The 57671-nt window shown below is 42.5% G+C and carries 56 protein-coding genes (1 of these 56 cut by a window edge); 46 read left to right on the top strand and 10 right to left on the bottom strand.

What is annotated here, in order from left to right:
- Positions 1-163 precede the first annotated feature (163 nt).
- Positions 164-787, bottom strand: coding sequence for an AmiS/UreI family transporter (locus tag UN64_RS06210; protein WP_077360714.1), 624 nt, complete (start codon positions 785-787; stop codon positions 164-166).
- A 230-nt stretch (positions 788-1017) separates the two neighbouring features.
- On the opposite strand from UN64_RS06210, the gene UN64_RS06205 reads away from it, so the two are divergent.
- Positions 1018-2766, top strand: a complete 1749-nt coding sequence (locus tag UN64_RS06205; protein ID WP_077360712.1) for a PAS domain-containing sensor histidine kinase — start codon at positions 1018-1020, stop codon at positions 2764-2766.
- 264 nt (positions 2767-3030) lie between these two features.
- Here UN64_RS06205 and UN64_RS06200 read toward each other — a convergent pair whose 3' ends face one another.
- Positions 3031-4047 carry an NADP-dependent oxidoreductase gene (locus tag UN64_RS06200; RefSeq protein WP_077360710.1) on the bottom strand — a complete coding sequence of 339 codons (1017 nt, stop codon included), beginning with the start codon at positions 4045-4047 and terminating at the stop codon, positions 3031-3033.
- A gap of 222 nt (positions 4048-4269) precedes the next feature.
- Here UN64_RS06200 and UN64_RS06195 point away from each other — a divergent pair, with 222 nt between their 5' ends.
- The 5 genes from UN64_RS06195 (at position 4270) to UN64_RS06175 (ending at position 8218) form a co-directional block, all read left to right on the top strand.
- Entirely contained in the window at positions 4270-4710 is a 441-nt protein-coding gene (locus tag UN64_RS06195) for a YwiB family protein (RefSeq protein ID WP_077360708.1), read from the top strand.
- Positions 4707-6377: an arginine--tRNA ligase gene (gene argS, locus UN64_RS06190; protein ID WP_077360706.1), complete on the top strand. Its 1671-nt coding sequence runs from the start codon at positions 4707-4709 to the stop codon at positions 6375-6377. The genes UN64_RS06195 and argS overlap by 4 nt, the downstream gene beginning before the upstream one ends.
- Positions 6378-6624: 247 nt before the next feature.
- Positions 6625-7173 (top strand): DinB family protein, encoded by a 549-nt coding sequence (locus tag UN64_RS06185; protein ID WP_077360704.1) that lies wholly within the window; start codon positions 6625-6627, stop codon positions 7171-7173.
- 93 nt (positions 7174-7266) lie between these two features.
- Positions 7267-7437 (top strand): XapX domain-containing protein, encoded by a 171-nt coding sequence (locus UN64_RS06180; RefSeq protein ID WP_066294023.1) that lies wholly within the window; start codon positions 7267-7269, stop codon positions 7435-7437.
- A gap of 7 nt (positions 7438-7444) precedes the next feature.
- Complete coding sequence (locus UN64_RS06175; RefSeq protein WP_077360702.1) at positions 7445-8218, top strand: alpha/beta fold hydrolase; 774 nt, start codon at positions 7445-7447, stop codon at positions 8216-8218.
- Here UN64_RS06175 and uvsE read toward each other — a convergent pair.
- Complete coding sequence (gene uvsE / locus UN64_RS06170; protein WP_077360700.1) at positions 8211-9164, bottom strand: UV DNA damage repair endonuclease UvsE; 954 nt, start codon at positions 9162-9164, stop codon at positions 8211-8213. The genes UN64_RS06175 and uvsE overlap by 8 nt on opposite strands.
- A gap of 249 nt (positions 9165-9413) precedes the next feature.
- Positions 9414-10598, bottom strand: coding sequence for a cardiolipin synthase (cls, locus tag UN64_RS06165; RefSeq protein ID WP_077360698.1), 1185 nt, complete (start codon positions 10596-10598; stop codon positions 9414-9416).
- A 202-nt stretch (positions 10599-10800) separates the two neighbouring features.
- Here cls and UN64_RS06160 point away from each other — a divergent pair, with 202 nt between their 5' ends.
- The 15 genes from UN64_RS06160 (at position 10801) to pyrG (ending at position 31407) form a co-directional block, all read left to right on the top strand.
- Positions 10801-12933 (top strand): heterodisulfide reductase-related iron-sulfur binding cluster, encoded by a 2133-nt coding sequence (locus UN64_RS06160; RefSeq protein WP_077360696.1) that lies wholly within the window; start codon positions 10801-10803, stop codon positions 12931-12933.
- A 156-nt stretch (positions 12934-13089) separates the two neighbouring features.
- Positions 13090-14274 (top strand): acetyl-CoA C-acetyltransferase, encoded by a 1185-nt coding sequence (locus tag UN64_RS06155; RefSeq protein WP_077360694.1) that lies wholly within the window; start codon positions 13090-13092, stop codon positions 14272-14274.
- A 33-nt stretch (positions 14275-14307) separates the two neighbouring features.
- Positions 14308-15141 (top strand): 3-hydroxybutyryl-CoA dehydrogenase, encoded by an 834-nt coding sequence (locus tag UN64_RS06150; RefSeq protein ID WP_425590097.1) that lies wholly within the window; start codon positions 14308-14310, stop codon positions 15139-15141.
- A 249-nt stretch (positions 15142-15390) separates the two neighbouring features.
- Positions 15391-16530, top strand: coding sequence for an acyl-CoA dehydrogenase (locus UN64_RS06145; RefSeq protein WP_077360690.1), 1140 nt, complete (start codon positions 15391-15393; stop codon positions 16528-16530).
- A gap of 16 nt (positions 16531-16546) precedes the next feature.
- The gene (locus tag UN64_RS06140; RefSeq protein WP_077360688.1) at positions 16547-17689 is read left to right on the top strand and encodes an acyl-CoA dehydrogenase; all 1143 of its coding nucleotides are present in this window, start codon (positions 16547-16549) and stop codon (positions 17687-17689) included.
- A 348-nt stretch (positions 17690-18037) separates the two neighbouring features.
- Positions 18038-18985: a methylmalonyl Co-A mutase-associated GTPase MeaB gene (meaB, locus tag UN64_RS06135; RefSeq protein WP_077360686.1), complete on the top strand. Its 948-nt coding sequence runs from the start codon at positions 18038-18040 to the stop codon at positions 18983-18985.
- Between the two features lie 32 nt (positions 18986-19017).
- Complete coding sequence (locus tag UN64_RS06130; protein WP_077360684.1) at positions 19018-19641, top strand: TetR/AcrR family transcriptional regulator; 624 nt, start codon at positions 19018-19020, stop codon at positions 19639-19641.
- Between the two features lie 15 nt (positions 19642-19656).
- A complete protein-coding gene (gene icmF, locus UN64_RS06125; protein WP_077361177.1) occupies positions 19657-22920 on the top strand; it encodes a fused isobutyryl-CoA mutase/GTPase IcmF in 3264 nt (1087 codons plus the stop codon).
- A gap of 610 nt (positions 22921-23530) precedes the next feature.
- Positions 23531-24043, top strand: a complete 513-nt coding sequence (locus tag UN64_RS06115; protein WP_077360680.1) for a hypothetical protein — start codon at positions 23531-23533, stop codon at positions 24041-24043.
- 162 nt (positions 24044-24205) lie between these two features.
- Positions 24206-25690, top strand: a complete 1485-nt coding sequence (locus UN64_RS06110; protein ID WP_077360678.1) for a spore germination protein — start codon at positions 24206-24208, stop codon at positions 25688-25690.
- Between the two features lie 23 nt (positions 25691-25713).
- Positions 25714-26805: a GerAB/ArcD/ProY family transporter gene (locus UN64_RS06105; protein WP_077360676.1), complete on the top strand. Its 1092-nt coding sequence runs from the start codon at positions 25714-25716 to the stop codon at positions 26803-26805.
- The gene (locus UN64_RS06100) at positions 26802-27887 is read left to right on the top strand and encodes a Ger(x)C family spore germination protein (RefSeq protein ID WP_077360674.1); all 1086 of its coding nucleotides are present in this window, start codon (positions 26802-26804) and stop codon (positions 27885-27887) included. Before UN64_RS06105 ends, UN64_RS06100 begins: the two co-directional genes overlap by 4 nt.
- Before the next feature lie 217 nt (positions 27888-28104).
- Positions 28105-28614, top strand: coding sequence for a CBO0543 family protein (locus tag UN64_RS06095; RefSeq protein WP_077360672.1), 510 nt, complete (start codon positions 28105-28107; stop codon positions 28612-28614).
- Between the two features lie 180 nt (positions 28615-28794).
- The gene (gene rpoE, locus UN64_RS06090; protein ID WP_077361175.1) at positions 28795-29325 is read left to right on the top strand and encodes a DNA-directed RNA polymerase subunit delta; all 531 of its coding nucleotides are present in this window, start codon (positions 28795-28797) and stop codon (positions 29323-29325) included.
- 480 nt (positions 29326-29805) lie between these two features.
- Positions 29806-31407, top strand: coding sequence for a CTP synthase (gene pyrG / locus UN64_RS06085; RefSeq protein WP_077360669.1), 1602 nt, complete (start codon positions 29806-29808; stop codon positions 31405-31407).
- A 325-nt stretch (positions 31408-31732) separates the two neighbouring features.
- On the opposite strand, the gene UN64_RS06080 is transcribed toward pyrG, so the two are convergent.
- Positions 31733-32275: a DUF2529 family protein gene (locus UN64_RS06080; RefSeq protein ID WP_077360667.1), complete on the bottom strand. Its 543-nt coding sequence runs from the start codon at positions 32273-32275 to the stop codon at positions 31733-31735.
- A 167-nt stretch (positions 32276-32442) separates the two neighbouring features.
- Between UN64_RS06080 and UN64_RS06075 the strand changes: the two genes are divergently transcribed.
- The 10 genes from UN64_RS06075 (at position 32443) to UN64_RS20490 (ending at position 41500) form a co-directional block, all read left to right on the top strand.
- On the top strand, positions 32443-32820 hold the full coding sequence (locus UN64_RS06075; protein ID WP_171978822.1) for a response regulator: 378 nt from the start codon (positions 32443-32445) through the stop codon (positions 32818-32820).
- Positions 32821-33069: 249 nt separating this feature from the next.
- A complete protein-coding gene (gene fba, locus UN64_RS06070; protein ID WP_077360665.1) occupies positions 33070-33933 on the top strand; it encodes a class II fructose-1,6-bisphosphate aldolase in 864 nt (287 codons plus the stop codon).
- A 229-nt stretch (positions 33934-34162) separates the two neighbouring features.
- On the top strand, positions 34163-34813 hold the full coding sequence (gene fsa / locus UN64_RS06065; RefSeq protein ID WP_077360663.1) for a fructose-6-phosphate aldolase: 651 nt from the start codon (positions 34163-34165) through the stop codon (positions 34811-34813).
- Between the two features lie 287 nt (positions 34814-35100).
- A complete protein-coding gene (murA, locus tag UN64_RS06060; RefSeq protein ID WP_077360661.1) occupies positions 35101-36393 on the top strand; it encodes a UDP-N-acetylglucosamine 1-carboxyvinyltransferase in 1293 nt (430 codons plus the stop codon).
- Between the two features lie 85 nt (positions 36394-36478).
- Positions 36479-37447 carry a class II fructose-bisphosphatase gene (glpX, locus tag UN64_RS06055; protein ID WP_066293980.1) on the top strand — a complete coding sequence of 323 codons (969 nt, stop codon included), beginning with the start codon at positions 36479-36481 and terminating at the stop codon, positions 37445-37447.
- Positions 37448-38004: 557 nt separating this feature from the next.
- Positions 38005-39291, top strand: coding sequence for a transcription termination factor Rho (gene rho / locus UN64_RS06050; RefSeq protein ID WP_077360659.1), 1287 nt, complete (start codon positions 38005-38007; stop codon positions 39289-39291).
- Positions 39292-39397: 106 nt separating this feature from the next.
- Entirely contained in the window at positions 39398-39643 is a 246-nt protein-coding gene (locus tag UN64_RS06045) for a type B 50S ribosomal protein L31 (RefSeq protein WP_066293975.1), read from the top strand.
- 226 nt (positions 39644-39869) lie between these two features.
- On the top strand, positions 39870-40496 hold the full coding sequence (locus tag UN64_RS06040) for a thymidine kinase (protein WP_077360657.1): 627 nt from the start codon (positions 39870-39872) through the stop codon (positions 40494-40496).
- A 326-nt stretch (positions 40497-40822) separates the two neighbouring features.
- A complete protein-coding gene (locus UN64_RS06035; RefSeq protein WP_077360655.1) occupies positions 40823-41290 on the top strand; it encodes a hypothetical protein in 468 nt (155 codons plus the stop codon).
- A 78-nt stretch (positions 41291-41368) separates the two neighbouring features.
- The gene (locus UN64_RS20490) at positions 41369-41500 is read left to right on the top strand and encodes a 3-methyladenine DNA glycosylase (RefSeq protein WP_139343031.1); all 132 of its coding nucleotides are present in this window, start codon (positions 41369-41371) and stop codon (positions 41498-41500) included.
- Positions 41501-41538: 38 nt separating this feature from the next.
- On the opposite strand, the gene UN64_RS06030 is transcribed toward UN64_RS20490, so the two are convergent.
- Complete coding sequence (locus UN64_RS06030) at positions 41539-42870, bottom strand: CoA-disulfide reductase (RefSeq protein WP_077361173.1); 1332 nt, start codon at positions 42868-42870, stop codon at positions 41539-41541.
- Positions 42871-43023: 153 nt separating this feature from the next.
- Between UN64_RS06030 and UN64_RS06025 the strand changes: the two genes are divergently transcribed.
- The 3 genes from UN64_RS06025 to UN64_RS06015 all read left to right on the top strand — a co-directional run bounded on the left by UN64_RS06025 (position 43024) and on the right by UN64_RS06015 (position 45409).
- Positions 43024-43350, top strand: coding sequence for a hypothetical protein (locus tag UN64_RS06025; protein WP_077360653.1), 327 nt, complete (start codon positions 43024-43026; stop codon positions 43348-43350).
- 39 nt (positions 43351-43389) lie between these two features.
- Entirely contained in the window at positions 43390-44034 is a 645-nt protein-coding gene (locus UN64_RS06020) for an MOSC domain-containing protein (RefSeq protein ID WP_077360651.1), read from the top strand.
- 232 nt (positions 44035-44266) lie between these two features.
- A complete protein-coding gene (locus tag UN64_RS06015; RefSeq protein ID WP_077360649.1) occupies positions 44267-45409 on the top strand; it encodes a S8 family peptidase in 1143 nt (380 codons plus the stop codon).
- Between the two features lie 199 nt (positions 45410-45608).
- On the opposite strand, the gene UN64_RS06010 is transcribed toward UN64_RS06015, so the two are convergent.
- Positions 45609-45896, bottom strand: coding sequence for a hypothetical protein (locus tag UN64_RS06010; RefSeq protein ID WP_077360647.1), 288 nt, complete (start codon positions 45894-45896; stop codon positions 45609-45611).
- 163 nt (positions 45897-46059) lie between these two features.
- Between UN64_RS06010 and UN64_RS06005 the strand changes: the two genes are divergently transcribed.
- The 7 genes from UN64_RS06005 (at position 46060) to UN64_RS05975 (ending at position 51539) form a co-directional block, all read left to right on the top strand.
- A complete protein-coding gene (locus tag UN64_RS06005) occupies positions 46060-46353 on the top strand; it encodes a winged helix-turn-helix transcriptional regulator (RefSeq protein ID WP_077361171.1) in 294 nt (97 codons plus the stop codon).
- 106 nt (positions 46354-46459) lie between these two features.
- Positions 46460-47533: a peptide chain release factor 1 gene (gene prfA / locus UN64_RS06000; RefSeq protein ID WP_077360645.1), complete on the top strand. Its 1074-nt coding sequence runs from the start codon at positions 46460-46462 to the stop codon at positions 47531-47533.
- 1 nt (position 47534) lies between these two features.
- A complete protein-coding gene (gene prmC, locus UN64_RS05995; RefSeq protein WP_077360643.1) occupies positions 47535-48401 on the top strand; it encodes a peptide chain release factor N(5)-glutamine methyltransferase in 867 nt (288 codons plus the stop codon).
- Between the two features lie 410 nt (positions 48402-48811).
- A complete protein-coding gene (spoIIR, locus tag UN64_RS05990; RefSeq protein ID WP_077360641.1) occupies positions 48812-49468 on the top strand; it encodes a stage II sporulation protein R in 657 nt (218 codons plus the stop codon).
- A 108-nt stretch (positions 49469-49576) separates the two neighbouring features.
- Complete coding sequence (locus UN64_RS05985; RefSeq protein WP_077360639.1) at positions 49577-49954, top strand: hypothetical protein; 378 nt, start codon at positions 49577-49579, stop codon at positions 49952-49954.
- Entirely contained in the window at positions 49920-50360 is a 441-nt protein-coding gene (locus tag UN64_RS05980) for a GNAT family N-acetyltransferase (RefSeq protein WP_077360637.1), read from the top strand. The genes UN64_RS05985 and UN64_RS05980 overlap by 35 nt, the downstream gene beginning before the upstream one ends.
- A 123-nt stretch (positions 50361-50483) precedes the next feature.
- Positions 50484-51539, top strand: a complete 1056-nt coding sequence (locus tag UN64_RS05975) for an L-threonylcarbamoyladenylate synthase (RefSeq protein WP_077360635.1) — start codon at positions 50484-50486, stop codon at positions 51537-51539.
- 240 nt (positions 51540-51779) lie between these two features.
- Here the strand turns inward: UN64_RS05975 and UN64_RS05970 are convergent, their stop codons facing one another.
- Positions 51780-54002 (bottom strand): PAS domain S-box protein, encoded by a 2223-nt coding sequence (locus UN64_RS05970; protein ID WP_077360633.1) that lies wholly within the window; start codon positions 54000-54002, stop codon positions 51780-51782.
- Between the two features lie 198 nt (positions 54003-54200).
- Here UN64_RS05970 and UN64_RS05965 point away from each other — a divergent pair, with 198 nt between their 5' ends.
- The 5 genes from UN64_RS05965 (at position 54201) to UN64_RS05945 (ending at position 56877) form a co-directional block, all read left to right on the top strand.
- The gene (locus UN64_RS05965) at positions 54201-54743 is read left to right on the top strand and encodes a manganese efflux pump MntP (RefSeq protein ID WP_226537019.1); all 543 of its coding nucleotides are present in this window, start codon (positions 54201-54203) and stop codon (positions 54741-54743) included.
- A 113-nt stretch (positions 54744-54856) separates the two neighbouring features.
- Positions 54857-55468 carry a low molecular weight protein arginine phosphatase gene (locus UN64_RS05960; RefSeq protein ID WP_077360631.1) on the top strand — a complete coding sequence of 204 codons (612 nt, stop codon included), beginning with the start codon at positions 54857-54859 and terminating at the stop codon, positions 55466-55468.
- 105 nt (positions 55469-55573) lie between these two features.
- Positions 55574-56014, top strand: coding sequence for a ribose 5-phosphate isomerase B (gene rpiB / locus UN64_RS05955; RefSeq protein WP_077360629.1), 441 nt, complete (start codon positions 55574-55576; stop codon positions 56012-56014).
- A 15-nt stretch (positions 56015-56029) separates the two neighbouring features.
- Positions 56030-56620, top strand: coding sequence for a TIGR01440 family protein (locus tag UN64_RS05950; protein WP_077360627.1), 591 nt, complete (start codon positions 56030-56032; stop codon positions 56618-56620).
- Positions 56611-56877, top strand: coding sequence for a hypothetical protein (locus UN64_RS05945; protein WP_077360625.1), 267 nt, complete (start codon positions 56611-56613; stop codon positions 56875-56877). Before UN64_RS05950 ends, UN64_RS05945 begins: the two co-directional genes overlap by 10 nt.
- On the opposite strand, the gene UN64_RS05940 is transcribed toward UN64_RS05945, so the two are convergent.
- Positions 56874-57341: a GNAT family N-acetyltransferase gene (locus UN64_RS05940; RefSeq protein WP_077360623.1), complete on the bottom strand. Its 468-nt coding sequence runs from the start codon at positions 57339-57341 to the stop codon at positions 56874-56876. The genes UN64_RS05945 and UN64_RS05940 overlap by 4 nt on opposite strands.
- A 15-nt stretch (positions 57342-57356) precedes the next feature.
- Positions 57357-57671: the 3' end of a MurR/RpiR family transcriptional regulator gene (locus UN64_RS05935; protein WP_077360621.1), read on the bottom strand. It continues 534 nt past the right edge of the window; only the last 315 of its 849 coding nucleotides appear in the window; its start codon lies off the right edge, out of view — the gene reads right to left on this strand; it ends in the stop codon at positions 57357-57359.

Raw genomic sequence — 57671 nt, 5'->3', positions numbered from 1 at the left:
GGTAAATGGCTTTTATTACAGGTTAAACTCAATTAATTCCACGGATAAAAAAATATAACCACGAGTCGGCTCTCTATTACAATTTTCGCGCGCTGTATACCCTAAATCTCTTGCATAAACAAAAAAAACTACCCCATATCAAACGGGGTAGCCTTCAACTTTATTATTGTATTACTTCTTGAAGCTGTTCTTCCTTTTTCCCTTTAAAGAAAAGGATAGCTTCCACTGCAAAATATAGGAATGATGCTAAACAAATATAGATCCACAGTTGCTGAAGCTTTACGATCTGCCACATATCCAGCAGCATGAATAGTGATGGAAGCGTCAATGTCACCCATGATTGAACAAAAGCGACTCTTCCGATGTAAGCTTCATATGGCTTTTTAAGAGCAGATGATAAGTAGAACAAGAACCATAAAAAGGCCCACATCACCCAAATAAGAGCGTTAAGTACATCGTTTTCTTTAATGTAAAATACAACCGCATATACGAGCGCCATCATCGCAACCCATAGGGAGTACCAGCCAAGACCGCTCCAATCGTAGCCTTTCAAGATTGTTGCACCTAAATAGAGATAGGTGAAGCCAAATAAAAAGACAGCCCCATTGTTGAACATCGACCAGTTCGATTGGTCAGATGTGATGATTAGATAGATCGGCGTTATGACCTGCAAGAGTCCAACTAATATATTAAAAAACGCTACACTTTTATCTTCAGCTTTACCGAGCAGCATTAAACTGTTCAAAAACAATGCCGCACCAGAGAACAATAACCCGATAGCACCCATAAGAATTCCCTCATTACTTTTTAAGTTTAATTGTAGACAATAAGAGGTCTGACCTCCTACATTCAATAAATATATAGAAAGAATAAAAGTAAATCAATGGGGACTTAAAGAAATATAAGTGTTTTGTATGACGTTTCTTATGAAAATATCGGAAAATGTCGAAATTTGTTATATATTTTAGTCATTTTTGCTATAGTTAAAATAAGATAAATACCGGCGAAAAGGAGGGAATGATCGGAATGGAAGCGATTACAAGAGATATGAAATATATACAGAATTTTATAGACCAGCTTTCAGAAGCAGTTGTACTTGTTGCACCGAGCATGAATGTTGCTGCAGTGAATCAGCATTTTCTAGAACTGACAGAAGACGCAGTATTTTTTAAAGGAAAGTCTATTGATGAAATCGTTTTGCGTCATAAAGATGGAGTAGATGGAACCCTTTTAACAGCAAAAGGCTTTATAAGCGTGAAGGTCAGTGAAGGGTTGCTGCCTGTTAAGGAAGATTTCTATCGGTATTTTATATTGAAAGAGCAGCCTGCGATCGTTCACTCCTGCCAAGAGCCATTATTAAAAACGCTCATGAACATTGTTCCGGATTTTATTGGGATAAAAGATGGAAACGGACGCTTTTTGTTTGCAAACGAATTTGTCGGCAAGCTCTTTGAACTGCCCGGATTTGATTTTACAGGAAAAACTGATGCTGACCTTGCAGAGATTAAGCCTTTCTTTCGAGATGTCTTTCAATATTGCATTGAAACGGATGAACAAGTCTGGCAGGCAAAAGAAATTGTTCGTTGTGAAGAATTTGTGCCAGCAAGAGACGGAAGAACGCGCTTTTTTGATGTCTATAAAATTCCCGTGTTTAATCCAGATGGCTCGCGGAAAAACCTGCTCGTTTTTGGCAGGGAAGTAACGGAAAAGATCGAATCCCGTGTGCTGCTTGAAGAGAGTGAAGCGAGATACAGGCTGCTCGCTGAAAATGCGATGGATATGATCACCACACATACGATGGACGGCACATATACGTATATATCCCCTGCTTGTGAGACGCTTCTTGGAAGAAAGGCAGAAGAGCTGATCGGTAAATCAGGCTATTGGATTCTCCACCCTGATGATGAAGATGCGGCACGGAAAGGCCATGAGCAATTGTTGGAAGGGCCATGCACAGCAACTGTTCAATTCAGGCTGCAGCATAAGGAAGGACATTTCGTCTGGCTCGAAACCTCTTGTAAAAGCATTGCGGATGATACAGGAAATGTGGTTGAGATCATTGGGGTTACCCGTGACATTTCAGAACGTAAAAAGTCCGAGGAAATGCTCCGACAATCTGATAAACTTTCAATCGTCGGCCAGCTTGCTGCATCAGTAGCGCATGAGATCAGAAATCCTTTAACATCTTTAAAAGGTTTCATTCAGCTTTTTCAGGAGTGCGAACAGCTCGACGCTGCGAACTACTACAACATCATGCATAAAGAACTGAATCGCATCGATCAGATCATGGGGCAGCTGTTATTGCTGGCAAAACCTCAAGCGAAGTCTTACAAAAAAACATCGCTTCGGGAGCTCGTTGAGTTTGTAGAAACTTTGCTTCAGCCAGAGGCACTTGTACAAAATGTAGAAATTCAAAGTGATTTATGTGAAAAACTGCCGCTTATTATAGCTGAGGAAAATGAATTGAAGCAAGTGCTGATCAATGTGGTTAAAAATGCAATGGACTCAATGGAAAAGGGTGGAATCATCTCCATTGAAGGGAAAATGATAGATGATTGCATTCACGTGACCGTAAAAGATCAAGGATGCGGAATTCCGGCAGACCGCTTAGCAAGACTTGGGGAACCTTTTTACACAACAAAAGAAAAAGGAACCGGACTTGGCTTGATGGTTAGTTCAAAGATTATGAAAGAGCATAAAGGCGAGCTTAAGTTTCATAGTGAAGAAGGCAAAGGAACGACTGTTAGTATGATATTGCCTGTTTAAATAAGTTTAGGTGGACTGCAGCACTTTTTGGACTGCGGTCTTTTTTTAGTTAATTGGGGTGGTGCAGATGACGAAAAATGTCGACGAGTGTCGACTTGTGGATAAACTGCAAAAACTTTTGGATTGAGGCTAGTTTTTTGTGGATTGAGAGCAAAAATTTTTGGATTCACCCACCAAACTTTTGGATTCATCGTCTGCGCCCATAAGGAAAGGCTGTTTCCAACCTTCTTTCAGGTTGAAAACAGCCTTCATCATAACGATTAATTATAGATTTTCCGGCTCTGCAACTTTTACTAGCTGTTTTCCTGTATTTTCCCCGGAAAACAATCCTAAAAAGGCATCTATCGTGTTCTCGAAGCCTTCAACTATGTTCTCACTGTAAGTAAGCTTGCCTTCTTTTAGCCATTTAGCGAGCTGAACGGCACCTTCTTCAAAATGAGCTGCATAATCGCTCACAATGAACCCTTTCATAAGTGCGCTGTTGATCAGAAGCTGACTTTGGATGCGCGGTCCTACGTCCATTTTTTCTAGATTATAAAGTGCGATCTGACCGCAGATGGCAATACGCGCACCTTTATTGATCTGGCGAAGAACATGATCAGAGATCTCGCCGCCAACGTTATCAAAATACACATCCACACCATCTGGACATGCAGTCTTCAGCGCTTTATAAACATCATCTGTTTTATAGTTGATCGCCTCATCGAAACCGAGCTCATCTTTTAAATAACTAACTTTCTCATCAGACCCGGCGATCCCGACAACTCGCGTACCCTTGATTTTAGCGATCTGTCCAACGATCGTTCCGACTGCTCCAGCTGCACCGCTGACAACAACCGTTTCACCTTCTTGAGGATTGCCGATATCAAGGAGACCGAAATATGCAGTTAGGCCGGTCATGCCCAATACACCAAGATAGGCGGTAAGCGGGGCAATAGAAGGGTCAAGCTTTCTTACGGAAGCATCACTTACAGCATTGTATTTTTGCCAGCCGAGGTTGCCGATTACAAAATCGCCTTCAGCCAACTCATCTGAACGGGATTGAATCACCTGGCCAACGACACCGCCTGAAATGACTTCGTTTAATTCAAAAGGAGGTACATACGATTTTGTATCGTTCATTCGTCCTCTCATATATGGATCTACAGAAAGATAGATTGTTTTCACTAACACTTGATCATTTTCAAGTTCTGGAATTGCTGTTTCTTCAAAGCGGAAGTCACTTTTTCCCGGAGTTCCCTTTGGACGGTTCACTAGTAAAATTCTTTCGTTTTTCATCATCTTCCTCCTCTTAATCTAAATTCTACTTCTCGTTGCCATCATACCTGCAAACAAATCTCATGCCAAAACAAACGCTCATTTTCGTTTTTATAGGGATAAAATTACTTCTAAAAAGAAATGATTTTCTTAAAGTACACCCATAAGGTTGAATGGGAGCAGTGAAATCTTTTATAATAGGTAAGTTAAAGGCAAGGTTACACCAAAAAAGGAAGTGTTGTTCGCATGGATCAAGATACGGAATTGTCTGTTGCGCTTGCAATAAGTTCAGAAGTCCATTTTAGCGGTGAAAAAGAAAAGCATTACACCGAGACAGACGGAAAGCTCTATAAGAGAGGCGACGTGACTTATCTTCAATATAAGGAAGAGATAGAAGGTGCGGGTTCTGTCAATAATGTTATTAAAATCACACACTCTGGAATTCTGATCATCCGCTCAGGCAGTGTATCTATGAAACAGAAATATTTAATCGGCCAGACAACAAAAGGGATGTACGACAGCCCTTATGGCCAGCTTTGGATGGAAACCACCACACACGAAATGAATTTCCGGTGGAATCAGCAAAATCAAACAGGCGATCTCAAACTCGCATACGAACTGGTTCTGCAGGGTGAACATACAGGAACACATCGGATCAAGATTAATTTTCAGGAGGCAAAAGCATGAATATCCTTGACCAGGTCAAGCACCTGTTAAAAGAAGAGATTGAAGAAGCGGCAGTTAAAGCAGGACTCGCTAAAAAAGAAGAACTGCCGGAAGTGGTTCTTGAAGTACCGAAAGATAAAGCACACGGAGATTTTGCGACGAACATGGCGATGCAGCTTGCGCGTATTGCGAAAAAAGCGCCGCGCATGATCGCGGATGAGCTTGTTGCAAATTTTGATAAAACACGCGCGTCGATCTCAAAGGTAGAGATCGCAGGTCCTGGATTCATCAATTTCTACATGGACAATTCTTATTTAACAGAGCTGGTACCGACTGTTTTAAAAGCAGGCAAGGATTATGGACGCACTGAAATTGGGGGAGGCAAGAAAGTTCAGGTAGAGTTCGTATCTGCGAACCCGACAGGAACGCTTCACTTAGGTCATGCGCGTGGGGCTGCGGTTGGTGACACGATCTGTAATATCCTTGATTATGCGGGCTATGATGTTTCCCGTGAATTTTATATTAATGATGCAGGAAACCAGATCAACAACTTGGCAACATCCATTGAAGCCCGCTACTTCCAGGCGCTAGGCAAGGATAAAGAAATGCCTGAAGATGGCTATCACGGTGCCGACATTATTGAGTTCGGAAAAGATCTCGCTTCAGAGTACGGCGATTCTTGGCTGGATAAAGATGAAACGGAACGTGTAAGCTTTTTCCGTGAATACGGTTTGAAACGTGAACTTGAAAAACTGAAAGAAGACTTGGCTGAATTCCGCGTGGACTTTGATGTGTGGTTCTCAGAAACGTCTCTTTACAAAAACGGAAAAATCGATGCTGCGCTAGAGAAGTTAAAAGCAAAAGATGTTGTTTATGAGGAAGAAGGAGCAACTTGGTTCCGTACGACAGATTACGGTGATGACAAAAACCGTGTACTGATTAAGAATGACGGTTCTTACACGTATTTAACACCAGATATCGCTTATCATAATGATAAATTTGAGCGCGGGTTTGAAAAGCTGATCAACATCTGGGGAGCTGACCACCACGGTTATATACCTCGTATGAAAGCGGCGATCCAAGCTTTAGGCTACAAAAAAGAACAGCTTGACGTGATGATCATCCAGCTTGTTTCTCTTTTCCAAAATGGAGAAAAAGTTCGTATGAGTAAGCGTACAGGGAAAGCTGTTACACTACGTGAATTGATGGAAGAAGTGGGCATCGACGCAACTCGTTATTTCTTCGCGATGCGTTCAAACGATACTCATCTTGATTTTGATATGGACTTAGCGGTCTCAAAATCAAATGAAAACCCAGTATTCTACGTGCAATACGCACATGCCCGCGTTTGCAGCATGCTTCGCCAAGGGGAAGAAATGGGTCTTTCTTATGATGGAAATGTAGACCTGTCACAGGTCGATTCCGAAAAAGAGTTTGAGCTTTTGAAGAAAATCGGAGAATTCCCTGCGGTTATTAATGAAGCGTCTGAAAAACTTCTAACTCACCGCGTGACGAACTATGTATTCGAGCTGGCTTCAGCTCTTCATAGCTTCTATAACGCAGAACGTGTTCTCGATCCAGAAAATAAAGCAAAATCCGAAGCGCGTTTTGCTTTAATGAAAGCGACACAAATTACAATCGAAAATGCGTTGAACATCGTCGGAGTAGAAGCTCCAGAACGTATGTAATACGATTAAAAAAACCTGTCTGCCGGCAGGTTTTTTCTTTTTATGCGCGTTCGTCGGGATTTATGCGCGTTCGTCGGGATTTATGCGCGTTCGTCGGGATTTATGCGCGTTCGTTGGGATTTATGCTCGTCCTGGGCGATTTATGCTCGCCTCTGAGAGTTCAGTGCCCTCTTTAATCCTGAAAAAGGAAATCCCCTTCATTTCTTGAATTCTAATAGAGCATCTTACAGCATAGGGGGAATTTTTTATGACAACATCAAGCAAAAGCCCGTTTGTAATTGGTGAGATCGAAGGGTATTCGAAGGATTTTTCGACATTGATTAGTATGATGGAATACACGCGAGAAACAACGATAAGAGGCGTTCAGGATCTATCTGTGGAAGCGCTCGATTTTAGAATCAACGGCACAGGGAACTCGATCGGAATGCTTCTCGCTCACTTAGTGGCAGTGGAGAAGATTTATCAGTATTTAACGACTGAGGGAAAAGACTTGCCGGATGAAGAAATCGAACGATATGCAGACACGCTTCAGCCTGCGTTGGATTTAGGAGAGGCAGCAGCTATTATTTCGGGGAATCCAGCCGAATTCTATTTAGAAGACATGGCTAAAACGCGCGAAAAAACGCTGGAGCTCTTTAGACAGCTTCCAGATTCATGGCTTTATGAGACGACTCCTTGGTGGGAAAACGAAATTTCAAACAACTACTTCAAATGGTTTCATGTTTTTGAAGACGAACTAAGTCACCGTGGCCAAATACGAATCATCAAAAAACATTATGAGCTGTCAAAAAAATAATAGCACGATGAATAAGGGATATTGTTTGCACATCGAGCCATATTATTAAGAGATAGATTTGGTAAACTCGATTTGACTAGGGGGTACATATAGATGAAATTAATTCTTTTATCGATCATTACGGGTGCCGTTGTAGGATTTGTGTTTGCAATGTTCAAATTGCCGATTCCCGCACCTCCTGCTCTTCCGGGAATAATGGGGATTGTCGGAATCTATTTAGGGTTTCAGCTATACGGATGGGTAGCTGCGACTTTTTTAAAGTGAGGATATTATGGCTTTAGCAGGACTAACATCAGAGTTTCAAATCTATTATGAAAAGCTGGGAGAGGGAACACCTGTCGTTTTTTTGCATCCCCCTGGCATGAGTCATCTCGTGTTCGCCTATCAAAAAAGTCTTTCCTTAGTCTGCCAAACCATTTTTCCAGACATAAGGGGTCATGGCAGGTCGACTGCTAAAGACTCAGAGACTTTTACGATTTATGATCTCGCTGAGGACGTAGCAGATCTTCTCGATCACCTGCTGATCGATCAAGCCGTGATATGCGGCTATTCATCAGGAGGATCGATTGCTCAAGCCTTTGCAGTCAAATACCCTGAACGAACAAAAGGACTTATTTTAAGCGGAGGATTTTCGGAAGTCTCCACGTTTACACTGAAAAAACAGTTCCAAACAGGAATAAGGCTGGCAAAAAGCACACCAGCCCTTTTAAATCAGATTCTTGTAAATACGCATTCTAACACCGAGCATGAAAAGAAAGAGATGTTCTTTTATCATAAACGGACTGATCGCCCTACGTGGGTGCGCTATTATAAGGAGAGCATGTCGTTTAACTGTACAGAAAAAGTAAAGGAATGGCAGTTTCCGCTTCTTTTTCTATATGGAGACCGAGCGGAGTATATGCACTATTACAGAAATCTGTTCCAGAGAAACGTTCATCAGCGAGCTCAGTTTGTCATGCTGGCAAAAGCATTGCATCAGCTTCCGATTAAGCATTTTGAAAGCTTTAATTCAGAAATCAGACGCTTTGTATCCAGTCTCACATAAGAATCGTTCCGCCGCTCATTCTTTTAAAACCGCGTACCTTTTCAAGCTCGCTTATGAGCTGAAGGGCTGCGCGGTCTTTTTGTTTAGCTTCAATCATGACGTCGAGCTCATCGGTGAACGCTGATACCATCTTAAAAAAGGGTAGCACATAATCCAGACTGACAAAGTCGTGGTGGCTCCTATATGCTTTTTCGTCTTTCGGTGAAGAAAGATGCACTTTCGGCGGTCGCCCTGTATTTTTCCAAGTCTGAACAAAACGGGGAAGCAGCTCTTCTAAAGGCGTATCGCCAGGATTCGCTTTGTAATGGTGATAATCAAACATGAGCGGAACCCCTTCTTTTTCACAAACTTCCAATGTTTCTTCAGTCGTGAACGTCTTATCGTCGTTCTCAAGCGTCATACGGCTTTTCACGTCTGGTGGCAGCATTTTAATATTGTCATTAAATCTCTCTAAAGCCGTTTTCTTATCTCCATAAGCACCGCCGACATGAATATTAATGTAGCTCCGGTCCTCAATTCCCATTCCCTTTAATAGATCGTAATGATATTGCATATCCTTCACGGCATTTACAGTGACTTCAGGACGAGGGCTTGTGAAAAGCGTGAATTGATTGGGATGCATGCTCGTTCTAAGGTTATATTTCTTCACGAGTTTCTCGATCTCTTTGCATTCCTGTTTGGTCTTTTTTAAATAATCCCACGCAGCTTCTGGATGCGTAGCAAGCGGAACGATAGACGAGGACATTCGGTATAGAGGCAGCTCGTGCGCGATGCAATAATGGAGAACACGCAGTGTGCGCTCCAAATTGTTTTTAGTAATAGCCAAGAGCTGGGCTTCCCGTTCCTTTTTGTCTCTTTTTTGGTATGTAGCGAATGTCATCGTTTTTGCTGGCGAGGCTTCATATAAGTTGAGAGCCGTCGAAACAAAACCAAAGGATGTAAGCATTTTCGGCCCCCTAATGTCTTTATTAAAAGTTCTTCTCTAAAACGGTTGCTTATGATTTTTTCTGATACACTTCATTGACAAGTTGATTGGAGCGTAAGGTGCGAGACTCCTGCGGGACGAGTGGGACAGGTGAGACGCCTAAAGGCGCAAAGCGGCAGGAGGCTCACCGCCCGCCCCGCGGAAAGCGAGTATCCTGGAGCGCAAATCAACCTCTCACTCAAGCCTCTATGGTTACAACGACAAGATTGCTTATAAGAATGGCGAAATAATAAACCCGGCTGCTTCCTTGAGGCGGACTTTAAGGGTTCGGATTTTTTTAAGCCGTTTCAGCGTCAGTTTTTCAGATCGTGCCAGATCGGATTCAATCACCTTTTTTACTTCTTGAATATAATCTTTGTCTGTAAATATGCAGTTGATTTCATCGTTAAAAAAGAAGCTGCGGAAGTCAAAGTTCGCCGTTCCAATATCGCAGATTTGTTCATCAAACATCAGCACTTTTGAATGATAGAACCCTTCGTGAAACTGATAGATTTCTGCGCCAGCTTCTAAGAGCGGTTTTAAATAGATATAGGATGCTTCTTGAACAAGAGCATGATCGGGATTCATCGGAACGATCAATGTGAGTTTGACGCCTCTTTTTAAAGCCCTGAGAAGTGCCCTGTTCATCTTTTTACCCGGAATGAAGTAAGGTGAACCAATTAAGATGCTTTTTTTCGAACGCTGAATCTTTTCATAAAAGAATCGGTAGACCGCACTTCCATTAGAATGAACGAGCATAAAATCTTTATGGGATAAATCAGCCATCCCCGTTGCAGCGACTATTTTTAAATCTTCTCCAGAAGCCACATTCCAATCGTTATTAAACGATTGCTGAAGCGCTCCAACGACAGACCCTTTTAAGCGCATGTGGTAATCACGCCAATCCCCGAGTTTGGTATCTTTTCCGATATACTCGTTCCCGACATTATAACCGCCTGCATACCCGATTTTCCCGTCAATAATAGCTACTTTACGATGATTTCGGTGGTTGACCCGATAAAGAAAATAGGGAAATCCAGGTTTGTTGCTGTATTGAAAATGAATGCCGGCTTTTTTTAATGTTTGGATGGTTTCTTTTTTAACCCCATGGCTTCCTAGAAGGTCGAGCAGCAGCCTGACTTTAACGCCTTTCTGTGCTTTTTGGATTAAAAGAGAACAAAGCTCTTGTCCAAGTTCATCATCACGCAAAATATAGAATTGAATGTGAATATATTCAGCTGCATTCTTTATATCATCAAAAAGTGCATCAAAAAAATGATAGCCGGTTGATAAAAATTGCATTTCTCCTTTTGCCGTCGATGGAGGCAATTCCAGACTGACTTGTTTTTTATGGCCAAAATAAAAATCAATCCATGCTAAGATGCATAGGATTGCTAGTAAAGGAACGATCCACATCTGAAATAACTCCTCCTTCTGCAAACTTTCGTATTAGTATACCCTGCATAAATAAAAGCACTAAAAAATTTTACAATTAAATCCGACTGAATGCTCATTCATTTATTTTTTATGATATAATGATGTCAGAAAATTATTTTTTATTAGAATAGTTGAAAGAGAAAGAAATATGGAATAGCAGCATTGGAAGGGAGAGAAAGTGATGGACGGCTTAATGATTGCAAACTGGATTGCGTTTCTTTTTGTAACCGCTTACGCACTATTTTTGTTCGCTTATGTGGTTAAAACAAGGTATGAATTTATAAAGCTTGGTAAAAAAGTAGAGTTTAATCATACCGTACAAGAAAGAATTAAAGCAGTGCTAGTCAATGTCTTTGGACAAAAGAAGCTTTTAAAAGATAAAAAAAGCGGAATTATTCACGTTATGTTCTTTTATGGATTTATCTTAGTCCAGTTTGGAGCGATTGATTTTATATGGAAAGGGCTTGCACCTGGCTCCCATCTGCCTTTAGGTCCGCTTTATCCTGGGTTTACGTTCTTCCAGGAGATCGTAACGACGATGATTTTAGTTGCGGTCGTTTGGGCTTTCTACAGAAGATATGTTGAAAAGCTTGTCCGTCTAAAGCGCGGTTTTAAATCAGGTCTCGTTCTATTGTTCATCGGCGGTTTGATGCTTTCCGTTTTGCTCGGAAACGCGGCCGAAATTATTTGGCACGACCTTCCGTACGAATGGACGGCGCCTATTGCATCAGGACTTGCAATGGGTCTTGGCTTTTTAGGAAAAACGGGAGCTGCTGTTGTATTCTTCATCTCCTGGTGGATCCATTTGCTGTTCTTATTAACATTCTTAGTGTATGTACCACAGTCAAAGCACGCACATTTAATTGCTGGTCCGCTTAACGTGTGGCTTGGCCGTAAAGATAAAATAGGAAAGTTATCATCAATCAATTTTGAAGATGAGACACAGGAAGTTTTCGGTGTTAACAAGATTGAAGACTTCAATCAGAAGCAGCTTGTTGACCTTTATGCCTGTGTAGAGTGCGGACGCTGTACAAATGTTTGTCCGGCGACAGGCACAGGGAAGATGCTTTCACCGATGGATATGATCGTGAAATTGCGTGATCACTTAACAGAAAAGGGAGCTGCTGTTACTTCCCGCACACCTTGGATGCCAGCCTTTGCGTTCTCAAACACAAAAGGCAACCAGATCGCATTTGAAGCGAGAGGTCAAGGAGCACAGGAAACGGCTGCAGCAACTGACGGTTCATCTGCTCTTTCTTATGACGTTGAGATGATTGGCGAAGTGATGACTGAAGAAGAAATCTGGGCATGCACGACTTGCCGAAACTGTGAAGACCAATGTCCGGTAATGAATGAGCACGTAGATAAAATCATCGATATGCGCCGTTACCTTGTCTTGACGGAAGGAAAGATGGATCCTGAAGCGCAGCGTGCGATCAAGAATATTGAAAAGCAAGGAAACCCTTGGGGGATCTCGAAAAAAGAGCGTGAGAACTGGCGTGAACTGAAAGAAGATATCGTCGTTCCAACAGTAAAAGAGAAAGAAAAAGCAGGGGAAGAGTTCGAGTATCTGTTCTGGGTAAGTTCGATGGGTGCTTATGACAACCGTTCACAGAAGATTGCTCTTTCACTTGCTAAGATCATGAACGAAGCGGGTATCACGTATGCGATTTTAGGTAACAAAGAGAAAAACTCAGGTGATACTGCACGCCGTCTTGGCAACGAGTTCATGTTCCAAGAGATGGCGAATGCAAACATCGCATTGTTTGAAAAGCATGATGTGAAGAAGATCATTACGATCGACCCGCATGCTTATAACACCTTTAAAAATGAGTATCCTGAGTTTGGTCTGAAGGCAGAAGTTTATCACCATACGGAGCTTTTGGCTGAATGGATCAAAGAAGGAAGAATTAAGCCTAAGTATGAAGTAAATGAAACGATTACGTATCACGATTCATGCTACCTTGGCCGCTATAACGAAGTATACGAGCCGCCTCGTGATATTTTAAAAGCCATTCCGGGCGTTAAGGTCGTTGAGATGGACCGCAACCGTCAAAACGGAATGTGCTGCGGAGCTGGCGGAGGAATGATGTGGATGGAAGAAAAAGCAGGCTCGCGTGTAAACGTCGCTCGTACAGAGCAGGCCCTAGCTGTTAATCCAACCATGATCGGAAGCGGATGTCCATACTGTTTAACGATGTTAAGTGATGGAACGAAAGCGAAGGAAGTGGAAGATCAAGTTCAAACGTTAGATGTTGTGGAAATCTTGGAGAAATCTTTGTTTGGCACGCAAAAACAAGAAGTTCTTCAGTAATTGAATTTTATATGTATGAGCTGCCTGGTTTTGTGCCGGCAGCTTCATGCTTGATTTTTAGGTGACTGAGCGTTCGCTCGGCAAGTCCAGGGTCTTTAAAAAGATTCTTTTGAAAGCGTTTACTAAGAGAGTTCAATAAATACGGGAGGTTTTTGTATGACTAGATCAGTAATCGTCAGCGGGGCACGTACACCAGTAGGAAAATTCGGCGGGGGATTGAGCTCTTTGACTGCTTCCGACTTAGGTGGAATCGCAATTAAAGAAGCGCTTCAGCGCGGAGGTGTTTCTCCTGAATCGGTTGATGAAGTGATTTTAGGATGTGTTCTTCAAGGCGGGCAAGGCCAGATTCCTTCTCGTCAGGCTGCACAAAAAGCAGGACTGCCTTGGGAAACAAAGACCGAGACGATCAACAAAGTATGTGCTTCAGGTCTTCGTTCGATTACGATGGCAGATCAGATCATCCGTGCAGGCGATGAAGAAGTGATCGTAGCAGGCGGAATGGAATCCATGAGCAATGCTCCGTATATTTTACCGAAAGCACGCTGGGGTCTTCGAATGGGTGACAGCTCTGTGAAAGATCTTATGGTGCATGACGGTTTGACGTGCACGTTCACTGGGGTTCATATGGGCATCTACGGAAACGATGTGGCAAATGAGATGGAGATCTCACGTGTGCGCCAAGACGAGTGGGCATACAGAAGTCACAGCCTTGCTGTTAAAGCGGCAGATAACAATGTGTTTGCTGAAGAGATCGTTCCTGTTGAAGTTCCTCAGCGAAAAGGTGATCCGATCATTGTTTCAGAAGATGAATCGCCGCGAAAGGATACTTCTGTTGAGTCTCTCGCAAAATTAAGACCTGTTTTTTCACAAGATGGAACGATTACAGCAGGAAATGCGCCAGGAGTAAATGACGGTGCGGCTGCAGTCGTTGTGATGAGTGAAGAACGCGCTGCAAAAGAAGGAAAAGAAGTGATGGCGACGATCTTAGGTCACACAGCAATCGCAGTTGAGGCAAAGGATTTCCCAAAAACGCCAGGGCTTGTCATTAAAGAGCTTTTAAAGAAAACAGGAAAAACGTTAGAAGAAATCGACCTTTTTGAAATCAATGAAGCATTCGCAGCTGTCGCTTTAACAAGTGCAGAGCTTGCAGGGTTAGATCTTGAAAAAGTAAACGTAAATGGCGGCGCAGTAGCGCTTGGTCATCCGATTGGAGCAAGCGGCACACGCATCGTTCTTACATTGATCCATGAATTAAAACGACGCGGCGGCGGACTTGGGATCGCTTCGATCTGTTCAGGCGGCGGTCAAGGTGACGCGATTTTAGTAGAAGTAAAAGCATAAAAGGAGGAAGAGTAAGTGAGCATAAATCAAATTATGGTGATTGGCGCAGGACAGATGGGATCAGGGATCGCACAAGTTTGTGCCATGGCAGGCTACGATGTGATTTTACATGATATTAAGGATGAATTTGTAGAAAAAGGATTCGGAAATATTCAGAAGAACTTAAATCGCCAAGTTGAAAAAGGACGCATGGAGGAAAGTGAAAAAGAAACGATTCTTTCCCGTCTGACAACATCGGTATCTCTAGAGAATGCATCTAAAGCAGACCTCGTAATCGAGGCGGTCGTGGAGAACATGGACGTGAAAACGCAGCTGTTTAAAATGCTGGATCAGTATGCGCCAGACCACACGATTTTAGCATCAAACACATCTTCTCTTCCGATTACAGAAATTGCAGCAGCTACAGAACGTCCTGAAAAAGTGATCGGCATGCACTTCATGAATCCAGTTCCGGTTATGAAACTAGTAGAAATCATCCGCGGTTTGCAAACGTCTGATGATGTTTACGAAACCATCGAAGCGGTATCGAGGAAACTTTCAAAAGTACCCGTAGAAGTAAACGACTTCCCTGGTTTCATCTCAAACCGCATTTTAATGCCAATGATCAACGAAGCAATCTTCGCAGTCTACGAAGGCGTTGCAACACCAGAAGCGGTTGACGAGATTATGAAACTCGGAATGAACCACCCGATGGGACCGTTGACGCTAGCAGACTTTATCGGACTCGATACATGCCTGTACATCATGGAAACGCTGCATGAAGGCTTCGGCGATGATAAGTACCGCCCGTGCCCGCTCTTAAGAAAGTACGTAAAAGCTGGATGGTTAGGCAAGAAGACAGGCAAAGGCTTCTACACCTACGCATAGGGGTGGGGGTAGGGGTCTGACCCCACACAAAGACAAAATGCTGTTTTGTTTTTATGAGAAAGACAGATCAACACATATGCTTGCTGCATCTTTTCAAGGTAGATTTAAGATCCAGCTTCAATGACCAGCCCCTCGAGGTCACTTTTCTCTTGCCTTGTGACATAAAAAGCGTGTCTTCAGTCAAGAGTTAAGTGCTTGTCGGGGCAAACCGGTCATTTCAGCATTTCAATAAGGAAATGGGGAGAGAGCATGAACCTCGTGTTTACGGAAGAACAAAAGATGATGCAGAAGATGGTACGGGATTTTGCGCAAAAAGAGATAGCACCCGCCATTGAACATATGGAAGAGACAGAAGAGTTTCCGCGTCATCTGATTAAGAAGATGGCGGAGCTTGGGCTTATGGGTATTCCGATCCCTGAAGAGTATAATGGTGCAGGAATGGATTTTACATCATACATCATCGCGATTAACGAGTTATCTAAAGTAAGCGCGACGATCGGTGTAATTTTATCTGTGCATACAAGTGTCGGAACGAATCCGATCCTTTATTTCGGGAATGAAGAACAAAAGAAAAAATACATTCCTAAGTTAGCGAGTGGAGAGTACCTTGGTGCGTTCGGACTAACAGAGCCGAGTTCAGGTTCTGATGCTGCAAGCTTAAAAACGAGAGCGGTAAAAAAAGGTGATCACTACATCTTGAACGGTTCAAAGATTTTTATTACAAATGCAGGCGAAGCGGATGTATATATCGTGTTTGCTTCAACGGAACCAGACAAAGGCAGCTATGGGATCTCGGCCTTCATCGTAGATAAAGATACGCCAGGGTTTTCAGTAGGAAAAAAAGAGAAAAAAATGGGGTTGAGCGGATCAAACACGTGCGAGATCGTTTTTGAGGATGCACGTGTTCCTGCTGAAAATCTGCTTGGCAATGAAGGTGAAGGCTTTAAGATTGCGATGAGCAACCTCGATGTGGGCAGGATCGGTATCGCTGCACAATCTTTGGGTATCGCAGAAGCTGCCTTAGAATATGCAACGAATTATGCAAAAGAGAGAAAACAGTTCGGCAAGCCGATCGGGGCAAATCAAGGCCTTGGGTTCAAGCTGGCTGACATGGCGACAGAAGTGGAAGCTGCAAAACTGTTAACGTATCGTGCGGCAGACTTAAAGACAAACAACATGTCTTGTGGAAAAGAAGCGTCGATGGCAAAACTTTTTGCTTCAGAAACAGCGATGAAATCAGCGATCGAAGCTGTGCAAGTATACGGCGGATACGGCTACACGAAAGAATATCCGGTGGAAAGACTGTTCCGTGATGCGAAAGTGTGTCAGATCTACGAAGGAACAAGTGAAATTCAGCGAATGGTACTCAGCAAACACCTACTAGGGTAAGAGGGAGAGAATAGAGATGCAATTTTTATTATCTGAAGAACACGAAATGATCCGTAAGATGGTGCGTGATTTTGCGAAAAATGAGGTAGAACCGACAGCGGCTGAGCGTGATGAAGAAGAGCGTTTCGACCGTGAGATTTTTGATCAGATGGGAGAGCTGGGACTTTGCGGTATTCCTTGGCCGGAAGAGTACGGCGGAATCGGCGGAGACTATCTTGGCTACGTAATTGCTGTTGAAGAACTTTCGCGTGTTTGTGCGTCAGTTGGTGTTACTCTTTCTGCTCACACATCGCTTGCAGGATGGCCGATCTTCAAGTTCGGTTCAGAAGAGCAAAAGCAAAAATTCCTTCGTCCAATGGCAGAAGGTAAGAAGATCGGTGCTTACGGCTTGACGGAGCCAGGTTCTGGATCTGATGCAGGGAACATGAAGACAACTGCGAAAAAAGACGGCGACCACTACATCATCAATGGTTCTAAAATCTTTATCACGAACGCTGGTGACGCAGAAATCTATGTCGTGTTTGCCCGCACAGATATCGATGCAGGAACAAGAGGAGTTTCCGCATTTATCGTAGAAAAAGGAACACCAGGATTTTCTTTTGGTAAAAAAGAAAAGAAGCTAGGGATCCGTTCATCTCCAACATTAGAGATCATTTTCGAAGATTGCCGTGTGCCAGCTGAAAACCTTCTTGGGAAAGAGGGCGAAGGCTTTAAGATCGCGATGATGACGCTGGATGGCGGACGCAACGGTATCGCTGCTCAAGCTGTTGGGATCGCCCAAGGTGCACTTGACGCATCCGTTAATTACGCAAAAGAACGCAAACAGTTCGGTAAGCCAATTGGTGTTAACCAAGGAATCGGCTTCAAGCTAGCTGACATGGCTACTAAAGTAGAAGCAGCAAGACTCTTAACCTATCAGGCCGCTTGGAGAGAATCCGAAGGTCTTCCATACGGAAAAGAATCAGCGATGTCTAAGCTCTTCGCTGGAGATATTGCAATGGAAGTAACAACAGACGCAGTTCAAGTATTCGGCGGATACGGGTACACAAAAGAATATCCAGTCGAACGCTATATGAGAGACGCAAAAATCACACAAATTTACGAAGGCACGCAGGAAATTCAGCGCCTCGTAATTTCGAAAATGCTTTTAAAAGATTAAGAGTTAGGAAATTTGCGACGCTAGAAAAACTCCCAGTCGAGCCAAGTGATTTTTTTACAAAGTTTTGCTTACACAAGATTTTTAAAACACCCTTGCAGTTGATTGGAGAGGAAGGTGTGAGACTCCTGCGTGCCAACTACCTGAAGATACTTCTTGCAAGGCATGCGACGAGGAACATACTTCGTCAGTCTTTGCTTGTAGACGCAGGAGCACAAAACTTCCATGTAGGTGAGACCCTTAAAGGCGCAGAGCGCAAGGAGGCTCACCGCCCGCCCCGCGGAAAGGGAGCACCTGGAGCGGAAATCAACTACCCCCATAATTTTTTTGAGATCACTTTAGGAGGAAACTATGCATCCATTAGCCAAGCGCATCCAGCAAAAAGAGGAACGGGCACTTGCCAAGGCGATCACACTTGCCGAGAACAGCGAAGCCGATAAACTAGAGCTTCTAAAAAGCATCTACCCAATGCAAAAAGGCGCACATTGGATCGGCATCACAGGTTCACCCGGTGCCGGAAAAAGCTCGCTCGTTAACCGCCTTATTTCCTTTCTGCGAAACAAAGGTTTGACTGTAGCAGTTGTTGCAGTAGATCCGACAAGTCCTTTTAGCGGAGGGTCCATACTCGGTGACCGTGTAAGAATGGCTGACCATTTTACTGATCCTGGTGTGTTCATCCGAAGCATGGGAACGCGCGGAAGCTTAGGCGGACTGTCCCGTTCTACCAAAGAAACGGTACGGCTCATGGATGCTTATGGTTTTGATGTCATTTTAATAGAAACAGTAGGAGTCGGGCAGTCTGAGCTTGATATTATGAAACTTGCAGACTCTGTAGCTGTTGTTCTGAATCCCGGCAGCGGGGACGTTGTGCAGGTCTTTAAAGCAGGAATCATGGAGATCGCAGACCTGTTTGTGGTCAACAAAGCGGATATGCCAGGCGTTCCAAAGCTCTTGGCAGAGATCGAGGCGATGCTCGATCTTGTTAAACACGACAGCCCTTACCGGCCGCCTGTTGTTCAGACGATCTCTACTGAAAATAAAGGTTTAGAAGAGCTGTGGGATGCGCTTCTTGCTCACAAAGCGTATTTAATAGAGAGCGGTGAGGGAAGCATTCGAAAGCTTGCCAACCTGAAACGTGAAGTGATGGAAGTTGTTCAGCACGAGATTTTCCAGCAAGTGTGGACAGATGAAAAAGAAAGTGGATTCTCCTGGCTTGCCGATTTAGAGCAAGGTAACACAGACCCTTACACAGCCGCAGAGCAAATCCTGCTGCAGCGAAATCAGCCGGCAGACAAATAGGAGAAAATGAGTGAGAAATGAGGGAGGCCATTTTGGGTAAAAAGGAAGTGCCGTCGCTCGTAAAAGATGAAAAACTCATTCAAATGCGACGCGAAGAGATGGTAAAAGCTGCGGTGTCTTTATTCAAGAAAAATGGTTTTCACCGCACTACGACCCGTGAGATCGCAAAAGCTTCAGGTTTCAGCATCGGCACACTCTACGAATATATCCGGTCTAAAGAAGATATTTTGTACCTTGTCTGCGACAGCATCTATGATGGCGTTAAACTGAGACTGCAGCAGGATATTGACTCGGCAGACAGCGGGATTAAAGGTGTCGAGAAGGCGATCACGGCTTATTTTAAAGTGATGGACGATATGCAGGATGAAGTGCTTGTAATGTACCAGGAAGCTAAGTCATTATCTGATGAAGCATTGCCCTATGTTTTGAAAAAAGAGCTCGAAATGACGGCGATCTTTGAAACTCTTTTATCGCAGTCTGTACGGCAGGGAGAACTTGATCTAAACGAAAAAGAAATTCAGGCTGCTGCCCATAACATTTTGATCATCGGGCAGATGTGGACATTCAGACGCTGGGCACTTCAAAAGATGTATACCCTTGAAGAATATACAAAATTACAGCTCCAGCAGCTGCTTCATGGCATTAAAGGAGCGTAAGAAAGGATGAAAATAATGGCTCAAACTGATATTTACCGGCCTAAAAATTCGGTTCGATTTGTAACCGCTTCCAGTCTTTTTGACGGACATGATGCTTCAATCAACATCATGAGAAGAATCATCCAGTCGAACGGATGTGAAGTGATCCATCTTGGACATAACCGTTCTGTCGATGAAGTGGTGAGTGCCGCTATACAGGAGGACGTTCAAGGAATCGCGATCTCTTCTTATCAAGGCGGACACGTGGAATATTTTAAATACATGATCGATTTGCTGAAAGAGCGCGGAGCTGACCACATAAAAGTGTTTGGCGGAGGCGGAGGCGTTATTATCCCGCCTGAGATCAAAGAGCTTCATGCTTATGGCGTAACTCGCATCTTCTCACCGGAAGACGGAAGATTGCAAGGGTTGCAGGGTATGATCAATTTTATGGTAGAAGAATGTGACTTTCCAACTGTTACTTCGTTAACGGATGAAATCGAAAAGGTAAAAGAAAAAGACGTACGGTCTGTTTCCCGTCTGATCACGCTAGCTGAAAATGCGAAGCAAGCACCTGAAGAGATTGCGGCGACAGCAGAACAGACTCTATCTGCGTTAAAAGGATTGCAAAAGCAAGTGCCAGTTCTCGGAATCACAGGTACTGGGGGAGCGGGGAAAAGCTCGCTTACTGATGAACTTGTACGCCGTTTCTTAAACGAGTGTGAAGATAAAACGATCGCTATTATCTCGATCGACCCGACGAAACAAAAGACGGGTGGAGCACTTTTAGGTGACAGAATCCGCATGAACGCGATCTATCATCCTCGCGTTTATATGAGATCACTCGCAACACGCGGTTCTCGCTCAGAGTTATCTGATGCGATCAAGGATGCAATTGCGGTAACAAAAGCAGCAGGCTATGACCTGATCGTTGTTGAAACGAGCGGGATCGGGCAAGGTGACGCTGGAATTTCTGAGATCTCGGATGCCTCTTTATATGTGATGACAAGCGAATTCGGTGCGCCGTCACAGCTTGAAAAAATCGATATGATTGATTACGCAGACATCATCGCGATTAATAAATTTGAGCGCAAAGGTTCTGAGGATGCTTTGCGTGATGTGAAGAAACAGTATCAGCGATCTCGTAACTGGTTTGATAAAGACCTAGATGAAATGCCGGTTTACGGTACGATCGCGAGCCAGTTTAACGATGCTGGCACGAACGTATTGTTTTACCATCTTATGAAAGTGATCGAAGAGAAGTCTGGTGTGGACTGGGGCATTCAGCCGGCAGCAGAAGCGATGACGGCGAAAAAGAACGTGATCATTCCAGGTGAGCGCGCTCAATATTTGAACGAGATCGCACAGACTGTCCGTAAATACCATGAAATGGTGAACGAACAAGCAAAGCTTGCTCGTAAGTCGTTCCAGATTAAAGGCACACTTGAAACGGTCAAAGAGTATAACGCTTCTGGTGCTGAGGTTGAAGCAGGGTTAAACAAAGCGCTTGAAAAAGTGGAAGAACAGATTTTGCCGGCAACTTCAAAAATGCTGAAACAGTGGCCAGAGCTTAAAGAAATGTACGCGAAAAAAGAGTTTGTAACGAAGATTCGCGACAAAGAAATCGTGACAGAGCTTACGACAAAAAGTCTGTCCGGTCTGGATATCCCGAAAGTGGCTCTTCCGAAGTTTGAGGACTGGGGAGATATCGTAAAGTGGATCATGAAAGAGAACGTTCCTGGTTCATTCCCTTATACAGCAGGCGTTTTTCCCTTTAAACGAAAAGGGGAAGATCCGAAGCGCCAATTCGCTGGGGAAGGAACACCAGAAAGAACGAACCGCCGATTCCACTACTTGTCTAAAGACGATGATGCGAAACGCTTAAGTACGGCGTTTGACTCTGTAACGTTGTATGGTGAAGATCCGGATTATCGACCGGACATTTACGGAAAAGTTGGGGAGAGCGGAGTGAGCATCTGTACACTCGATGATATGAAAAAGCTGTATGACGGTTTTGATTTGATCGCGCCTTCTACATCTGTATCGATGACGATCAACGGTCCAGCCCCGATCATCCTTGCGATGTTCATGAACACAGCGATTGCTCAGCAAGTAAAAGTTTTTGCAGATGAAAATGGGCGTCAGCCGAATGAAGCTGAACACGCAGAAATAAAAGCGAAGACGCTTGCATCTGTACGTGGAACGGTTCAAGCCGATATTTTAAAAGAAGATCAAGGACAAAACACATGTATCTTCTCGACTGAATTCGCTCTCCGCATGATGGGAGACATTCAGCAGTACTTTATCGATCACCAAGTGCGCAACTATTATTCGGTTTCGATCTCCGGCTACCATATTGCTGAAGCTGGTGCGAACCCGATCACACAGCTTGCGTTCACACTTGCAAACGGCTTTACGTATGTAGAGTACTATTTGAGCCGCGGTATGGATATTAACGCATTCGCACCGAATCTATCGTTCTTCTTCTCAAACGGTCTTGATCCGGAGTACAGCGTAATCGGCCGTGTGGCGAGAAGAATCTGGGCTACCGTAATGCGTGATAAATATAAAGCGAACGAACGCAGCCAAAAGCTGAAGTATCATATCCAGACTTCTGGACGGTCACTTCACGCCCAGGAAATCGACTTTAACGATATCCGCACAACGCTTCAGGCGTTGATGGCGCTTTATGATAACTGTAACTCGCTTCATACGAATTCATATGATGAAGCAATCACAACACCGACAGAAGAATCTGTTCGCCGCGCGATGGCGATTCAGATGATTATCACGAAAGAACTTGGTCTTGCACGCAATGAGAACTCGCTTCAAGGTTCGTTCATTATTGAAGAATTAACGGATCTCGTAGAAGAGATGGTTCTTCAAGAGTTTGAACGTATGAATACGAGAGGCGGCGTACTTGGTGCGATGGAAACTCAGTATCAGCGCGGAAAAATTCAGGAAGAGTCTATGTACTATGAAATGAAGAAGCATGATGGATCACTTCCTATTATCGGAGTGAACACTTACTTAAATCCAAATCCGCCATCTGAAGAAGAATTCAATATGCAGCTGGCACGTGCCACTAAGAATGAAAAAGAGCAGCAGATCGCAAATCTAGCCGCTTTCCAAGAGGCAAGCAAGGATCATGCTGGTGAAGCAATAGCCCGCTTGAAGAGTGTTGCGCTTAACGGCGGAAATATCTTTGAAGAGCTGATGAATACAGTGAAGTTTGCGAGTCTTGGGCAGATTACGAGTGCGCTTTACGAAGTAGGCGGAAAGTATAGAAGGAATATGTAAAACAAATAAACATGGTGTCCCTTGGATAAGGGTACCATGTTTTTTGTTGCATGCCTTCATTTGGAATAAATTAAAAAAGCAAACCTATACTAACTGTGTTATTAAATTATCTAAAAGAGTGGAGGTATATTTGTTGAAGTACTTACTGATATCCAGCATCCTGAGTCTCATCATATTAGTCGCTTCTCAATACACCCGCAGGCATATGCATCCATTCGAAATGATGACCAACTGGCTCTTTTCTTCCGCTTTGTTATTCATATTGTCTAATATAATAGAACTAAATCAAAAATGGATCGAAGTCGAAAATACTAAAACTGTCTTTTGGTCTTTAACATTTTATCGGTTATTTATTATTCCAGGATTAACTTTATGGCTCTTATTTGTTTATTCTTCAAAAACAATCAGGCCAATCTATAAACAAATGTGCACGATTCTTTGGTTTTTGGTTTTGATAAAAATACAGTTCTTCCATGAATTTTTGGGTCTTATTCAATTTAAACAATGGAATGTTTACTTTTCGTTTTTGGAGTGGTTTTCTTTTTGGCTGTTAACGGTTGGGGTTTGGGGATCCTTCCGATTACTTTTGAAAAAAGAGGAGGTCTTTTAAGTGAGGCTTCCTGAGCATTTCGACAGCAATGAATGGTTTATCCTAGTCATTTGCCTTTTTTTAATCGTATTGACTGCTGTTTTAAAGCGAAGAATGTACTATTCTCAGATTACGGTTATATTTACGCTGAATTTCTTTTTAGGTGCGAGTCTAGATTATATTTTGGCAGGTCCGCCACATGATTTTTACGATATTATGGATGTTCCAGAGTTTGAAGTGTTTGATCTTATTATTTATTTGTTTATATATCCTTTCTCAGGTTATTTATTATTATATTTGTTGGATTTATGGAAGCTGAAAAGATTTCTGGTTATTTTTTATGTGTTCTTTTCATCGTTCATGACAACCGGGCTTGAATGGCTGGCCAACAAGTTTAATGTTTATGAACATAATGAGTGGACGTACTACCATTCCTTTATTGCTTATTTTTTGATCTATTGTGTGAATGCTTGTGCATTCTATTGGATAAAAAAAGCTAGAAGAACTATTTCAGAACAAATGCTTGAGGAATAAGTTGAATAAGGTTGCTTTGTCAGGCTTGAGATCCTATGTATCTCAGCCTTTTTTATGTTTCATTAAATAATAGCTTGATTTTTAGTAAAAGATAAAACGGATATCTACCAGGAACGTTTAGAAGAAGCTGCTTGTAAAAAACAAAGGAAAGGGGAGGACATCATGAGTTGGTTTAAGAAAGAATCCAAAAAAGAGGATCATTCACTTTTCAAAGTCATTCAGCATTTCAAAAAGTCTGGTGATTTTATTGATTTTCATAATCCCCAATCTCCAGTACCCTATTGGATTTCTTACTTTGGTTCACTTATTGATGTAGAGATTTTACATCGGGATATTCTGCCATTCTTAAATAAATCGTCCATAAAAAAACTGGATGAGCTTAAGGCTGCTTTGCCTATTGAAAATGTAACGGTTACGAGCGATCTGGAGGTTATTCAAAAAATGATGTTGACGGGTTCTCTGCTGATCCGATTCACAGAGAAAGACAGTCATGGAGTACTCGTTAAAGCAGAGATGAATAAAGCACGTGAAGTAACCATTCCGGAAGAAGAATTCAGTGTTGTGGGTCCAAAGGAATCCTTTGTAGAATCTTTGACAACGAATTTAAATTTGGTCAGAAAACGGCTCCCTATACCACAATTAGAGATTAGAGAATTTTTGATAGGAACACTTTCACAGACGAGAGTGGCTGTCATATATATAGCCGGAATAGCCAATGAGGAAAACATCAACACCGCTCTGCAGAGAGTGGGGGATATACAGTTCCATCAGATCTTGGACAGTTCTTATATTGCTCAATTGATATCAGACAATGACAATTCTCCGTTTCCTCAGCTGATCGACACAGAACGGCCGGATCGTGCAGTCGGTGTTCTAGCAGAAGGAAGTATCATCATATTAGTAGATGGCTCGCCGCACGCGCTAATTGGTCCTACTACCCTTGTGAAATTCTTTTCCGCTTTGGAAGATTATTTTCTTAATTGGCAGTTAGCATCCGTATTAAGGATTATCCGTTTATTTGCCGTATCGTTTTCTATTTTAGTTTCACCTGTATATGTCGCCGTACTTAATTATCACTATGAATTGATACCAAAAGATTTGATGGCTACTCTCGTATCTTCTAGAAGTTTAATCCCCTTGCCTCCTTTTTTAGAGGCACTCGTTTTGGAACTGGCGATTGAACTTTTAAGAGAAGCAGGTGCAAGGCTTCCGACAAAAGTAGGACAAACAATCGGTATCGTAGGCGGGATTGTTATTGGAACAGCCTCTGTTGAAGCGGGTTTAACAAGTAACATACTGCTGATCATTGTAGCATTAGCGGCACTTGCCTCATTTACGACGCCTGTATACAAGATGAGTAACGCCATTCGGCTAATTCGTTTTCCATTTCTTATCTTCGCTGAATTATGGGGATTGGTCGGCATAGCGATTGCTTTTACCTTTTTAATGGGACACCTGCTTCGTCTGACGTCTTTTGGCAGACCTTATTTAGAGCCCATTTACCCTCCGCGTTTTGAAGATTTAAAGGACGCATTTTTGCGCCTTCCTTTTAAAATGCAGCCTAAAAGACCGATTGAACTTCAATCACCGGACACGATCAAGTTTTCAGGAAAAGCAGCGAAACAGAAAAAGGATATTGATGAATAAATTTCTGATGGAGATGTTATTTTATGAAAGTATCGGTTAAAGAACAATTCCTTATATCCCCTTATCTAGCTTTTTTCGTTGTGCACAGTATGCAGATTGGTGTCGGCGTGTTGGGTTTCCAGCGATATGTAGCCATCTATACGGAGCAGGATTCATGGATCACGGTATTGGTAGGAGGAGCTGCGGTTCATCTCGTTATTTGGATGATGTATAAGATGCTGAATAAAGAGCAAGGAGACATCCTCTCTATCCATGAAACCACATTTGGAAAATGGATCGGCGGGATTTTCACCTTCTTTTTCATGATTTATTTAATGGCAATGGGCATAACCGTACTTCGGACTTTTATAGAAGTGCTCCAAGTGTGGATGTTCCCGTTGATGAAAACATGGACGTTCACCCTCGTTTATTTAATCGCCGTCTATTATATCATCGCAGGAGGATTCCGCTCTGTAGTTGGTGTTTGTTTTTTAGGTGTGGTCGTACCCTTCTATCTGATCTTTACATTTTTAGCACCACTGGAATTTGCGAACTTACGTAATTTACTGCCTGTTTTTGATCATTCCATAAAAGAGATCGCCTTATCCTTTAAAACGATGACTTTAAGTTATTTAGGATTTGAACTTCTTCTTGTGTATTATCCTTTTTTTAAAAAGCCTGAAACCTCGCAAAAATGGTTTCATTACGGGCATCTTTTTACTGTCTTTTTATATTTATATCTGATGTTGATCACACTTGTTTACTATACTCCCGATCATTTGAAACGAACGATATGGGCAACATTAGCAATGTGGAAAATCATAAGATTCCCTTTTGTTGAACGGTTTGAATATATCGGTATCGCCTCCTGGGCCGTTGTTATACTTCCTAATGTTTGTTTGGCCTTTTGGGCTGCAAGCCGGATGGCAAAGCGTTTGTTTAACGTTACACAAAAGAAGGCGCTGATAGTGGTATTAGTGATTACGGTAATCGTAAATCCATTGTTTAAAGAGCGTACTGAAATCGACCTATTAAACAGTATTGTATCCCAGGTTGGTCTTTATTTTATCTATGGATATATACCATTGTTGTTCTTCCTTCATTACCTCATGAGTAAAGTGAGGAAAAAAGTATGAAAAAGATTATTATAGCAGTCATTGTCATGGCCATCGTAGGATATTCCGGAAGGGTTGATAAAGAGATTCTGGATGAATTGGACGTTGCTACTGCAGTTGGGTTTGACTATAAAGGCAAGAACAAAATCGAAACTACTGCAGTCGTGCCTGTTATCAATCCTGATAAATCTATATCGAACAAGACGTTATCGTCCATAGATAATTTGAGCAAGGAATCCTTAGTTAATCTTAACCGAAAATCGCCGAAGCCCGTTGTGAACGGAAAGATAGAAGTGGCTCTCTATAGTAAAAAGCTTGCCGAGGTGGGTTTACAGGATTATATAGATTATATTCATCGAGATCCTAGTATCGGTACACGACTACTTTTAGCAGTTGTGGACGGGAATGTAAAAAAGTTGCTAGGAGAATCTTTTAAGGAATACGACACAGGAACATATATTCAAAGACAAATAAACAATAACATAAAGAATGGATTAATCCCTAAAAATAATTTTCATTTGTTTTTATCTTCTTATTACACAAGAGGAATGGATCCGGTGTTACCCATAATTGAGCTTAAAGATAAAAAGATCAATGTTAAAGGACTTGCATTATTTAAGGGAACTCAGATGGTTGGTTCGCTGCCTTATCGATATATGTTTGTTTTTAAAGCACTACATGAAACTATAAAAAATGCAGGATATAAATTAAGAACAAAGGAGAAAGGAAAGACGGAATATATTTCAATCCAGGGCCTTCAAACAAAAAAGAAGTTTCATGTTAGGAACATGCACACCACTCCCGAAATTACGCTTCACTTAAAAATTAAAGGTTATATCAGGGAATATACAGGAGAAAAAGTAACAGCGAAGACGGCAGTTAAAGCCGAAAAACTTATGAAAGATAAAGTACACAAAGAAGCTGTATCCATGATTAAAGATTTTCAAAGATCCAATATTGATCCCCTGTCATTTGGCGACCAAGTAAGAAGCAGGACAAGAAACTGGGATGGAAAGAAATGGGAGCAGCAATACAAAAATATGAAAGTGAATGTAAAAGTGGATGTGATGATTTTGGAGATCGGTGTTGTGGATGGGCTTTAGTTGATAAGGACAAAGGCCAGGATCCTGCCGTAACGAGAAGCAGGGTCTTTATTCATCTGATTCTTGATTTCAAGCGGACCGTAATTTTAGAAAGATAAAAAACATAAAATCATAAATTAGCCATTCATCAGAAGGTTGCTATTAGGATCAGTAAGAATGGTGAGAATAGTAAAGAACAGTTGTGTAACTCAGAAAGAAAGTGAGGTGAAAACAACATATGAATGTAATCATTGGAGGAATTGCGTTAATCTTAGGATGGAAGTGGGGGGACTGGAGAAATTGGGAGAAGTATTACCCCACAATCTTGTTTATGATTGTAGGTAATTTTCTATATAATATTCTTACATACAACTATCCTATGTGGCTTTATAAAGAACATTTGCTTCCAAATCACACATTAATTGAGATGGTACATTCTTTTGTTGTTTTCCCTGTGGTCGTTTTAATCTTTCTTCCGCGCTTTCCGGAAAAGAATGTACCTCAAAAAATAGGATACGTTCTACGCTGGGTGATTATTTTTGTTTTTGTAGAGTGGCTGATGGCAAAATTTAATTTTTTCTCTTATCACAATGGATGGAGTATTTGGTGGTCCGCTTTATTTAATGTGGGAATGTTCACCTTATTAAGGATTCATTTCAAGATTCCGTTGCTTGCCTGGGGTATCTCAATGTTCGTTGTTCTATTTTTAATGATATTCTTTAAAGTTCCTATTGATAAAATGAGATAATAGTCATCTCCTATTCATATTGGATACTGTTAAAAGAGGATAAATTTGAAAAAAGCGAGATTACCACTGGCATAACCTAATAGGATTTGTTTATAATGAAGAGTATGATTCTTCTAGAGATTGAGCACAATGTGTTGATATAAATGAGTGTGGAGAAGGAAAGGAAGTGCCGATGTGGCTATGTTGAACACGTATACGAAAGAACAAGTCGTTGAAATGTCTATGGTCGAAATCGCATTTGAAATTTTGCAGAATGAGAAGCAGCCTGTTCAATTCTACGATTTAGTTAAACAGATCGCTGAAATTAAAGGGTTGTCTAAAACTGCAGTTGAAAACCGAATTGCGTATTTTTACACAGATATGAATATTGATGGACGCTTCGTTTCATTGGGCGATAATAAATGGGGATTAAAAACGTGGTACCCAGTTGAGAGCTCTGAGGAAGAACTAGGTGCTACTAACAAACCGACAAAACGTAAAAAAGCATCTGAGGATGACTATGACTTCGAAGAGGACTTCGATGATGAAGATTTCGATGAGTTAGAAGTAGAAGATGAGTTCGTTGAAGAAGACGACGACCTTGCAGATGATGACGACGATGACGACGATGATGAAGATGAAGAATTAGAATTCGACGAAGATGATGAAGACTTCGAAGATGAAGATGAAGAAGACGAAGACCAGGGTGAAGAGGAAGAGGAAGATCTTTAAATCTTAAGAACCGGTGCCTGAGAGGGTGCTGGTTTTTTTCTTTTTTATAAAGGGGCAGTACAGGCCTGTCATATATATGACTAAATGTGGATTGAGGAGCAAAACTCGTGGATTAAAGGTAGAAACTTTTGGATTCACCGTCAAAATTCGTGGCTATTTGGGCTGAGTTTCTGGATTGGCGAGTCTGGCACAGCAATTAGAATCATTTTTTCTTAAAAAATGATTCCTTCTTAGCATCTTGACATGAGCTGTGGAGTCGGGTAATATTCTTTTTGGGCTATTCCTGTATCTTTTTTTATAAAAGACTAATTATATATGAACTCAAAGCAAAAGTGCCCCCTAACCATAGGGGAAGTGTCTTTTGCTTTTTATTTTTTACACGGATTGGACGGTGCTTGTACAAAAAAACAAGCCACTCCCGATAGTAGAAAAACGTTTTAAAGCACATACTTATTTTAGAAAATTTAGGGGGATTGAATCATGGCAAAATATATTTTTGTTACAGGCGGGGTTGTTTCTTCATTAGGAAAAGGGATTACGGCGGCTTCATTGGGCCGATTATTAAAAAATCGCGGAGTGAAAGTTACGACTCAAAAGTTCGATCCGTACATTAACGTGGACCCAGGAACGATGAGTCCTTATCAGCATGGTGAAGTTTTCGTAACAGACGATGGCGCTGAAACAGATTTGGACTTAGGTCACTATGAGCGTTTTATCGACATCAACCTAAACAAATACAGCTCTGTTACAACAGGGAAAATCTATTCTACGGTTCTTCGCAAAGAGCGCCGCGGTGAGTATCTTGGCGGAACAGTTCAGGTTATTCCGCACATCACAAATGAGATTAAAGAACGTGTTTTCCGTGCGGGCCGTGAAACGAACGCAGATGTAGTTATTACGGAAATCGGCGGAACAGTTGGAGACATCGAGAGCTTGCCGTTCCTAGAAGCAATTCGCCAGATTAAAAGTGATGTCGGTTCTGAAAATGTCATGTACATCCACTGTACGCTTATTCCATATATCCGTGCAGCGGGCGAGCTGAAAACAAAGCCGACACAGCACAGTGTAAAAGAGCTTCGCAGTCTTGGTATTCAGCCGAATATTATCGTGGTTCGTACGGAAATGCCAGTTCCACAAGAAATGAAAGATAAAATCGGATTGTTCTGTGACATCGACCCTAAAGCAGTAATTGAGGCAAGAGACGCTGATACTTTATACCAGGTGCCGATTGATCTTCAAGAACAAAAGATGGACGAGCTTGTTTGTAAGCATCTTAAGCTTGAAACGCACGAACCGGATATGGCTGAGTGGAAAGAGCTGATCAACCGAGTAACGAATCTTAAAGGAAAAGTGAAGATCGCATTAGTCGGAAAATATGTAGCACTTCAAGATGCTTATATTTCTGTTGTTGAAGCGATGCGCCATGCTGGTTACCATTTCGACACAGATATCGACATCGACTGGATCAATTCTGAGATGGTTACCGCTGAGAATGTAAACGACCTTTTAAAGGATGCTGACGGTATTTTAGTACCTGGCGGATTCGGCGACAGAGGGGTAGAAGGAAAGATTTTAGCTACTCAATTTGCGCGTGAAAACAAAGTTCCTTTCTTGGGAATCTGCTTAGGCATGCAGCTTGCGTCTGTTGAATTTGCCCGCAACGTTCTAGGACTTGAAGGAGCTCATTCTGCAGAACTTATGCCTGAAACACCGTTCCCAGTAATCGATTTGCTTCCTGAACAAAAGGACATCGAAGATCTAGGAGGAACACTTCGTCTTGGACTATATCCTTGTAAAATTAAAGAGGATACTAAAGCGTTTGATGCGTATAATGACGAGGTTGTTTACGAAAGACACCGTCACCGCTACGAGTTTAACAATGAATACCGTGAGCAGATGGAGAAGGCAGGATTCATCTTCTCAGGAACATCTCCTGACGGAAGACTAGTTGAGATCATCGAGCTAGCGGATCACCCATGGTTTGTTGCGTCTCAGTTCCACCCGGAATTCACATCAAGACCAACAAGACCACAAGCACTATTCCGCGACTTTATCGGTGCGGTAACACAGTTGAAGAACTAAATAGATGAATGTTTTAAGTCGGCAGTTCCTTTTTGTTAAGGGAGCTGCCGATTTTTTATGATGATAGTGTCGATAGGTTGCTCATTTGCTGTTTTTGTTCGGTTATTTTTGGTTTTTGTAGGGTTAAGGGGAAAAAATGTACGGTCGTTGCTGATTTTGGTACGGTCGAAGCAAATTTTTGTACGGTGAAATAGTCAAGATCCATATTTTGAGGGATTATTACAGGGTAATTCGTAATAATTCCACAGATAAAATTTTTTATCGAAATTTCGACAAATATATTTCAATAAACAAAAAAAGCCTGGCACAACAGCCAGGCTTCATCTTATTCCTCATCATATTCTTCTAGAATCTCTTCGGTTGTTAAAAATATCGCGTAATAAGTGAATAATGCGGTCAATCCAGACGGAAATCCAATACGAGAGCCGTCATCTAATGGCACTAAACCACGAACAGCCTTTGTATCGATCACGATATCTGCTGCAGCTTCCAAATCAAACGCAATATCTGTCTCTTTTTTGCGTCCACCCATCAAAATAACATGACAATCAGCAGTTTCCTTCACTTTTTTACAAAATGCAACTGCTTCCTCATCATCCATAAATCGGCTTGCCACAACTATACTATCCACTGGCAGCAAACTGTCCATTCTCTCATCCTTAAACTCCGCACCGTTCCGGAATTTATTCTCACCAAACAGCGCCTCACCCACGACTGCTTCCATTTCACCGAATCCCTTGAAATAAACGGTTCCCTCAGCCAATACGGAATGGGCTAGCAAGCGGGAAGCCTCCTCGACAGACTGTTCTTCTTTATCAGAAATCGCTTTTAATAATCCAGAAACTTGAGTTGAAAATATTTTAAGCATCAAATGTACTCCTTTTGCACGAATATCAATTTATCGCAAAATAGTTCTTTCGTTTAGTATACTGAATTTAACATGACATTTCATGGATGGACAGCAGGAAATTGTTTAGATATATAGAAATAGATACTGATAAGTTGATTTGCAAATGAACTCAGATGAGGTGAGCAATAATGAGCGGAAAAATTTTAATTGTAGACGATCAATATGGCATTCGAATTCTTTTAAATGAAATCTTTCAAAAAGAAGGTTACAAGACGTATCAGGCTGCTAATGGTGTACAAGCTCTATCTATTGTGGAGAAGGACCGCCCTGATCTTGTTATTTTAGATATGAAAATTCCAGGAATGGATGGCCTGGAGATTCTTCGCCGTGTGAAGAAGCATGACGAAACGATTCAAGTTATTATCATGACTGCTTACGGTGAGCTGGACATGATTCATGAAGCCATGAAACTGGGAGCCATTACTCATTTTGCAAAACCGTTCGACATCGATGAGATCCGTGCTGCGGTCAGGAAAGAACTTCCATTAAATACTCCTTCCTAAGAAAAATCTATAAAAGCCTGACGTGTCGCCGATGGTAGCGTTTACACCCTGAAAACGTTGATGTGTTGCGGTTTCCGGGCGATATTGGTATGCTATACTAGAATGGAAATGAGCATTATGAAATGTTTAGCAAGACGCCATGAAAGGTAAACTATAATGGCTTCTTTTTGCTGTTTGTACATTTCAGCAATATACAATACAAAACGTAGTTGGTCTGCTCGTGCCAATATCCAAAGGAGGACATGTAACATGCCTTTAGTTTCAATGAAGGAAATGCTTGAAAAAGCAAAAGCGGAAAATTATGCAGTTGGTCAATTCAACTTGAACAACCTTGAGTTCACTCAAGCTATACTTAAAGCTGCACAAGAAGAGAATTCACCAGTAATTCTTGGTGTATCTGAAGGTGCTGCTCGTTATATGGGTGGATTTAAGCTAACTGTTGCTATGGTAAAAGCACTTATGGAAGAGTACAAAGTAACTGTTCCTGTAGCGATTCACTTAGACCATGGTTCAAGCTTTGAGAAGTGTGCTGAAGCTATTCATGCAGGTTTCACATCTGTTATGATCGATGGCTCTCATCATCCTTTAGAAGAAAACATTGAGTTAACGAAAAAAGTGGTTGAGCTTGCTCACATCCACGGTGTTTCTGTTGAGGCAGAACTTGGCCGTATCGGTGGACAAGAAGACGATCTAATCGTTGACGATGCTGAAGCTGCATACGCTGTTCCATCTGAATGTGATCAGCTTGTTCGTGAAACAGGAGTTGACTGTTTCGCACCTGCACTTGGTTCAGTTCACGGACCTTACAAAGGTGAGCCTAACCTTGGATTCGACCGCATGAAAGAAGTTATGGAACTTACGGGTGTACCTCTAGTTCTTCACGGTGGTACTGGTATTCCGACAAAAGATATCCAAAAAGCGATCTCTTTAGGAACTGCTAAAATCAACGTTAACACTGAAAACCAAATTGCTTCACATAAAGCTGTTAAAGAATATATCGGAGCTAACCCGGACAAGTACGATCCACGTAAATACTTGACTGCAGCTCGCGATGCGATTCAATCAACAGTAGCAGGAAAAATGCGCGAGTTCGGATCTTCCAACAAAGCGTAAATTTCTGGTCAAAATAGACTAATATGAACCTTTCTTTGAAACCGCCTATACATCATAGGCGGTTTCATTTACACTATAATAGTGTGTAACGTGGGACACGGAAAATCCGTCAATAAAGTGTACTTATATAAAAAGAAAAATGTAAGCGCACTACTAACGTGTATGAAGAAGTGTGTGTTATAAAAGAATATAAATGAACGAGAAACCTAAAAAAACAGGAGTGATTGTTTTGAAATTCTTTATTGATACAGCAAACATTGATGATATTAAGGAAGCCTATGACCTGGGCATTTTATCTGGAGTAACAACAAACCCGTCTCTAGTAGCAAAAGAAAAAGGCGTCGATTTCCATGAGCGTTTGAAGGAAATTACAAGTCTTGTACCGGGTTCTGTTAGTGCTGAGGTGATCGGAACTTCTTATGAAGAAATGGTTGAAGAAGGCCGTGAATTAGCTAAGATTGCGCCGAATATTACGGTGAAAGTGCCGATGACGCTTGATGGACTTAAAGCCGTTAAGACTTTTTCTGATGAAAATATTAAAACGAATGTAACACTTATTTTTAATGCAAACCAAGCCTTGTTAGCTGCACGTGCTGGAGCAACATATGTATCGCCATTCTTAGGCCGTTTAGATGATATTGGTCAAGATGGATTGGAGCTTATCTCACAAGTAGCGCAAATTTTTGTGATTCATGAGATTCCAACTGAGATCATTGCAGCATCGATCCGCCATCCTGTTCATGTAACAGAAGCAGCATTGCGCGGAGCTCATATTGCAACGATCCCGCCAAACGTTATTAAAGGTCTTGTAAAGCACCCATTAACAGATCAAGGTATTGAAAAATTCCTTGCTGATTGGGATGCGGCCAATAAAAAATAATTTTGTTCGTTCAACACAGAATAGTTGATTGGAGTGAAAGGTGGGAGACTCCTGTGGGACGAGTGGGACAGGTGAGACTCCTATCACCCAAAGGGTGAGGGAGGCACACCGCCCACCCCACGGAAAGCGAGCACCTGTAACGGAAATCAACCACTTTCAAAGGCGACAAAGATGCGCACAATTTTTGTACATTAAAAGAAAATTTTGGTAAATAATAAAATTAACGAAACTGGTAATATACTCACAATTACGACTGTCTTTGTGACTCTTACTGAAAGGAGTTTACCATGGAAAAACTGATGATTGAAGGGGGCTATCCTCTAGAAGGAACGGTCCAAATAAGCGGAGCGAAAAATAGTGCGGTGGCCTTGATTCCCGCTACGATACTGGCTGAATCTACCGTTACCATTGAAGGTTTGCCTAACATATCAGATGTCCGTATTCTGCGTGATTTGTTAGAGGAAATCGGGGGAGAAGCTTACCTGGACGAAAATCAGTCGCTTACGGTTAACCCTGAAAACATGATTGCGATGCCTCTTCCAAGCGGAAAGGTGAAAAAGCTTCGTGCTTCTTACTACTTGATGGGTGCGATGCTTGGACGTTTTAAAAAAGCTGTAATCGGCTTGCCAGGGGGATGCAACCTCGGTCCGCGTCCGATCGACCAGCACATTAAGGGCTTTGAAGCGCTTGGTGCAAAAGTGACGAACGAGCAAGGGGCGATCTATCTGCGCGCAGATGAGCTTGTTGGTGCACGTATCTACCTGGATGTTGTAAGTGTTGGAGCAACGATCAATATCATGCTTGCAGCAGTAAGAGCAAAAGGGCAGACGATTATTGAGAATGCAGCAAAAGAACCTGAAATTATCGATGTGGCTACGCTCTTGACGAGCATGGGTGCAAAGATCAAAGGGGCAGGTACAGACGTAATTCGTATTGATGGTGTCGAAAAAATGCATGGGTGCCGTCATTCTATTATTCCTGATCGTATCGAAGCTGGAACGTACATGATCTTAGCAGCATCAATGGGTCAGCAGGTTTTATTAGATAATGTCATTCCTCTGCATTTAGAATCATTGATTGCCAAGCTGAGAGAGATGGGCGTCTTCATTGAAACGAAAGACGATCAGGTGCTAGTTTATCGCGGAAAAGATCCGTTAAAGAGCGTCGATATCAAAACGCTTGTTTATCCGGGGTTCCCGACAGATCTTCAGCAGCCGTTCACATCGCTTTTAACAAGCTCAGAAGGAACGAGCATTGTAACAGACACGATCTACAGTGCACGTTTTAAACATATAGATGAACTTCGCCGTATGGGAGCTAATGTGAAAGTGGAAGGTCGTTCTGCTATAATTAATGGGCCAGCAAAGCTTGAAGGGGCAAAAGTTAAAGCTTCTGACCTTCGTGCAGGAGCAGCGCTTGTTGTAGCGGGTCTTATGGCTGAAGGTGTAACTGAGATTTCAGGTCTTGAGCATATTGACCGCGGCTATGAATCTTTAGTTGAAAAGTTAAAAGGACTTGGAGCTAAAGTATGGCGTGAAAATATGGACGTAGAAGAAATGGAAGAAATGAAGAACTCATAAGTGTAAAAAGAGAAATCACCCCAACCGGTGATTTTTCTTAAGGATAAATATGTAAGCGTTTTAAGTATGGGGAGGGAACCACATTATGGAGAGAAGTTTATCAATGGAGCTTGTTCGTGTAACAGAAGCGGCAGCTCTTGCATCAGCACGCTGGATGGGACGAGGCAAGAAAGACGAGGCAGATGAAGCTGCAACAACTGCCATGAGAAACGTTTTTGATACGGTTCCTATGAAAGGTACGGTAGTAATAGGCGAAGGAGAAATGGACGAAGCTCCTATGCTTTATATCGGTGAAAAGCTTGGGACAGGCTATGGCCCTCGCGTAGATGTTGCGGTGGACCCGCTTGAGGGGACAAACATCGTGGCATCTGGAACATGGAACGCACTTGCTGTTCTGGCGATCGCTGACCATGGAAACCTGCTTCACGCACCTGACATGTACATGGACAAGATTGCAGTCGGGCGTGAGAGCGTAGGGAAAGTCGACATCAACGCTCCTGTTATTGATAACTTAAAAGCAGTAGCCGAAGCGAAAAATAAAAATATTGAAGACTTAGTAGCGGTTATTCTAGACCGTCCTCGCCACCAGCAGATCATCCAGGATATTCGTGAAGCGGGTGCGAGAATTAAGCTGATCTCTGACGGTGATGTTGCCGCTGCGATTAATACAGCATTCGATGATACAGGTGTAGATATTTTATTCGGATCAGGCGGAGCACCTGAAGGCGTAATCGCGGCCGTTGCCTTAAAGTGTCTTGGCGGAGAGCTTCAAGGAAAACTTCTTCCACAGAACGACGAAGAATTAGAACGCTGCAAACGCATGGGGATCGAAGACGTGAACCGCGTATTGTACATGGACGACCTCGTAAAAGGGGACGATGCGATCTTTGCAGCTACAGGTGTAACGGATGGTGAGCTGTTAAAAGGCGTTCGTTTCGACGGATCAACGGGAACGACTCAATCTGTCGTTATGCGTGCAAAATCGGGTACAGTTCGTTTTATCGACGGCAGACACAGCCTAAAGAAAAAACCAGACCTTGTAATCAAACCATAATAGGATAAAAAGGGCCGGACATTGCGTCCGGTCTTTCCGTTAGGTTTTTCTCTAAAGGATTGAAGTTTGGTTTTGTATTGTCGCATCATAGCAAGTTGATTGGAGTGCAAGATGCGAGACTCCTCGAAAATTGAACTTCAAATTTTCTTCGTGCGATGTATCGCTGCCGCAGCCTTCCTTGTCCTGAGGGACGAGCGGGACAGGTGAGACCCCTAAGGCCATGTGGCAGGGGGCTCACCGCACGCCCCTCGGAAAGCGAGCATCGGGAACGGAAATTAACTACATCCAAAGGTTAGCTTAAAGTAAAGTTGCAAAATCCAGGATTGTATTGTAAATTCACGTTATGGCAGTAGCCGGCCAGTTGTCCTGACTTGATTAAAGAGCATTTTTGTGGTTAAAATAAGAAGTATGATTCATTAGAATAAAAATTTCTTCAACCCACTAAACCCTTAACTTTCAAGGAACTCCTTCCAATAACCAAAACCAAACCAACATATATAAATCCCAAAATTTCAGTAAAAAAATCAATAGTAAAATAAGAAAAGCGTGGTGTCACTATGGGGATTGATTTAGCTACATTAGAAACAAAAAAATTAAGAGAGCTTTATGAGCTTGCGAAACAATTTAATATTCAATATTACGGAAAACTGACAAAGCGGGAATTGATGTTTTCTATTTTAAAAGCACAAGCAGAACTTGATGGTTATTCATTCATGGAAGGTGTATTGGAGATTATCCCGAACGAAGGATTCGGCTTCTTGCGTCCGATCAACTATTCTCCGAGCTCACAGGATATTTACATATCTGCGTCACAGATCCGCAGATTTGATCTGAGAAACGGAGATAAAGTATCAGGTAAAGTTCGTCCTCCAAAAGAAAATGAGCGTTATTACGGACTTTTGCAAGTTAACGCGGTTAATGGTGAGGACCCTGAGACGGCTAAGGAAAGAGTGCATTTCCCTGCATTAACAGCCCTCTATCCTGAAAAGAAAATGGTTATGGAAACAACGAGCAACAATATTTCAACACGTATCATTGATATGATGGCGCCTGTTGGTTTCGGTCAGCGTGGATTGATCGTCGCTCCTCCTAAAGCGGGTAAGACAAGCTTGCTGAAAGAAATCGCACACAGCGTGACAACAAACAACCCGCAAGCGGAACTTATTGTTTTGCTTATCGACGAGCGTCCTGAGGAAGTAACGGATATCGAGCGTTCTGTAAAAGGTGACGTTGTAAGTTCAACGTTTGACGAAGTGCCTGAAAACCACATTAAAGTGGCAGAGCTTGTTTTGGAACGTGCGATGAGATTGGTTGAGCATAAAAAAGACGTTGTTATTCTGCTTGATAGCATTACACGTCTGGCTCGTGCTTACAACTTGGTTATCCCACCGAGCGGACGCACACTGTCCGGTGGTATCGATCCTGCTGCGTTCCATCGTCCGAAGAGATTCTTCGGTGCTGCCCGAAACATTGAAGAAGGCGGCAGCTTAACGATTTTAGCAACGGCACTTGTTGATACAGGTTCACGTATGGATGACGTTATTTACGAGGAATTCAAAGGAACAGGAAACATGGAGCTTCACTTAGACCGCAAGCTGGCAGAGCGCCGTATTTTCCCTGCGATCGACATTCGCCGTTCAGGTACGAGAAAAGAAGAGATGCTTATCGCAAAAGATCATCTTGAAGCATTATGGTCGATCCGTAAGACGATGGATGACTCGTTCGATTTCGTAGATAAATTCATGAAACGAATGCGCAAAACAGAAAACAACGAAGAATTTTTTGAGCTTTTTGAGTCGGAAAAAAAAGGCGCACCAAAGCGCGTTAAAACCGTAACAAACTAACGAAAAAGTATGGTTGCAAATGGGATTTGTCCCTGTTATACTGTTTTTATGTGTTTATTTAACTCTGCTTCCGCATAGGAAACAGGGCAGAAGGAGTGAAATTGACATGAAACAAGGAATTCATCCGAATTATAAGAAGGTTATCTTTGTTGACGCTCAAAGTGGATTTAGCTTCCTTTCTGGTTCTACGTTGCATTCAAACGAGACTATGAAATGGGAAGACGGTAACGAATATCCAGTAATTAAAGTGGATGTAAGTTCTGACACTCACCCGTTCTACACTGGACGTCAGAAGTTCTCTGATGTTGGTGGACGTGTTGACCGCTTTAAGAAGAAATACAACCTTAAGTAATTTGTTGCAAGTAAAAGGGCAGGAGTCTTTCTTGCCCTTTTTTTCTTTATAGAGAAACGATTGGAAACTCGGTAACTGTCCGTTGATGGGCCGGGTTTTTTATACGCGTAGAAACTTTAATTTGTCCTTTAAAAGGAGTTAGCTGCTCCTGAAAAGAACGTTTTATTTGTAAGAATGAAATACGTACATACTAAGGGGAAGATTGTTGCGAAAGGGGGAGCAAGTCATGTATGTGATGAAACAAAATGGCTGGATCGAATTAATTTGCGGAAGCATGTTCTCTGGGAAGTCAGAAGAATTGATTCGCCGTGTAAGAAGAGCAACGTATGCTAAGCAAAAAGTACAGGTGTTCAAGCCGCTTATTGATAACCGCTACAGCGAGGAATCGGTTGTTTCTCATAACGGAACGGCAGTTATGGCTGAGCCTGTAGGACGATCTGTTGAAATTTTAAAAAATGTACTGCCTGAAACAGAAGTGGTTGCGATCGACGAAGTGCAATTCTTCGATGAAGATATCATTCCAGTCGCTCAAGAGCTTGCGGATCAAGGACTGCGCGTTATCGTAGCGGGTCTTGACCAAGATTTTAAAGGCGAGCCGTTCGGACCTGTTCCAAGAATGATGGCACTTGCTGAGCACGTGACGAAGCTTCAAGCGATCTGCATGTCTTGCGGTTCTCCTGCAAGCCGTACACAGCGTTTGATCAACGGTAAACCAGCTTCTTATGATGATCCGGTTATTCTAGTGGGCGCATCTGAATCGTACGAGCCCCGCTGCCGTCATTGTCATGAAGTACCAGGGAAAAAGAGAAATCTTCTTTCAGGCGTAGAGGGCTTGGAAGGTCGTTCTAACTAAATTTTTGTATGTTGAGTCCAGGAGCATGTGTGCTTCCGGGCTTTTTTGTTTGTGAAAGGAATGAGGGTGTCGAACCTGTCGTGGATTGTCGACTCGTGGATAAACGGTAAAAACTTTTGGATTCAGGGCAGAAACTTTTGGATTCAGGCCCAAAATTTTTGGATTGGAGTATCAAACTTTTGGATTGAGTCTTCCAACGGTCTAGTTCCACCCTTTTCCCCGGTTTCAGAAATTAATAATGACCAGTTTTGCCCAACAAAACTGCACCTTTTCGTTCATAAACACTTCCTGCATAGGAAATCCTAACGATATGGGAGGTGTTTATAGTGAAAAAGGCTATTTTTATGCCATTTTTAGTGCTGCTCGTTACGGCATGTTCTCCTATGCAGTCGTATAAGGAGGAAGGAGCCAAAACGGAGCCGGCAGCTCATGATGAAAATGGGGAAATCCGTGACAACATGTTTGGACACGGAATTATAAATTACCACCTAACCAAAAACGAGCCCCGCATCAATTATAGTTATGACACGAACATGAATCCAAGCAATTACAGAAGCATGAATCAATCGCGTTTCGATTTATCTGATGATCAGGATTTGATTCGCCAGACTGTAAAAGATGTTTCGGGAATCAACCCGCAAATGGTGACAATCAACGGGAACTACGCTCACATTCATGTGAACGTACCGGACGATATGTCTAAAAGTGAACGCTCTGCTTTGTATCGTAAAATCACAAATGCAGTTGAACGTGCGGTTCCAAGGTATAACTTCTCCCTTAAAATCGATCAGTAACTTTTTTATCAACTTTTTATGTTTTCATCTCATCCGATAGGGAAATAAAGTACGTATCTGATGAGAGGAGGGATTGTAATGGTTGATAAAAGAAAGTCTGAGGACTCTCCAGAACAAGAGGAGAAGGAACGGTCGAATGAAGATGTGGAACCCCAGCGTGATCCCGATAAACCAGATCACACAGGTAACCAAGATTCAAAAAATAATTAAATATAAAAACCGGTCCTCTAAGACCGGTTTTTTAAATCCTATTTTAGTCTTCTTGCCGCTTGCTGAACCGGATCCCAAGAACCGTTGTATGGAGGAGCATATGATAAGTCCAGATCTGTCAGCTCTTCTACATCCATCTCGTGATAAAGTGCGGTTGCAAGAACGTCAATTCGTTTATCAACGCCTTCAGCGCCTATAATCTGTCCGCCTAGCAGTTTTTTTGTTTCTTTATGATACGTTAATTTCAATTCGAGTTTTTTAGCATCAGGATAATAACCGGCATGGCTTTTTGATGTGATTCGAATTTCATCATAAGGAATCCCCAGTTTTTCTGCTTCTTTGTTGGAAAGCCCTGTTTTTCCTAAAGTCAGATCCATAAATTGAATGATCGAAGACCCGACGATGCCTTTAAACGTTTTATCCACACCCGCCATGTTCAGTCCAGCGATTCTTCCTTGTTTGTTTGCGGTTGTTCCGAGCGGAATATGATCGTTCAGTTTTTTAACCCTGTGATAATGGGTAGCGCAGTCTCCTGCAGCATAAACACCCTCCACATTTGTTTCCATCCGCTCATTAACGACAATCACGCCTTGTTTATTCAACGAAATCCCTGTATCTTTCAAAAAATCAGTATTCGGCTTAACACCTACCGCTGCGATAACGAGATCAGTCGGATAATCTTTTTTCGCTGTTTTTACAAATTGAACGTGATCATCTCCTTTAAAGCCAATCACATCCTCTTCCAGGCAAAGTTCGATTCCGTGCTTTTCTGCTTCGTCATGAATCAATGGCGCAAGGTCTTTGTCAAAGATGCTTCCAAGCTGATTACTTCGCTGTATGATGCGCACCTTTTTACCGAGTCTTGCCACGTTCTCGGCCATTTCCAAACCTATGTATCCGCCTCCGATGATCGTTACATGCTGAACGTTGTTAAGACCAGCCATCAGTTCTTCTGCATCAGGAATTGTTTTTAACGGGTAGATTCCCTTTAAATGAACACCTGTCCATTCTTTCGGCATAATCGGCCTTACACCAGTCGCGATAAGAAGTTTGTCATAGGTTACCTCAAAAGGTTCACCGCTCTTAGTATGGACACCGGAAACGGTTTTAGAAGCTGTGTCTACTGCATTTACTTCATGAAAAGTACGCGCATCCATTCCGTACTTTTCGCGGAACGTGTCGATACTTCTAGCAATTAATTTTTCGGTTGAAGGGATCAGCCCGCCAACAACATATGGAAGACCGCATTGTCCATAAGAGTAGATCCCGCCTTTTTCCAGAACGGTAATGTCGGCATTTTCCGTGTTTCGTACGATTTGCATCGCGGCACTCATCCCGGCTGCGTCTCCTCCAATTATGCAATATTTCATTTGTTCAGCTCCTTTCCATGTATCTAACATTATATTATTCCCATCGGCTTAAAAAAAGTAACGTGAAGTATCCAAAAGCCTTGCCAATATAGTAACTGACCAACAAGAAGCCGGTTCCAAAAACGAATTATGATAGTAGAAAGAGGTGGTTGTGTGCTAGAGATTAAATCGAACGGAACGGACTGGAATGCTCCTGTTCAGCCGATACATACATTGCTGAAAAAATTGGACCAGAAACCTTTAGACCCTGTTTATGAAGGAATGGGGAATTTTATTATAAAATATAAAACGGAAAAACATACAGATAACCCTCGTTATGTGGGCTGTACGCATTTCTTAGGGCATTTTGCGACGATTCCGTACGTGTTCAACGTGATTACAGATGAAAGAGTGATTATTGAAGAGCTTACAAAGGCGATTCGAATAAATCAAGAGCGCTTAGATTACGAGCAGCTGCGCAAAAATATATTTTCCTATTAATTTCCTTTTGTCCTATGCTATGCTTTTTTTGAGGTGAGGATGATGAACGGAAAAGTCGTTTCTTTAAATATCAAGCTCCCTGAACAAGTCACTGCATCGGGCAGATCCTTTTTTACTGGATATCATAAAATTCCCCAAAAGGATCCCGTTTTCCTACGTAAAACTCATTTTGAGGGCGACGGGGTAGGAGATACCGTTCATCACGGGGGATTTGACCAAGCTGTGTGTGTTTATCCTTATGAGTACTATGAAAAATGGAATACTGAATTGCAGCTTGATAAACCTCTAGTGATTCCTTCATTCGCCGAAAATATTACTCCACTCGGATTTTTAGAAGACGATGTTTGTATTGGAGATGTTATTCAGATGGGGGAAGCAGTCGTACAGATTACCCAGCCGAGGCAGCCGTGCAACACTTTGGCATCCATACTTTGTCGTCCTGATATGATAAAAAAAATTGTGGACACAGGGCGTACTGGATACTACCTTCGTGTATTGAAAGAAGGGTTTGTCACAGCTGGTGATGAGATGGTCCGAATTGAAAAACATCCTTCTGAAATTACGGTAACCGAAGCCAACCAGATTAAGTATGGTTTTGAAAAAGATCCTGCAAAAATCCAGCGGCTGATCGAAGTGAAGGAACTGGCCGAAAATATGAGGCAGTCTCTTTTAAAGAAAACTTAAAACTTTTATTATAACAGTTTTCCCTTATGTTTGGACTTGGGAAAACTGTTCTTTATTAAGGTCGTTCATTCCATATAAATGAACACTTTTTTCCCAATATTTGAAATCCACAATCGTGTTACAATTATCCAGTAATAGTCAAACAATTCAGAAATATACATAACGGGCCCGGGACCTGACCACCAAGAGCACATGGTTTGATTGTTATAAAATCATGATTGGGGGAAAAGAAATGAAAAAAACTGTATTACGCACGTTTAGTGCAATGCTCAGTTTATTGTTTGTCCTATCCTTATTGGTAGGAAATCTCCATTTCTCTGCATCTGCTGCAACGGTTGACAAAGGACCGAAAAACTTCCTCGTTGGTTTTAAATCAGATATTCAAACAGCTCAAGTAAATGAAGTTAAAAAAATGGGTGGACAGGTTAAGCATCAGTTCAAATTTATGGATACGATGCTTGTTTCTATGCCAGAGGCGGCTGCCGAAGCGCTTAAGAAGAACCCGAATGTATCTTATGTTGAAGAAGATCACATGGCATATGCAACAGCTCAAACAACGCCATGGGGCATTACACATATTAAAGCGGATCAAGTTCATGCGACTGGAAACACAGGTTCAGGTGTAAAAGTGGCAATCTTAGATACAGGTATCGACGCTAGTCATGCAGATTTAAACGTTCGCGGAGGAGCGAGCTTCGTGGCAGGTGAGCCAAATGCACTTACAGACGGCAACAGCCATGGTACACACGTTGCAGGTACAGTAGCGGCTCTTAATAACACAACAGGTGTTCTTGGTGTAGCTTATTCAGCTGACCTTTATGCGGTAAAAGTGCTAGACAGTTCTGGAAGCGGAACATACAGCGGCATTATTCAAGGAATTGAGTGGGCTGTAGCAAACAATATGGATGTCATCAACATGAGCTTAGGTGGAAGCTCTGGTTCAACAGCGCTTCAGCAAGCTTGTGATAATGCATATAACTCTGGCGTTCTTGTAGTTGCAGCTGCAGGAAACTCAGGAACAAGAGGAAAGCAGAATACAATCGGCTACCCGGCAAAATATGCTTCAGTTATGGCAGTTGGTGCTGTAGATTCCAGCAACAACCGTGCTTCATTCTCAAGTGTAGGGTCTGAACTTGAAGTTATGGCGCCAGGGGTAAACATTTTAAGCACAGTTCCAGGAAACGGCTATGACAGCTACAACGGAACGTCAATGGCTTCTCCGCACGTAGCAGGAGCAGCAGCGCTTATTATGGCTGGAAACCCAGGACTTTCAAACGTTCAAGTTCGTCAAAAGCTGGTGAATACGGCAAAACCGCTTGGCGACTCATTCTATTACGGTAAAGGCGTAATTGATGTTTACGCTGCGACAAGATAACTTTTATAGTTGATTGGAGCGCAAGGTGCGAGACTCCTACGGGACCAGCGGGACAGGTGAGACCACGGCAGGCTTAATTAGCCTAGGGGGCTCACCGCACGTCCCGTGGAAAGCGAGCATCCTGGAGCGGAAATCAACATCTTCTGATATTGCAAAAAGAGGTCCCTGACTGGGGCCTCTTTTTATGCTGGTCATTCTTTTATCTTACTTCTGAGTATCTGACCTTCACATCCAAGTCATCACAAAATACTTTAAACTGATAGTAATCAAAATAAAGCTGATCTTCCTCTTTATGATTCCAGCTGAAGATGGTTGAACCGAATACATAATCTTTTTTTCTGAAAGCCCGTATGGAAGGGGTATGCTGAACAATTTCAATCAAACCATTTTCCAAACCTTTTTCAAGCTGAAGGATGACCCAAGGCAAGTCCTCTGGATGCACTTTCCTTTTTTCTCCGTTCTTTACGATTCGAATCGTTTTAGACATCGGCAGGTCCCCAATATTTTTATAGTCTTTTCTTATCGTAGTTATTATAATGAGAGTTAGTATCCGAACGCAAGAAGGTACATTAATGTAACTAAGGGCACGAAATGAAACTAAGGGGTGTTTTCGATTGAGAAAAGAATATTCTCATCCAATTGAAGTGACGATGGATGTGGTATGCGGAAAATGGAAAGGTGTCATCCTATGCCATTTGCAGCAAAATAATGTTTTACGTTTTGGTGAAATTAAAAAACTGCTTCCTAAAGTGTCACAAAAAACACTGACGCTTCAGCTAAGGGAATTAGAAGCTGATGGCTTGATCAATCGTGAAGTATATCCGCAAGTTCCTCCGAAAGTTGAGTATTCTTTGACGGAATACGGCAGAGATTTAGAAGCGACCCTGCATCTTATGAGTGAATGGGGAAGAAATCATGTTGATAAAGTGGAATTAAACGGATAAAAAATAGTTACAATGAAGAAGCGAGAGTTTGCTGAAAAAGATTGAGAGTTTAGCTGAGAACGACTATAATTATAATGTTATGCATACAAAGCAGAGGTGAAAAACCATGTTAGAACGTTTAGAAACGATCGAACAGCGTTATGATAAATTGAATGAATTATTGAGTGATCCGGAAGTTATTAATGATACGAACAAACTGCGCGAGTATTCAAAAGAGCAATCTTCTCTTCAGGAAACTGTTGCGGTTTACCGTGAATATAAAGAGGCAAAAGAACAGCTGGACGAAGCAAAGATGATGCTCGAGGAAAAGCTTGATGCTGAAATGACAGCCATGGTAAAAGAAGAGATTTCTGGTCTTTCTGATCAGATTGAAGAGTTCATTGCCAAGCTGAAAATTTTATTGCTTCCGAAAGACCCGAACGACGACAAGAACGTTATCGTCGAAGTCCGCGGTGCAGCCGGCGGAGACGAGGCAGCATTGTTTGCTGGCGATCTTTACCGCATGTACAGCCGTTATGCGGAAATGCAAGGATGGAAGTCAGAAGTTATCGAAGCTTCATATACAGAACTTGGCGGTTATAAGGAAATTATCTTTATGATCAACGGTGCTGGCGCTTATTCGAAGCTTAAGTATGAGAACGGGGCACACCGTGTTCAGCGTGTACCAGCAACTGAATCTGGCGGACGTATCCATACATCCACAGCTACAGTAGCGGTTCTTCCTGAAGCAGAAGAAGTAGAAGTGGATATTCATGAAAAAGACGTTCGTGTAGATACGTTTACATCATCTGGTCCTGGAGGTCAGTCTGTAAACACGACACAATCAGCGGTCCGTTTAACACATATTCCTACAGGCACAGTTGTATCGTGTCAGGATGAAAAATCACAGATCAAGAACAAAGAAAAAGCGATGAAGGTTCTTCGTGCGCGTGTTTATGATAAGATTCAACGAGAAATACAAAAAGAGTATGATGAGACACGTAAGAGTGCGGTTGGATCAGGTGATCGTTCTGAACGTATCCGTACGTACAACTTCCCGCAAAACCGTGTTACCGATCACCGTATCGGCCTGACGATCCAGAAGCTTGACCAAATTCTTCTTGGTAAAATGGATGAGTTTGTAGAAGCGCTCATCACAGAAGATCAAACAAGCAAGATGAAAGCACAGGCGGACGCGTAAAATGAGTACCAAAGTTCATGAAGCCCTCGCCTGGGCTTCTTCTTTTTTAGCAGACCATAATCGGGAAGCTTTTGCCGCTGAGATTCTGATGAGACATGTCTTGGGGGATGTGAGCCGTACGGATATGCTGATGCGTCTTCACGATCCGATAAGTGAAGAAAAGTATGAAGAATTAAAATCGGTGGTAGATCGTCACGTTGACGGTGAGCCGGTTCAATACATTACCGGCAGGGAAGATTTTTACGGCCGCACGTTTTCTGTGAATGAAGAAGTTCTAATTCCACGTCCTGAAACTGAAGAGTTAGTGGAGCATATGCTTACCCTGATTTCTGAGCATTTTTCGGGTGGTGAACAAGTCGCTGTTGCAGATATCGGGACAGGAAGCGGTGCGATTTCCGTTACGATGGCGCTTGAGAATAAGGATCTGAAAGTTTACACAGTGGACATTGCGAAAGAGTCCATAGAAGTAGCACGTGGGAATGCGAGAAAGCTGGGAGCAGATGTCGAGTTTCTACACGGAGATTTGCTGAAGCCTTTTATAGATAAGAACATTAAGCTGGACGTGGTAGTATCGAATCCGCCATACATCCCTGATGCAGAAATCGCGGTTTTGGATACGATCGTAAAAGATAAAGAACCGATGCGCGCGTTGAGCGGCGGGGAAGATGGCTATGATTTTTATAGAAGGTTCATGGAAGAGCTGCCGCTTGTTTTGAAGGAAAGAGCGCTTGTTGGCTTTGAAGTAGGAGCAGGGCAGGGAGCAACCGTTGCCAGCATGCTGAAAGATACTTTTCAGGCTGCGACCGTTTATGTGAAGTATGATATCAGCGGGAAGGACCGCATGGTGTTTGCGGTGGTTGGTAAATAATTTGGGAAAAGGGGACAGACCCGGGTCTGTCCCCTATTCTTTTCAATGTGTAGGTTCATAAATTTTTTGAAGGACCATAAAAAGTTTTAAAGGCTCATAAAAAGTTTGGAGGCTCATAAATCCGGCTGAAGGATCATAACTGTTTTTCTGAATCAGTTTTCCCCGCAAAAAAGGCTGACTCTAAGCTTTAAGCTACAGAGTCAGCCCTTTTTTATTCCTTCACCATCAATTTAAGCGGTGCGGTTATCTTCTTTTCTACTTGCCGGCTAATACATCAGATAAACATTCTATCCCTTTATAATCGTTAACAACTTTGTCGAAACAGACAGAAAAGATTTTAGTAGTTTGCTAGTATGTTTTTTTCTCACACTGACCAAACTGTGGTTAGAGACGAAGGGGAGGAAAAAACGATGAAAAAACGCAATCATTTCTTTATTCTTATTCTTATATCTTTAGCGGTGATGTTCTTATTCTTTGAAACACAAACAAAAGTGGCAAACGCGACGATGAATGCCTCTGTTAAAATACCGGAAGAGTCAATCAGACTTCGCATTTTAGCAAATAGCAACACGGCAGCTGATCAAAAGCTTAAGCGTGATATCCGTGATGAAGTAAATGCTCAGATCACAACGTGGGTAGATGAGTTATCAACAATAAGTGAAGCGCGCGAAATCATCCGCAAGCAGCTTCCAGCGATCGAAGAAATCGTTCAGAACAAACTTAACGAAGCTGGCATTGAAAAGACATTTTCAGTAGAACTGAACAAAGTGGCGTTTCCTACTAAAATGTATGGTGACTATATTTATCCGGCTGGTCAATACGAAGCAGTGCTAATCACGCTTGGAGAAGGCGAAGGCAAGAACTGGTGGTGTGTACTTTTCCCGCCATTATGCTTCCTGGATTTTGAAAACGGAGATGCTGTAAAAGAAAACAAAGAAGGCAAGAGTGATAAAGGCGAAACTGCTTCTGCAGAGGAAGCGGATGAAACAGAAAAAATCCAGACGAAATTCTTTGTCGTAGAGTTATTTGGTAGCCTAGTAAGTGCAGTCGGATCGTTATTCTCTTAAAATGTGCATAAGTTCCTCCCTATTTTCATAGATTATAGAAAATGAAGAAGGTAAGCCTAAAAGGTGTGCCTTCTTTTTTTAACTATCTGTAATAGCAGATTGGTCCTCTTGGAAGTGGTTGATTTCCGCTCCAGGGTGCTCGCTTTCCGCGGGGCGGGCGGTGAGCCTTCTCTGCGCTTTGCGCATTTAGGAGTTTCACCTGTCCCGCATCAGGGAAGTATCCTTGCTCCTGCTTCTACAAGTCAATGCTACAGAGGTGAGCTTCCCAGTCGCATGCCTGCGAGAAGCTTCTCATGTGGTAGGCACGCACCCTTCCGTTACAATCAACTTGTCAATGAAGAGAAAAAAATAATCCAAAACAACAATCTTTTAGAGAAGAACCTTAAAAAAAACAAACTTATAAGAAATGAACTTTTAGAAGAATCAAATTTAAAACAGGGGAGAGTTGAATATGACGATTATTTTAAGGCAGGCTATGCAGCATGAAGCAAAGGATTTATTGCAGCTTGTTGGAAAAGCTGGACTTCAGTCTGAAGGAATCAAGGATAGCATTGAAAACTATCTTGTCGTGGTGAATGATGAAGGGGAGACGATTGGAACGGTAGGGCTTGAACGTATCGGTAACGACGGGTTGCTGCGTTCATTCGTACTAAAGCAGAAATATTCTTCTGAATCTCTTCTCCTTAAACTCATCGACAAAATTTTGGTATACTCTAAAGACAAAGGAGTCGAAACACTTTATTTACTCACAAAAGCGGTGCATATGTTTGAAGCGCTGTCTTTTAAAGTCATTCCGAAAGATAAAGTGCCTCCACATATCGAAAATGCCGATCATGTTAAAAATAATGCAGCATCAGGAGCAGAACTTTTAGCGTATGCTTTAGATTCTTAAGTAGTTTGTCAACAACTTGTCCACAATTTGCGACAAATTGTGCATAACTCTGTGGATATAAAAGTTTTGTGAATCGACCTTATAAAAGGTGAACGACCTGAGTAGTAGAAAGGGATTTAAACCATGAAATCATTCCAAACGGAACGCTGGACTGTGGATAACTTTGACGAAAATTTAATAAAACATCCACATGTTATTCAGGCTTCCTTGTGGATAAAACAAAATGAAGTGGTTGCTTTGCCGACTGAAACGGTTTATGGACTGGCAGGAAACGCTCAAAGCGACCATGCGATAGCACGAATTTTTGAAGCAAAAGGCAGACCTAGTGACAATCCGCTCATTGTACACATTTCAGACCGAAAGCAGCTTGAGGGGCTTGTTTCTTCCATACCAGAAAATGCGGAAAAGCTGATGAACGCTTTTTGGCCAGGTCCGCTTACGATCGTCCTGCCGAAAGGTGATATCGTGAGCGAAAAAGTAACAGCTAGGTTATCCACAGTTGCGGTAAGAATGCCTAATCATCCAGTTGCATTAGCTGTGATAGAGGCATCAGGTGTACCGCTTGCTGCACCTAGCGCGAACTTGTCAGGCAAACCAAGTCCGACAACAGCGAACCACGTATACGAAGATTTAAAAGGAAAAATTCCTGGAATTCTGGACGGAGGCTCTACAGGAGTAGGTGTAGAATCCACCGTCGTTGAGTGTACAGATGCGACAGTAACTATTTTAAGGCCAGGCGGAGTAACATTTGAGGATTTGGAACACGTTGTAGGTACGGGAAATGTCATGATTGATCCAGGTATTCAGAACGAAAAACTGGCTCCGAGGTCACCTGGGATGAAATATACCCACTATGCACCGGATGCTCCGTTTGTTCTTGTGGATGGAAGTCCCGAATTTTTGCAGCAGCTTGTGGATAAAGAAAAAGCTGCCGGGAAGAAAATCGGAATCCTGACTACGGATGAAAGAGTAGATTTTTATAAAGCAGACTGCGTAATACCTGCTGGGAAAAGAGGAAATCCAGAAACGGTTGCTCAGCATTTATATGAGGCACTTCGCTCATTTAATGAAGCGGGTATCGATCAGATTTTTGGGGAAGTGTTCCCGAAAACAGGAGTTGGCGTGGCTATTATGAACCGGCTAGAAAAATCTGCCGGCGGAAACATCATAAAAGAATAACAAAGATGGTTCTTTTGCTTTTGAATTGTTTTTGTTAATAAACTTCTTTGCCAAGTTGATTGGAGCGGAAGGGTGCGAGACTCCTGCGGGATCAGTGTGACAGGTGAGACCCCTCATGGTGCAAAAAGCACCGAGGGGGCTCACCGCACACCCCGCGGAAAGCGAGCATTCTGGAGCGGAAATCAACAGCATCTATTAGCAACCATTTTTGCTAAAACATCGATAAAAATAAGCCTGTGTCTATTGCGACACAGGCTTATTTTTGTGAATCGGCAGCATGATCGAGAAGGTCGTTCCTTCGTCAATCTTGCTGTCGATTAAAATTTTTCCATGATGGTTCTCTACAATTTTATAACAGATCATCAGGCCGAGACCTGTTCCTTTTTCCTTTGTCGTATAAAAAGGTTCACCGAGAGTAGCTAAACGCTCTTCAGGAATCCCGCAGCCATGATCGATAAAGGACGCGATTACGTAATTTTCTTGCTTTCGCAGGTGAATATGTACAGAGCCGCCTGTCGGCATTGCTTCAATTGCATTTTTCAGCATGTTTACAAACACTTGTTTAATCTGATTATCCACACACCAAATTTCAGGAAGATCAGGTTCACTTTCAAAGTAGATCTGAACATTCATTAAGATGGCTTGGGTATCCAGGATCGATATGACATGTCTGAGCAGGTCCCGCAGGTCTGTTTTCGTAAAATTCATGGCTTGAGGCTTCGCGAGCAGCATGAATTCTCCTACAATGCTGTTGATGCGATCGATCTCTGAAAGCATGATCTCGTAGTAATCTTTGTCTTCTGACGCTTTTGACTGCAGAAGCTGCAGAAACCCTCGGATCGAAGTTAGCGGGTTGCGGATCTCATGTGCCACACCGGCTGCAAGCTGCCCTAGTACGGAGAGCTTGTCTGATTTTCTGAGCATTTCTTCTGTTTGCTTCCGTTCCGTTAGGTCACGTGCTACAACAACGCACGATTCCGGCTGGCCGAGGTCATTGATGATCGGTGTTGCGTTCGCTTCAAGGGTTACCCAGTGGCCGTGTGCATGCTTGCATCTTACTTCAAATTTCACAGGTTTTAGCGTTTGCACCATTTCGTTGATCGCGAATTTCACTTTTGGTCTGTCGTCTGAATGGAAGAAGCCTTGAATCTTTTTGCCATCATAAATGGACGGGTCGAAGCCGAGCAATAGCCTGTTAGAGGGAGAGAAATATTTTACGTCCCCTTGAAGATCTACAACTCCGATTAAATCCGTTGTGTTTTCGGCTATAATCCGGTATTTTTCTTCACTTTCTTTTAACGCTTTTTCTTTTAATTTTTTTTCTGTGATATCGCGCGAAATAGCGGATAAAGCAACGACATCACCATTTTCTCCGTAAATAGGGCTTAGAGAAAGACTCACATTGAGACGTTTTCCGCTTTTTGTCAGCCGGATCGTTTCGACGCCTTTTACATAGCCGCCATGTTTTACAATGGTCATCAATCTCTCAGATTCAGCAGCTTTGTCATGAGGGACGATCGGCAGCATATGGGATGAGAGTCCGCTGTTCAGTTCGCTTTGCGACCACCCGTAGATCAGCTCGAACGCTGGATTTACTTTTACGGAATAATTCGTTAAATGCACGACTGAGATGGCGTCACTAGAATGATAGATAACTGATTCGAGCAGGTCTTTTGTTTCTCTCAGCTCTTTTTCCGCTTCTCTTTTGGCTGTAACATCCTTCGCGATTCCAAATACACCATGTATTTTGTGAAGCACGATGATCGGAGTAAGGGTAAAAGTGATCTGGCGGATCTCACCGTTTTTCTGGCGGATGCGTGTTTCGTGCATTTTAGATTTGCCTTTTAAGGCATCGTTAAACTGATCGATCGCAATCGATTTTCGTTCTGGCATCATAAGAGGATCAAACGTCATGTTTAGAAGTTCTGTTTCGCTGTAGCCTGTTAGTTCGGTACAAGCCTTGTTGACAGTCGTGAATTTTCCGTCCAGATCCAATGAGAACAAGGCATCGATGTTATGGTCCATCAATGATCTGAATCGCTGTTCACTTTCTGCGAGCTGCGTTTCAACCTGTACTCTTTCGCTCAGGTCTACGCAGAATCCATAAACTTCTGAGACCGCTCCATCTTTATAGATCGGACCAATCGCTGCTAAAAATGGAATGCCGTTCAGTTTCGATTCGTATGTCAGACTTTCTCCGTTTAATGCTCTCTCGTAAACTTCTCTTTTAAAAACGGCCATCTCTTGCGGAAAGATATCTTCTATTCTTTTTTGCAGAACGTTTTCCTGTTTGAGGCCGAACATGTCAAAAAGCTCACCCTGGCTCTCGGTCATGATGATCTCTTCATCCTGCTTTTTAAATCGAAAGGTCATGCTTTTTTGGCGGGAAATACCGGTTTTGAACGGAGAAAACCGCCATATGTTTTCTCCAGCTGCCGGAATGGCCGGTGCGTTATGGACCATGCTTGTTCCTCCCTTATTTCGAACAGGTTTATATCTCTTTTATATACGCTACTCCCACGCGTTTTCCCTTCCTATGCCGCTGTAAAGTGTGCAATTTTTAAACGTTAAATGAGCTTGTATATTTTTTAGTCTTTTTAAAAGTAGACATGCATAGGCTGAAAGTATGATGGATAAAGGAGTGGGAACTATTTGGCAACGATGGGGGAATGGATGACACTATGGTTTATGTCCATCGCACTCGGTATGGACGCCTTTTCGATCGGGCTGGGAATGGGTATGCTTTCACTTCGAATTAAGCAGATTATGAAAATAGGAATCACGATCGGCCTGTTCCATATGCTGATGCCGCTTGGCGGAATGACGATCGGTAAAGAGATTTCTGTTCATTTTGGCGGAATCGCAGGCATAGTAGGAGGAATCCTTCTCGTTATACTGGGAATGACGATGATTCGCTCTTCTTTTTCAAAAGATGATGAGCCGTTTGTTCGGCCAGTTGGCTTCGGTCTGCTCGTTTTTGCATTGAGTGCTTCTCTTGACAGTTTTTCTGTTGGTCTTAGTTTAGGGATCTATGGCGCAAAAACGTGGCTGACTATTTTTATGTTCGGAATGATGAGCATGCTTCTTACATGGTGCGGGCTGATGATGGGAAAGAAAGTGCAGAAGTGGCTTGGTTCCTACAGCGAGGCTTTAGGAGGCTGCATTCTGCTCGCGTTTGGCGTGAAGATTCTTTTTCCTTTTTAATTTAAGGTCAAAGAACGAGAGGATTTATTTCTATAAGAATCCGGTGATATACTAATAAAAAAACGTTACTCTCTATAAAAATGGGGAAAGCTAGAATATGAGGTGAACACTCCATGAACGTGTTATTTATTTGTACAGGAAACACTTGCCGCAGTCCGATGGCTGAAGCGATTTTACGGGAAAAAGGAAAGGGAAGATTCCACGTGAAATCTGCAGGAGTATTTGCTGGAAACGGCGCAGTTATGAGTTCGAATGCAACACAGGCTCTTTCTGAGAGGAAGATCAAAGAGAATCATCAATCTCAGGGTGTTTCTGATTACTTGATCGAGTGGGCGGATCTCATTTTAACGATGACTGAAAATCATAAACATGCCCTCGTTGGAAGATGGCCGGATGCCGTCAATAAAACATATACGCTAAAAGAATACGTTATGGACGACGAGGATCTGAAGAAAATTGAAGAGATTTACGAGCTGTATACAGAAATTGAAATGCTGAAACTGCAATATATGTCAAAAGATCATAACAGTGAAGATGTGAAGAAAGAGTTTGAAAAAGAAGTGCGGCCGCTCATTGAAAAGCGGATGAAGCTCGAGAGTTCTGTCCCGTCACTCGATATTTCAGACCCGTTCGGCGGTCCTTTGCATCTTTATCAGGAAACAAGGGACGAAATTGAAGCGCTTATTGAAAAATTAGTGAAAAAAGACGATAAGACTAAAGAGTGAATCATATTCTGATGAGGCTGTCCTAAATAGGCGTGAAGCGGCATTGAATAGGGTACTAGTTAAGAATATAATGGAAAAAAGTATGAGAGAGCAGGTGCAGACAACATGAAAGTAGCAATAGGTTCAGATCACGCCGGAGTAAAATTACGTAAAGAAATTATAGCTATGATAGAAGAACTCGGAATGGAAGTAGAAGATGTTGGCTGCGAATGTACGACATCTGTAGATTACCCGGACTATGCGATTCCTGTTGCAGAAAAAGTAGCAAACGGTGAAGCAGATCGCGGAATCTTAATTTGCGGAACGGGAATTGGTATGAGTATCGCAGCAAACAAGGTTAAAGGAATCCGCTGCGCACTTGTTCATGATCTGTTCAGTGCAAAGGTAACGAGACAGCATAATGACAGCAATGTACTTGCCATGGGTGAACGTGTGATCGGTCCAGGTCTTGCTTTGGAAATTGCAAAAGTATGGCTGACGACAGAATATGAAGGCGGACGCCACGGACGCCGTGTGGGTAAAATCTCTCAATACGAAGACCAATAGCAATAAACCCATAATATGAAGGGAAGACCACAAATGAGCGACGAGCTCCAACAGATTCAAGACCAAGTCCTGAATGTTTTGCAAGATCTGCAAAAGCATGCACAATTAAAATCTTCACAATTATTAGTAGTAGGCGCAAGTACGAGCGAAGTAATTGGTGAACGAATTGGCACATCAGGCACGATGGATACAGCGGGTGCACTGTACCGCGGTATCATAGCGTTTCAAGAGGAAACAGGAGTGGCACTTGCCGTTCAGTGCTGTGAACACTTGAATCGCGCCCTCGTCATGGAGCGGGCGGAAGCAGAAAGAAGAGGCTATGAAGAAGTTCGGGTTGTTCCGGCTCGATCGGCCGGCGGTGCATTGGCGACACACGCATTTCACCATATGGACGAACCCGTGATCGTTGAATATATAAAAGCCGACGCAGGCATCGACATCGGTGACACCTTTATCGGTATGCACCTGAAGCATGTCGCGGTGCCGGTTCGAAGCGAAGTGAAAAAGGTCGGCGAAGCGCACGTTACACTGGCGAAGACCCGCCCGAAGCTGATCGGCGGCGAACGCGCCGTCTATCCAAGCAAAGAAGACATACGGTGTTTTTAACGAAGGAAAGCCCTCTTGATGAGGGCTTTTTTAGTTTTAGTTTGAGTGTGTGGCTGTCGAACCCTGTCGAGGATTGTAAACTCGTGGATAAACAGCCAAAACTTTTGGATTCAGCACAAAAATTTTTGGATTCAAGCCCAAAACTTGTGGATTCATGGGTGTTTTTCGTGGGATTACGGTTAACAAGGCTTCTTTTGCGCCGTTCTAGTGCCCTCAAAACCAATGAACTGAAGCTTGGCGACCGCCAAGCCCCCTAATTATGTTCGATCTCGTAATGAATCCACTCTGAATTGATGTTTTTTCCGCCCATTTTCTTGTAAAGTGCTTGTGCAGACGTGTTATCGACTGCGGTTTGCCAGGTCATGTACGCATAGCCTTCCTTTTTCGTATAATCCACGACATGCTGAAACAATTTCTCTCCTAATCCTGATCCGCGATACGCTGAATCTACAAATAGGTCGTTCAAAATGGCGATTTTCTGCACACGAGTGGTACTGAACGAAAAATAGAGTGTAGCGAAACCGGCAAGCGCTCCATCCTCCCCAACCGCAACAAACTGTGTTCCTGCTTCCTTAGAGTTTAGCAGATGCAAGATATGATTCTCCAACTGAGTATCCTCAGGCTTTTTACCTTTATAAAAATCAACAATATAAGCGAGCATCAAGCCCTTCAGCTGCTCGAGGTCTTCTTTTACGACAGGACGTATTTGAAAAGCGGCCATCTTTTATTTCTCCTTTTACATTTTTTTAATAGAGATAGCATTCCGCATTCTTTGGATAGAATCCTGCACTCTGTCTTTATTTCTCATCATAAAGTTCACGAATAGCAGATCAACAATCGTTAGCTGTGCGATTCTCGAAGACAATGCTTCAGACCTGTAAGCAGTTTCTTCTGAGACCGTATAAAAAACAAGGTCAGCTTGTTTACTTAATGGGGTCGTCGCATAGTTTGTGATTGCGATGCATACAGAACCGTTTTCCTTCGCAACGGAAAGAACCTCCAGCAGATCTTTGTTTGTACCTGAGTGAGAGATAAAAACCGCAGCGTCCTG

The sequence above is a fragment of the Fictibacillus arsenicus genome, assembly GCF_001999465.1.
Classification (GTDB): Bacteria; Bacillota; Bacilli; order Bacillales; family Fictibacillaceae; genus Fictibacillus; species Fictibacillus arsenicus.
The sequence above is the reverse complement of the archived record's forward strand: the minus strand, read 5'-3'. Positions and strand labels throughout refer to the sequence as shown.

Bases quoted from the DNA above. Each gene is read 5' to 3' on its own strand.
- UN64_RS06205 (WP_077360712.1), top strand. From the start codon at position 1,018: ATGATCGGAATGGAAGCGATTACAAGAGATATGAAATATATACAGAAT.
- UN64_RS06180 (WP_066294023.1), top strand. From the start codon at position 7,267: ATGAAATTAATTCTTTTATCGATCATTACGGGTGCCGTTGTAGGATTT.
- rho (WP_077360659.1), top strand. From the start codon at position 38,005: ATGGGGATTGATTTAGCTACATTAGAAACAAAAAAATTAAGAGAGCTT.
- UN64_RS06080 (WP_077360667.1), bottom strand. From the start codon at position 32,275: ATGCTTAAAATATTTTCAACTCAAGTTTCTGGATTATTAAAAGCGATT.
- UN64_RS06100 (WP_077360674.1), top strand. From the start codon at position 26,802: ATGAAAAAGATTATTATAGCAGTCATTGTCATGGCCATCGTAGGATAT.
- spoIIR (WP_077360641.1), top strand. From the start codon at position 48,812: ATGAAAAAACGCAATCATTTCTTTATTCTTATTCTTATATCTTTAGCG.
- pyrG (WP_077360669.1), top strand. From the start codon at position 29,806: ATGGCAAAATATATTTTTGTTACAGGCGGGGTTGTTTCTTCATTAGGA.
- UN64_RS05980 (WP_077360637.1), top strand. From the start codon at position 49,920: ATGACGATTATTTTAAGGCAGGCTATGCAGCATGAAGCAAAGGATTTA.
- rpoE (WP_077361175.1), top strand. From the start codon at position 28,795: ATGTTGAACACGTATACGAAAGAACAAGTCGTTGAAATGTCTATGGTC.
- UN64_RS06040 (WP_077360657.1), top strand. From the start codon at position 39,870: ATGTATGTGATGAAACAAAATGGCTGGATCGAATTAATTTGCGGAAGC.
- UN64_RS05940 (WP_077360623.1), bottom strand. From the start codon at position 57,341: ATGGCCGCTTTTCAAATACGTCCTGTCGTAAAAGAAGACCTCGAGCAG.
- glpX (WP_066293980.1), top strand. From the start codon at position 36,479: ATGGAGAGAAGTTTATCAATGGAGCTTGTTCGTGTAACAGAAGCGGCA.
- UN64_RS06005 (WP_077361171.1), top strand. From the start codon at position 46,060: ATGGATGTGGTATGCGGAAAATGGAAAGGTGTCATCCTATGCCATTTG.
- UN64_RS06020 (WP_077360651.1), top strand. From the start codon at position 43,390: ATGATGAACGGAAAAGTCGTTTCTTTAAATATCAAGCTCCCTGAACAA.
- UN64_RS06150 (WP_425590097.1), top strand. From the start codon at position 14,308: ATGGTGATTGGCGCAGGACAGATGGGATCAGGGATCGCACAAGTTTGT.
- UN64_RS06145 (WP_077360690.1), top strand. From the start codon at position 15,391: ATGAACCTCGTGTTTACGGAAGAACAAAAGATGATGCAGAAGATGGTA.
- UN64_RS05970 (WP_077360633.1), bottom strand. From the start codon at position 54,002: ATGGTCCATAACGCACCGGCCATTCCGGCAGCTGGAGAAAACATATGG.
- murA (WP_077360661.1), top strand. From the start codon at position 35,101: ATGGAAAAACTGATGATTGAAGGGGGCTATCCTCTAGAAGGAACGGTC.
- UN64_RS06195 (WP_077360708.1), top strand. From the start codon at position 4,270: ATGGATCAAGATACGGAATTGTCTGTTGCGCTTGCAATAAGTTCAGAA.
- meaB (WP_077360686.1), top strand. From the start codon at position 18,038: ATGCATCCATTAGCCAAGCGCATCCAGCAAAAAGAGGAACGGGCACTT.
- icmF (WP_077361177.1), top strand. From the start codon at position 19,657: ATGGCTCAAACTGATATTTACCGGCCTAAAAATTCGGTTCGATTTGTA.
- UN64_RS20490 (WP_139343031.1), top strand. From the start codon at position 41,369: ATGGTTGATAAAAGAAAGTCTGAGGACTCTCCAGAACAAGAGGAGAAG.
- prmC (WP_077360643.1), top strand. From the start codon at position 47,535: ATGAGTACCAAAGTTCATGAAGCCCTCGCCTGGGCTTCTTCTTTTTTA.
- UN64_RS06185 (WP_077360704.1), top strand. From the start codon at position 6,625: ATGACAACATCAAGCAAAAGCCCGTTTGTAATTGGTGAGATCGAAGGG.
- uvsE (WP_077360700.1), bottom strand. From the start codon at position 9,164: ATGCTTACATCCTTTGGTTTTGTTTCGACGGCTCTCAACTTATATGAA.
- UN64_RS06045 (WP_066293975.1), top strand. From the start codon at position 39,398: ATGAAACAAGGAATTCATCCGAATTATAAGAAGGTTATCTTTGTTGAC.
- UN64_RS05965 (WP_226537019.1), top strand. From the start codon at position 54,201: ATGGGGGAATGGATGACACTATGGTTTATGTCCATCGCACTCGGTATG.
- UN64_RS05950 (WP_077360627.1), top strand. From the start codon at position 56,030: ATGAAGGGAAGACCACAAATGAGCGACGAGCTCCAACAGATTCAAGAC.
- UN64_RS06175 (WP_077360702.1), top strand. From the start codon at position 7,445: ATGGCTTTAGCAGGACTAACATCAGAGTTTCAAATCTATTATGAAAAG.
- UN64_RS06110 (WP_077360678.1), top strand. From the start codon at position 24,206: ATGAGTTGGTTTAAGAAAGAATCCAAAAAAGAGGATCATTCACTTTTC.
- UN64_RS06210 (WP_077360714.1), bottom strand. From the start codon at position 787: ATGGGTGCTATCGGGTTATTGTTCTCTGGTGCGGCATTGTTTTTGAAC.
- UN64_RS06160 (WP_077360696.1), top strand. From the start codon at position 10,801: ATGGACGGCTTAATGATTGCAAACTGGATTGCGTTTCTTTTTGTAACC.
- UN64_RS05975 (WP_077360635.1), top strand. From the start codon at position 50,484: ATGAAATCATTCCAAACGGAACGCTGGACTGTGGATAACTTTGACGAA.
- rpiB (WP_077360629.1), top strand. From the start codon at position 55,574: ATGAAAGTAGCAATAGGTTCAGATCACGCCGGAGTAAAATTACGTAAA.
- argS (WP_077360706.1), top strand. From the start codon at position 4,707: ATGAATATCCTTGACCAGGTCAAGCACCTGTTAAAAGAAGAGATTGAA.
- UN64_RS06200 (WP_077360710.1), bottom strand. From the start codon at position 4,047: ATGATGAAAAACGAAAGAATTTTACTAGTGAACCGTCCAAAGGGAACT.
- UN64_RS06095 (WP_077360672.1), top strand. From the start codon at position 28,105: ATGAATGTAATCATTGGAGGAATTGCGTTAATCTTAGGATGGAAGTGG.
- UN64_RS06140 (WP_077360688.1), top strand. From the start codon at position 16,547: ATGCAATTTTTATTATCTGAAGAACACGAAATGATCCGTAAGATGGTG.
- UN64_RS05960 (WP_077360631.1), top strand. From the start codon at position 54,857: ATGAACGTGTTATTTATTTGTACAGGAAACACTTGCCGCAGTCCGATG.
- UN64_RS06030 (WP_077361173.1), bottom strand. From the start codon at position 42,870: ATGAAATATTGCATAATTGGAGGAGACGCAGCCGGGATGAGTGCCGCG.
- UN64_RS06010 (WP_077360647.1), bottom strand. From the start codon at position 45,896: ATGTCTAAAACGATTCGAATCGTAAAGAACGGAGAAAAAAGGAAAGTG.
- fba (WP_077360665.1), top strand. From the start codon at position 33,070: ATGCCTTTAGTTTCAATGAAGGAAATGCTTGAAAAAGCAAAAGCGGAA.
- prfA (WP_077360645.1), top strand. From the start codon at position 46,460: ATGTTAGAACGTTTAGAAACGATCGAACAGCGTTATGATAAATTGAAT.
- UN64_RS06105 (WP_077360676.1), top strand. From the start codon at position 25,714: ATGAAAGTATCGGTTAAAGAACAATTCCTTATATCCCCTTATCTAGCT.
- cls (WP_077360698.1), bottom strand. From the start codon at position 10,598: ATGTGGATCGTTCCTTTACTAGCAATCCTATGCATCTTAGCATGGATT.
- UN64_RS06015 (WP_077360649.1), top strand. From the start codon at position 44,267: ATGAAAAAAACTGTATTACGCACGTTTAGTGCAATGCTCAGTTTATTG.
- UN64_RS06155 (WP_077360694.1), top strand. From the start codon at position 13,090: ATGACTAGATCAGTAATCGTCAGCGGGGCACGTACACCAGTAGGAAAA.